This window comes from Mesorhizobium sp. P3_A2 (genome assembly GCF_056403115.1).
On the sequence record NZ_JBFUGC010000013.1, the window covers coordinates 112,937 to 169,629 of the forward strand.

Here is a 56,693-nt window from a genome sequence, read left to right on the forward strand (position 1 = left end):
CAGCCGCGAAGCAAAGCTGGAGCGAATGATGACGCGTTCGCGATTGGCCTGCGGCTGCATCATCGCCACCGTCTCACCCAGCGTATCGTTGAGCGACACCGCCTCGTAATCCATCTCCTGCTGGCCGGCCTCGATCTTCGAGATGTCCAAGAGATCGTTGACGAGGTCGAGCACGTGGTTGCCCGAGCGGTTGATGTCTCTGAGATAGTCGCGGTAACGGTCATTGGCCACCGGACCGAATTTCTCATCCACCATCAGCTCGGAGAAGCCGATAATGGCGTTGAGCGGCGTGCGGATCTCGTGGCTGATGCGCGCGAGAAAATCGGTCTTCTGCGAGGAGGCGCGCTCGGCCACCGCGCGCGCCTGGGTCAGGTCCTCTTCGGCTCGCTTCCACTGCGTGATGTCGCGCACCACGGCGCAGAAGCCGCTGTCGTTGGGCAGCCTGCCTATGGTCATGAACAACGGAATGAAGCGCCCTTGCGCCTCCCGCCCGATCACCTCGCGGCCATCATTCATGACGCTCGCCACGCCGGGCTCGGACAGGCCGTTGAGATAGTCGCGCGCCGCGCGCTGGCTTTCAATGGCAAACAGCGAAGCGAACGGCTTGCCGGTCACCTCGTCGCTGTCGAAGCCGAACAGCGCCTCGGCCGGCCGGCTGATCGAGCGGATATCGCCGTCACGGCCGATCAACACGACGCCATCGGTCGCGGTGTCGATGATGGTGCGCATTTCGGCAATGCGCGATTTGAGCTCGGAAACGTCGGGCTGCGTCTGTTCTTCAGCTGCGACATGCGCAGCCACCGGCGCCTCATCGTCGCCGGTGCGCCGCACCACCAGCATCAGCGCCTTGCCGCCGCGCCACGGCACCGAACGCAGGATGGCTTCAATCGGAAATTCCTGCCCCTCGCGTGTCTTCAGCCGAAGCGCGTGGTCGCTTTCATCTGCCGCTTCAGAATAGGGATCGGCAAATAGCGCGTCGAGGCCGCCAGCATCGCTCAAATCCTCGAGCGTGTCATAGCCGGTGAGGCCGAGGAATTCCTCATTGGCGTAGTGAAGCTCGTCACCGGAATGGATCAGCAGCGGCACCGGCAATCTGCCGAGCAACGAGGTGTCCGGCGCCTTGTGTTCATCTCCGGCCGAAAATGCCGAGGGCACGAACCCTTCAAGCTTGAGCGGCGGCACTTTTAGGCGCGGCGGTGCTGCCGGCGCCGTGTCCGCAGCGCCGGCCTTATCACCGTCTTGCACGGCCGAACCGGTCGCCTCGCCAGCCGGCGCCCAATCCTCGTTGTCCTCGGCATCGCGGAAATCGGCGGCAGTCATGCTGTCGTCTTCGCCGGCATCGGCCGGCGCCTCGGCGACAGCCGGCTGTGGCTCCACGGCCTCGACGATTTCCTGAGCTTTCGTCTCAGCCGGTTCTGAAGCCGGCGTCGGTTCGCTGTTGGAAGACGTCGCTTCGTCGGCTTCGCCGGTGACGGATCCTGGTTCGGAATCGGCATAGTCGAGCAGCGAGCGCGAGACTATCGGCGCCTTCGCCACGCCCGCATCCTTGACCACAGCACCTTCGTCCGGCTCGGCGCCATCGAGTCGCGCCAGATCCTTTTCGTCCTCTACGTCGCTTTCCGGCGGTTCGGCCTCAGCCGTCTCGCTTTCGGGTGCGGCTGCCGAGGGCTCAACTGTGGCAGCCGGGACGGTCTCGTCCGGGCTCAAGGCCTCCGGTTGCTGGGCTGGCGCGGCCGTTTCAGCCTGGTCCACCTCGACATGATCCGGCTTGGGCTGATCTGCCTTGGCGTGGTCCGGCCCGGCCTGGTCCGGCGCCACCTGAACTGGCTTGACAGGTTCGGCCGGCTTGCTGGTCTCCGGCTGCTCCGGCGGAGGATTGTCCTTCTTCAGCCGCTCCCCGATCTCTCGGAAAGCGCTGCGTTCCAGCGTCGACAGGCCCTTATCATTGGCGGGCTGCCGATGCTCGGCCAGCCGAATGACCTTGTCGGCGAAACGCCGTTCCTGCTTCGGCACGATGGTCAGTGCAGGCACTTCGCCCTCGAACGGATCGGCCGCCTTGGGAGCTTCCGCCACAGTCTCTTCCGGCGCTGGCTCAACTGCTGCCGGTGGTACGCCATTGGGAACCAGCGCCATGCCGATCGCTTCCGGATCGACCACCGCGTCGCTGGCGCGGGCGACGCCGAACCCACGGAACCCTTCGAAGGCGCGGCTGCGGCCATAGACGGGCAGTGCCGCCAGATCGACAGGAATCTTCAGGTCCGTGCCGGCCACCGGCCACAGCACCGAGCGGCCCGACCAGGTGTCGCGCCGTTCGAGCAGGCCGGCGATCTCGCCAGAGGCATCGAGGCCGAATGTTGTCGCGACATCCTTGAAGCGGCGGCCGATCACATCGGCGGCGGGCTTGCCGACGATGTCGGTGAATTCCGGCGACAGCGCGCTGAATTTGCCCTCGGCGTCGGTGCGCCAGACGAAGCGCAGCGGCGGCGCCGTGCGGTCGATCGCGCGGGCGGGCGCACCCGGTCGGGTTACGTCAGAGGGCAGGGTGGGCGAGGTGGCAACAGTGGTGTCCGGCAGCGCATTCTCGGCCGAGACAACCGATTCCGGCTCGGCTTGTGCCGGGCTGTCCGGCTCGCTCGCCTGCGGCTCTTCGCCGGCATGGAAGTACCAATGATCATGTTGCACAGGCGCACTGTCGTTGGCTGCCTGCTCGCGGCCGGTCGGCTGCTGGCGATCATCTGCCTTTGGATCGGTTAACGCCGAAGCATCATGCTCAGTCGCTGTCGGAGCGGCCTCGGCGACGTCTGGCACGACCGCGGGCGGTGCGCCCTGATTCCCGCTTGCTGCGGGTTGGTCGGCTACTGCATCCGCCGTTACTGCGTCGTCTGGGGCGGCTTGCATCGGGCCCGCGTCCTGCCGCGCTGCAGCAGGTTCGGCATCCAGCTCACCGACGGGATTTTCCTCCCCGAGCTGATCCTCGTCGATGACCACCAGCAGATGCCTGGACTCGGTCAGACGGGCAAAGCCCGCCGGATAGGACGAGGTACCGCCCGGGACCAGCCGCTTGACGATGCGGTCGTCCTGGCTCGCAACATCGGCGACAAGCGCCGCCAGCGTCTCAGGCCGGATGGCGAGCGCGGCAAAACCATCCGAAGCCGCCTCGACGGTGCCTGCGGCGTCGACAAACGCGATGAAATGGCCGTCTTCGTTAAAGCCGCTGATGGCGCGGGCCGCAACGTCGGCAGCACTGCGCGAGCCGGACTGCGCTGCCGGCAGCGCCAGCATGATGGCGCTTTCCCCGTCCGGCATGGTCACCGCACTGGCCAGGAAGCCGACAGCACGGCTGGTCATGCCGGTCGCCAGTCGCACCGTGATGGCGCGATCGCTGCCGATCTTCGGGAAGCCGGCGGTCGCCATGATCTGCCGCCTGGCGATCAGCGGCAGCTGTGCCGAGGCGCCGATGATGGCTTCGATATCGGGATAGCCGAACACCGCCGCGCCCGGCCCGTTGGCCCAGATCACCTGTTCGAGGTCAGCCGACAGAATCGCGATCGCGTCGCCGGCGGCGAAGCGCTGGCGGACCGCGTCGAGCACGGCGACATCGAGGAAAGAGTAGTTCTCGGACGGCATGCGCTTGGCGGACCCTTTCGGTGAAACCTCTTGGCGAACCTACAAGGCGGGCAATTTGCAGTTAACGCTTTGTTAATAAAAGCCCGCGCGGCGAAGGTCCACAAGCCGTGGCGGAAAGCAGACGGAATCTCTGGCCTCTTGGTTAACGGCCCTTGGGTAGCCCGGTAACGTTGCGGAAGAAATTTATGGTGCACTGCAACAAAGATATTGCATCGCACAAAAAAACCGCTATATTGCCATCATACATGAACGAGACGGCTTTCTGTCAAAGCCGCTACCCTCGAAAGGATGGAAAATGACCAAGGCCAAGACCGCTGAGACCATCGAAAACGTTGAATTCCCGAGCTTCGACGCCTCCAAGGCGACCGACCAGATCCGCGCTTTCGCCGAAAAGGGCGTTGAGCAGTCGAAGGAAGCCTATTCCAAGCTGAAGACCGGCGCCGAAGAGACCCAGAAAGTTCTGGAATCGACCTTCGAGACCGCCAAGACCGTTTCCAGCGACCTGTCGCTCAAGACCATCGCCGCTCTGCGCGCCAATGCCGAAGCCGGCTTCTCGCATCTTGAAGCCCTGATCGGCGCCAAGTCGTTGTCGGAAGTCGTCGAGTTGCAGACTGCCTTCCTGCGCAAGCGCGTCGAGTCGACCGTCGAGCAGGCCAAGGAATTCCAGGCCGTTGCCTCGAAGGCTGCCGAAGACGTCTCCAAGCCGGTCAAGACCGCTTTCGAGAAGGCCCTGAAGGACATCAAGGCCGCCTAATAATTGCGCACAACTCTACGATGCATCAAAACGTCGCATTTCGTCAGACAAATAGATGTGCGATAGAGTTGTCCAGTGAATACCCGGCGAGTGGAACCTCCTCCCTCTGCTCCCCGGGGTGACCAGCCAGCACCTCCTCCCGCTGGCTCGTAACAGGAAAAGGCCGGCACCTCCTCCCGCCGGCCTTTTCTTTTGCCTGCTGAAAAGCGGTGCCCGCTCGAGGAACCGGGCTTTGCCTTATCAAAGGCCTTGAATTAGACTCTGATAGACCGTATTGGACGCATCGCCGAACGACAGAGCGGATCTCGGAGAATGAATTTTTCACCACGATCTGGCTCAGGCGAACGTGCCGTTGTAGCTCAGATGGTTAGAGCGCCGGATTGTGGATCCGGAGGTCGCTGGTTCGATCCCAGCCAACGGTACCACTCCATCAAACAATCAGAACGTGCTCCTTGAACCCTTCCCTTCATTCGGCTTTGTGGACCTCGGGCAAGATCGGCTTGCCGGGCGAAGCCGACTCGGTTCGAATGCGAGCATGCATCCTTTATCAGGTGCGGACGTTTACGATTACCAACCGGCATAGCCGCCAGGGAAAAGCAGTATGAGTGAACATGCGATCGAGTTTTTGCGCGGGTGGATTGGTGAAAAGGTCCATTGCCAGCACTCGCCGGTAAAGATCGAGAAGCAGGCCGAGACCCTGGCCAAGGAATGCGCCGCCAAGGCGGCCGAGGTCGGCATCCCGCTGGAGGATATCCAGGAAGAAGTCGGCGACATCCAGGAGTTGATCGCCTCGCGGCTCGAAGAGGCGGCCGAGGCCGACCAGAGCAACACGAATCCGGGCAAGCCTGCCGAATAAATGTCAGGCCCGGCCGCCAGAGCCGGGCGCTCCCATCTACCCAAATCGATCTTTCAGCCAGGCCTTCGGCAGCGCCGGCACGAAATTGCCGTCGCGCCCGCTCATATCCTCATTGGCGACCATCGCATTGAGGATCGCCTCTTCCACACCCTGCACCACCGCATCGAAGAACGGGTCGATATCGACGTCCGGAATGTAAGCGGCGCTGGCCGTCTGTCCTGACGGCGCAAGGGCTGCTTGCGGATTGGCCGTCGTGAAGGCCAGGAAGATGTCGCCCGAACTGTGGTAGCCGAAGCCGCCGGTCATGGCGATGCCGAGCGGCACACGCCGCGCCAGCCGCTTCATCTGATGCGGCAGGAACGGCGCGTCGGTGGCGACGATGGCGATGATCGAACCCTTCTCGGCGCGCGGCGTGCCTTCGCGCATCGCCGGTTCCATCAGATCAGGTCCGACGCGCGCGCCGCGCAGCGTGAAATTGTGCCGCTTGCCGAAATTCGCCTGCACGAACACGCCGACCGTATGCCTGATGCCCTGCCATTCGACGATGCGCGACGCCGTGCCCGAGCCTGCCTTGAAGCCGAAGGCGATCATGCCGGTGCCGCCGCCGACGCTGCCTTCCTCGATGGCTCCGCCGGTGGCACCGTCGAGCGCGGCTTCGACATGTTCGAAGCCGACATGATGGCCGTTGATGTCGTTGAGGAAGCCGTCATAGGTTTCCGCCGCCACCGGCAGCCCCCAACCACTGTCGAGTGCAGCCGGCAGCACGCGTTGCATCCAGCGCAGCGTGCCGTCGCGGGTGACGCCGCAGGAATGCGTGTTGGTGATGGTGACCGGCAGGTTGAAGGCGCCGACCTCCTCTATGATATGCGAGCCCGTCAGCTCGCCATTGCCGTTCTGGCTGAACACGCCGGCAAACACCGGCGTGGCGAGCTCCGCCAACGGTCGCGGCAGGATGGCGGTGACGCCGCTGCGCACCGGTCCCGTGCCGACCTTGAGCGGACCATCGCCTGAGATCAGCGTCGCATAGCCGACGCTCACGCCGGGCACGTCGGTGATGGCATTGAAGCGACCTGGCGTGCCGTCAAAGGCAATGCCGAACGCACGGGCGCGCGGCTTGCCGGCCGGCGTTTGAAGATGCGGGTCGTGTCCGGCCATGCCGTCCTCTAGAAAAGCGAGCCCTGATTGCCCGGTTCTTTTGGTTTGCTGGGGGCAGCCTTGGTGACCGCGGGCTTGCTGGCAGGCGGCGTAGCCGGTTTGGCAACTGCCTTCGGCTGCCCCGTGCCGCCGGTCGCAACCGCATTCGTGGTGCCGTCGGCGAACTCGATTTGCAGCGACGCGCCCGGCGCGACATCCGCCGCCAGCTTGATCACTGCGCCTTCAGCGTCCTTGACCAGCGCGAAGCCGCGCGCCAGCACCGCCTTGTGCGACAGCGTCGCCAGCAGCCGGTCAGCCTGGGTCAATTGTCCGCGCAGCCGGTCGAGCCGTCGCGAAACGGCATGATCCTGCCGGCGCGTCAGTGCGGCCAGCGCGTCCGCCTGCAATTTCTGCCGCCTGGCGATCGGCGCCGGCGACAGCCGCTTTGCGGTGCGCGAAAACCGGGTGCGCCGTTCGCGCACGATGCCGAAAAATGCCGCTTGCGCCCGCGCCAGGTCGCGTCCGGTCAGCGTGCGTGCCTCGTTGATGCGTCGCGACAGAGTGGCCGGCGTCAGCCGCTGTCCCTGAAGCTTGGTCCGCTTGCGCTCGATGCTGACCGACAGCGCTCGGCCGAGCCGGCTGGTTGCCTCGTCCAGGCGCCGGCGCGGCAGCGCCAGCAACTGGTCGGGCGAGGGGAGCGCGCGGGCGGCCGCACGCGAGGCTTGCCGTTTGCGTTCGAAATTGCGCAAGACCGCCGCCTTGAGCCGCGCGCCAAGACTGGCAAGCGTTGCTTCGAGGTCCGCTTTCACCGGCACCGCGATCTCCGCAGCGCCTGTTGGCGTCGGCGCCCGCATGTCGGCGACAAGGTCGATCAGCGTCCAGTCGGTCTCATGGCCGACGGCCGAAATCACCGGGATGCGCGAGGCGGCGACGGCACGCGCCAGACCTTCATCGTTGAACCCCCAGAGGTCTTCCAGGCTGCCGCCGCCGCGCGCCACAATCAGAAGGTCGGGCTGGGCAATGGCGCCATCCCAGGCCAGCGCGTTGAAGCCGTTGACGGCGGCCGTCACTTCCGCGCCTGCCGTCTCGCCTTGGACTCGCACCGGCCAGACCAGCACATGAAGTGGAAAGCGGTCCTTGATGCGGTGAATGATGTCGCGGATCACCGATCCGGTAGGGGAGGTGACGACACCGATGGTGCGTGGCATGAACGGCAGCCGCCGTTTGCGGCCGGCGTCGAACAGCCCCTCGGCCTGCAACCGCCGCTTGCGCTCTTCCAAAAGCGCCATCAGCGCGCCGGCGCCGGCCGGCTCGAGATTATCGATGACGATCTGGTAGTTGGATTTGCCGGGATAGGTGGTGAGCTTGCCGGTGGCGATCACCTCCATCCCCTCTTCGGGGCGGAATTTCAGCCGGCTCATCGTGCCTTTCCAGACCACCGCATCGAGCCGCGCGCGGTCGTCCTTGAGCGTGAAATAGGCATGGCCGGAAGAGTGCGGGCCGCGATAGCCGGAGATTTCGCCGCGCACCCGCACATGGCCGAAGACATCCTCGACCGTGCGCTTCAGCGCGCCGGAAATCTCGCTCACCGTGTATTCGGTGGCGTTTGTGCGTGATTCGGATGCTGCGTCGCTCATCGGCCGATTGGGGGACGGTTGTGCGCCCGCGTCAAGGCTGCTGCAGCCCATGACCGATTTCATAACGTGATCTTAAGCCCGACTTGATTGGCTCTACGGCAAAGGGAGCCAGCCAAAGACGCATGAACGCACGCGCAAATCGCAGTCCATTGACGCATCAAGTCACATTGACGGTGCTGGCGCTCGGCGTTTTCGCGCTGGCGATGGTGCTTGGTTTTGGCTTCTACGCCACCATGCAGGCCGACCATATCTCGCTAGAACGGCAAAAGATCTTTTTCGCCAATGGCCTTCAGGATCAAATCGCCGCAGTGGAGCGCGAGCAGGAAAGTATAGCCGTCTGGGACGATGCCGTCGTCAACGCCAAAGCCGGCAACCAGGACTGGATGATCGAGAATCTCAGCGTCTGGATGTATTCCTACTATGGCCACAACCGCGTCTACGTGCTGGATGACGCCAACCGGCCAATTCACGCGATGCGGGAAGGCAAGGTCATGGCGCCGAGCGCCTATGCCGAGGATGAATCCGTTCTGCTGCCCACTATTGAAAGGCTGCGCGCGCTGATCGCTAGGCCGCCAAACGACAATCAGACCGGCGGCGGCCCGGTCAAATTGGTCGCCGAAGATCTGGTGTCGCTTGGCGGGGAGCCTGCCATCCTCAGTGTCATGCCGCTGGTGCCGAGTACCGACCGCGTCACCCAGGCGCCGGGCAGCGAGTACCTCCATATCTCGGTGGAGTTCATCAATGATGTGGTTATCGGCAAGATCGCCGAAAAATATCTGCTGGCCGGCGCGCGCCTGCTGCCTTTTTCGCAGCCCGTAGGGTCGGCCGCCATTCCGCTGGTCGATTCGCGCGGCATCATCCTGGGCTATATCGGCTGGGACCAGGAGCGTCCCGGACTGACCCTGGTACGCAAGGCCGGCCCGTCTCTGATCGGCGCGATGCTGCTCGCCGCGAGTGTTCTGACATTCCTGTTACGACGCCTGCGCCGCGCGTCATCCGCGCTGCAGACCAGCCAGGACCAGGCACAATATCTCGCTTTCCACGACACGCTGACGGGTCTTCCCAACCGGGCCCTGTTCGAGGACCGGCTGCGGCGCGCCTTGTTGACGGCCAGTCACGACACGGCCAAGGTGGCCTTGCTTTACCTCGATATCGATCGCTTCAAGCACGTCAACGATACGCTAGGCCATCCGGCCGGTGATCAACTCGTGCGCCAGACCGCTGCCCGGCTGGCGCAGACGATCCGCCAAGTCGACACCGTGGCCCGCCTCGGCGGCGATGAGTTCGCCCTGATCCTGATCGACGTCCGCGATATCAGAACCGCTGAAGATATTTCTGAAGGGCTGCTGCAAAAGCTGCGGGAGCCCTTCAAGCTGCTCGACGATCAGGTCTTTATCAGCGCCAGCATTGGCATCGCCTTGTCGACGGGTCCCGACGCCGATGCCGACGATCTGCTGCGCAAGGCCGACATCGCGCTCTACGAAGCCAAGAAGAACGGCCGCGGCCGCTATCAGGTCTTCGCCGGCGACATGGACGACCTCCTACTGCGCAAGCGCAAGGTCGAGAGCGAGTTGCGCAATGCCTTGAATGGTGGAACCGGTATCAAACTCGCCTATCAGCCAATATTTGCGGCCGACGGCAAGACGATCCTCGGAGCCGAAGCGCTGATCCGCTGGGCGCACGAGGTCCATGGCGCATTGCCGCCGGCGCAATTCATCGCCATCGCGGAAGAACGTGGCTTGATCGGCCAGCTCGGCGGGTGGGTGCTGCGCGAAGCTTGCCGCTTTGCCGTCAGCACCGGATTGCCATGGCTGGCCGTCAACGTCTCGCCGCTGCAATTGCGCGACGCGGGTTTCGCCGATCAGGTTGAGTCGATCCTTGCCGAGACCGGGCTGGCGCCGGGCCGGCTGCAGCTCGAGATTACCGAAAACGTGCTTTTGGAAAACAGCGATGCGACCAGAATGGCGCTCGCCAACCTGCGCCGGTGGGGCGTCGGCATCGTGCTCGATGATTTCGGCACCGGCTATTCGTCGCTGAGCTATCTGCGCCGCCATGCCATCGACAAACTCAAGATCGACCGCTCCTTCGTGCGGCTTCTCGACGGCGACGGCAATTCGGGCGCTATTGTCAAGGCACTGATCGATCTCGCCGGCGCCCTCAACGTCGAGGTTATCGCCGAAGGTGTCGAGACCGAAGCGCAAAAGGCGCTGCTGGTCGCCATGGGCTGCCAGCAGCTGCAGGGTTATCTTCTGTCGCCGCCGCTGGAGTCGGGGCAATTGCTGGCGCTGCCCGGCCTCTCGTCGGCCAACGCAACGGCGCCGGCGGTCGCATCGGCCTGATCCGCCCTACCAGCCCGGCAGGATCTGGTTCGGCTTGCTCCGCTTCATCTTGGCGAAGGCAAGTGCTGCAAAATCGAAGCTTCCCGTCTCTTCGCCGAGCGGCACGGAAATGTTGTCGAGGCTTTCCGAGATGTGCCGTGCCAGCGCGTCGACAATCTCCGGCCGCGAGGTCTGGCCGCGCATGATGCCTATGCGGCAGTCGGGCAGGACACCGAAACCGTCGGCTTCGCCCAGTACCCGCATGCCGGGCCGCAGCGCGCATTCCGGCAGCACCGAGATCGCCAGCCCCGACAGCACCGCGGCGGTGATGACGGTCGCCGAGAAGCTGGTGAACAGGATGCGATAGTCGCGGTTCTGCCGGTCGAGCACATCGACGGCGGCGCGCCGCCAGATGCAGTTCGGCCGGCCGAAGGCCATTGGCAGCACTTCCTGTTCATGCGTGGCATGGTTGGCCGATGTTACCCACAAAAGCGGTTCGCGCCGCACTACTTCCGACTGGCCGCGCGTATCGTTGTGCGTCACCAGCGCCAAATCGAGATTGCCGCGCTTGATATGCTCGACCAGCCCCGGCGTCGGCTCGCAGATGACGGTCAGCTCGACGCGCGGATTGGAGCGCGTGAAGCGCGCCATGATCTCGGGCAGGAAGCGGTCGGCATAGTCGTCAGGCGTGCCGATGCGGATGGTGCCTTCGAGCCGCCGGTCGTCGAAGGCGGCCAGCGTCTCGCGGTTGAGATAGAGCAGGCGCCGTGCATAGGAGAGCAGCTTGTCGCCTTCCTCGGTCAGCCTGTTGGTGCGGCCGTCCTTTTCGAACAGCGGCTTGCCGATCCGCTCTTCCAGCCGGCGCATCTGCATCGACACCGCCGACTGGGTGCGAAGCACTTCCTCGGCGGCGCGGGTGAAGCTGCCGGTGTCGGCGATTGAGATGAAGGTCTGCAGCTGGTCGAGATCGAGTGGCGCTTTCATCGGTCCAATCCATCACTAGCGTTGATGCTAAAGATTAGAAACATTCGTTGGATTAATCAATCGCGTCGTGGCAAATTCCTGACATCCACATGAAGGCATGTGAATCGAGACCGGAACGGCGCTTCTCCCAGCACTGTTTGCCCGGCTTCGTCCGCTCGACTCCGAAGGAGACTGACATGACCACGATCGATTTCGCCACCGAGACCTCGCGCATCACCTCGCGTCCGGCCGTTGCGACGCGCGTGGCCAATGCTTTTCTCAACGCCTTCCAGGCCTGGAAAAATCGCCGCGCCTTCTATCGCCTTGGCGAGATGTCCGACGCCGAACTCGCCGATATCGGCCTGACGCGTGCCGACCTCCATGTCGCCATCGATGTGCCTTTCGGCGCCGATCCGACCGTAAAGCTGCGTACGATCGCCAGGCATCGCGCCGATACGATCGAGGATCTTGCCCGCAAGGTAGCCTGATCGGCAGCACTTTGTTTCGGTCGCCGTGAACCTTTCTGCGGCTCGCGGCGACCAAGAAGTATCGCAGGCGTCCCCACTCCCTGCCGGATCCCCGCCGGCCAGCCTGCACATTGGCCCGGTCCTCCTCCAGGACCGGGCTTTTCTTTTAGCTCAACGTCGAAGCCGCGCAGGCCGTTGTTGGACTACCGCCGGTCCATATCCCGCTTGAACTGGTCGAAGATCGTTTCCACGCCCTTCTGATACTCGTCGCGCTGCTGGGCACCGGTCTCGAACATTTTGCCGAAAATATCGTCGAACGGATTTCGCGGCCTGCCGCTGGGATTGGCCTGCGGTTGCGGCGCCTGGCGCTGCTTCGCCTGGGGCTGCTGCGGCGTTGGCTGCCCGCTTGGTTGCCCACCGGGCAGACCGAAGCCGCCGCCACCACCTTGCCGCAACATCTCTTCAAAAATCTTGCCCAGCGGATTGTCGCCGTAAGGGCTCTGAGTCTGTTGCGGCTGCGTTGGCTGCGCCCGGCCCTGCGGCTGTTGCGCTGCGCCGCCGCCGAACATGTCCTGCAGCACCTTGCCGAGTGGATTGTCGCCATAGGGGTTGGGCGCTTGTTGCGGCTGACTTTGCGGCTGTTGCGCGCCGCCGCCGAACATGTCCTGCAGTACTTTGCCCAATGGGTTTTCGCCGTAAGGATTGGGTGCCGGCTGCGGCGCAGGCTGTGCGCCGCCGCCGGCCTGCCGCATCATCTCTCCGATGATGTCGCCGAGCGGATTGTTGCTGCCGCCGAAGCCGCCGGCGGCCTGCATCTGGCCCCCCATCAACTGGTCTGTCGTCTGCTTGAACAGTCCGCCCATCACCATCGAGGCGATGGCCGGCAGCATCTGCTGCAGGATCTGCTGGCTGACGCCGGTCGCCTGTGCGGCCTGGCTGGCCACGGCGCGCGACAGCTCTTTGGAGCCGAACAGATGACCCAGAATGCCGTTGCCTTCATTGACGCCTTGCGGCGAGAAGGCTCTGGTTGCGTCCTCGAAATATTTGGCGTGCTGGCCGCTTGCCATCGCCGTCATGAAGGCGCCGAGCCCGTAGGGGTCGGCAGTGTTGCGCTGCAGCCCTTGCGAGAAAGCAGGCAGCAGTGCGGCGACCGCGGCCTGTGTCTGCTGCATCGAGAGCCCGTACTGCTGGGCAAGCGCCTGCATGCCGTTGCCGTTCTGGGCCTGCGCCAATATGTCGAACAAGGTGGGCATAGGGTTCTCCTCCGGGAAATCCTCGAGGGAGAGCCTAGTTGGTTTCGATGTTCGATTGAAGCGGCATTTGCCGCGGCTCAACGCGTGGAGTTAATACGCATATTCCATGAACACCGGCTCGATCGAACCGCCCCAGCGCGTGTGGTAGGCCGAGAGCATTTCCTCGGCGCTGGTGGTGCCGCGCGCCACAACTTCGTCGAGCGTGTTGAGGAACGAGGTCTCGTCATAGCCGTCGCGGTTTTTCTTGCCGCGGTTCTTCAGGCCCATGCGCGAAATGACCAGTACGTCGCGGGCGATGTCGCGCAGCGTCGTGTTGCGGAACGGCGCGGAAATGCCTTGTTCCGGCACCGCATTGCGCATCGCCAGCGTTTCTTCATAGGTCCAGCTCGAGGTCAACGCCTCGGCGGCGTCAAGCGCTGCCTCGTCATAGAGGAGGCCGACCCAGAAGGCCGGCAGCGCGCAGATGCGCCGCCACGGCCCGCCATCGGCGCCGCGCATTTCAAGGAAGCGCTTCAGCCGCACATCGGGAAACAAGGTCGACAGATGGTTCGCCCAGTCGCCCATCGTCGGCAGCCCGTCGGGCACTTCATTGCGCGCAGCACCCGCCATGAACTGGCGGAAGGTGACGTGCGTCATGTCGTGATAGTGGCCGTCGCGAATGACGAAATACATCGGCACGTCGAGCGCCCATTCGACATAGTCGGCGAAGCCGAACTCGGGCGAGAAGCAGAATTCGAGCAGGCCCGAACGCTGGTTGTCGGTGTCGCGCCAGATATCGCCGCGCCAGCTCTGCAGCCCGTTCGGCCGGCTGTCGGTGAAGGGCGAATTGGCAAACAGCGCCGTCGACAGAGGCTGCAGCTTCAGCGACACCTGCATCTTGCGGCGCATGTCGGCTTCGCTCTCGAAGTCGAGGTTCACCTGGATGGTGCAGGTGCGGTACATCATGTCGAGACCCTTGCTGCCGACTTTGGGCATGTAGCGGGTCATGATCTCGTAGCGTGATTTCGGCATTTTCGGCGTCTCGGCCAGCGACCATTTCGGGCTGCCGCCGAGGCCGAGGAAACGGATGCCCATCGGCTCGGCGATCTCGCGCACCTGCGCCAGATGCGCATTGCCCTCGCGGCAGGTCTGGTGGATCGTCTCCAGCGGTGCGCCGGACAGCTCGAACTGGCCGCCCGGCTCCAGCGAGATCGCGCCCTGGCCGGTCGGCTCGACCAGACCGATGATGCGGCCATCATCGATGATCGGATCCCAGCCGAGCTTGTGCTGCATGCCTTCGAGGATGGCGCGGATGCCGCACTCGCCGCCATAGGGCACCGGCGCGTTGCCGTCGACATAGAACGGGAACTTCTCGTGCTCCGTGCCGATCCGCCACTTGTCGCGCGGCTTGTTGCCTTCGGCCAGATGCTCGACGAGTTCGTCGAAGTCTTCGATCGGCCGGAAATCGGTTGTGTCGCGCGCCATGGGGCCCCCTCTGCGGCTCTCGGAGCCCGCCGGCGCTAGATGGACGAAATGTCAGCAGCCGATCAAGCAAAAAATCCTGAGCCACAGGTCAACAGGAATTGAATGTGACTGCCTCGCCCGTCCCTTGCAATAGGCGAAGTCTCACCAGTCTCCGAGCGTTGCTTGCATCACGGCAAGCGCCGCAACCGCCGCCGTGTCGGCCCGCAGGATGCGTGGGCCGAGCGGGATGGCGGTGACGAAGGGGAGCGCCCGCAGCATCTTGCGCTCGTCATCGGAAAAGCCGCCTTCCGGCCCGACCAGCAGCGCCAGCTTCTTCTCTTTGATCGCCTGCAAGGCCGACAGCGGATTGTTGGTCGAGGCGTCCTCGTCGCAGAAGATCAGCCGTCGTTCCTTGTCCCAGCCGGAGAGCAGGCGCTCGAACTTTTCGGCCTCGCGCACCTCAGGCACTGCCAGTATGCCGCATTGCTCGGCGGCCTCGACGACATTGGCGCGCAGCCGGTCGATGGAGGGTTTTGCCACTTGCGTGTGCTGGGTGATCACCGGTTGCAGGATGCCGGCGCCCATCTCCACCGCCTTCTGCACGAGATAGTCGAGCCGGCCCTGTTTCAGCGGCGCGAAGCAATAGATCAGATCGGGCAGCGGCGGTTGTGGCCGCTGCTGGCGGAGCACTTTCAGCCGCACCGCCTTCTTCGACTTGGCGGCGATCGCCGCCGACCATTCGCCATCGCGGCCGTTGAAGACAAGGATTTCGGCGCCTTCGCCAAGTCGCAGCACATGCATGAGATAATGGCTCTGCTGCTGGCCGGCATCGAATTCGATACCTGCCGCGAGATCGTCCGGCACGAACAGCCGCTGCATTTTGTAGTTGGCGCGCATCGCCGAGGAATGGGCGAGGCTGTCCCCTGCGTCAAGCCTCGGCGGATGGATGCCACACCGGAAGGTAGCCTTGTTGCAGCACCGAAAGGGAGGTCGCCGGCGTCAGCAGGCGAAGCTGCGGGTCGGCAAAGCCTGCTAACCCCGTCGGATCGCCATAACCCGCGAACGACCAGGGCAGCGCCTTGCCGCCGCGCAGCGCATAGGCGGTGCCTCCATCCGCGATCATTGCCCCGTTGGGCAACCCGGCAAGCTCCTCCACGGTGATATCAGGTGGCTTTCCACCAGACGCCAGCCGCTCCTTGTGCAACTTTTTGTCGACCATTGGCGCGCGCGGCTCGGTCACACCGAAAGCTTTGCCGAAACGGCCGACAAAATCCGTGGCCCGCTCACGCCGGCAGTAGAAACAAGGCCGGTGCCCGGCTGCCAGTGCCGTCACCTCGTCGAGGAAGAACAGCTCGGTCCAGCCGGCCTTGCCACCCGGCCGATTACGGCCCATCGGCTCGCGCCGCACATTGCGAAACTTGCAGACGCAGGTGATCCACGCCCGAAGCGCCCAGCGCTTTTTCAGCAGCGTCTTGGTCTGCGGGTCGTGGATGATGCCGCGATTGCCGGTGAACAGGCCGCGTTCCGGCACCGCATGGATGGCGCCGAACGGATCGACCCGGTTTTGCAGTGGCATAGCTCTCTCCCGAACGCGCATCTTGGCTGCAATGCTGGCGACATGATATCGCTCGTCGCGTCATTTCATGTCAGCAGGGTTTTGCGATGCGAGTGCTGGTGGTCCAGAACTACGACAACACCGGTCTCGGCCAGGTCGGCGCGGCCCTTGCCGAAGCGGGCGCCGATCTCGACCTGCGCCGGCCCTACAAGGGCGATCCGCTGCCTGACGACGCGACCGGGCACGATGCCATGGTGATGCTGGGCGGCGGTCAGAACGCGCTGGCCGACGACGACTACCCCTATTTCCCCGCACTGCTCGACCTGACCCGCGATTTCGCCGCCAAGGATCGCTCTGTGCTCGGTATCTGCCTGGGCAGCCAGCTGGTCGCCCGCACCTTCGGCGGCGAGAACCAGATCGGCGGCGCCTCGGAATTCGGCTGGCACAAGGTGTCGCTGACACCGGACGCCAGGACCGATCCGGTGCTTGGCGCACTGCCCCAGGATTTCCCCATCTTCGAATGGCACGACGACACCTTCGCATTGCCCGAAAATGCGGTGCGGCTAGCCGGCAGCGATATTGCCGCGAACCAGGCATTCCGCATCGGCCGCGCCGTCTACGGCTTCCAGTTCCATTTCGAAGCCGACCGGCCGATGGTGAAGGACTGGAGCACATCCTTCGCACCGCTCATCGCCGAGCGCCATCCCGACTGGCATGATCGGCTCGATGGCGAAATGGCCCGCAACGGCCCCGACGCCGACGCTGCCGGCCTCGCCATTGCCCGCGCCTGGGTGGCGACAATCTGAGCCCAGCGGGCGCGGCCGTTGCATAATTGGCACGCGGCGGGGAATCCGCCGGGGACAACCCCTTTCATCCTTGGTTTGTGGCCGAACGCTATCCTACAAGGCGCGCGCTCTGCATCGGCAATGCAACCGCGATGAACCTTCTGTGTGCTCCGCGCGACACACCGCCGATACAGAATCGACCTACAAGCGCGAAATCGTCGAAACTTTGAGACGAATTCTCCGTTTCAACGCATTGGTAACCGCCTCGTGCCCAGATGCAGGAAGCTCAACTAGAGATGACGTCCGTGAAAGCAGCGCTTCTGTCCTTTGTCATGCTGTCTGCCATCGTGCTGTGCGGTCTCGGCATATATTCCGCCGATGCAGCCAACAACCATCAAGCCGTCGACGGCTACGGCGTCACCGCCGCGCTCCGTTAAAACGCTTTTCCCTGCACAGTCAGGATACGCTTGTCAGCGCCGTCTACGGCGAGCGCGGTGAGCATGCCTGACTGCCAGGCGAGCGTGTCGACATTGACGCGGTTGGGCATCACCTCGGCCTCCGGCACCGGCGTGTGGCCGTGCACGACCACTTTCGGGTAAAGCCCTGGATGGTTGTGGAAGGCGTCGCGAATCCAGATGAGATCCTGCGGGTTCTGGCTCTCCAGTGGCACATCTGGCCTGATGCCGGCATGGCAGAAGAAGAAATCACCGATGCTTATTGAAAACGTCAGCGACCGCAGGAAGTCGACATGGGCATGCGGCACGGCCTTGACCAGTTCGGCGTGCCCCCGCTGCACCGCCTCTGCCTTGCCGAACCAGCGTGCGTGTCCAATCAGGTCAACGCCATAGGATTGTGCCGTCTGCACACCGCCATAGCGCATGAACAGCCCTTCCGGGTCGGGCACGTCGAGAAAATCGAGGAAGCCGATATCGTGGTTGCCGGCCAGCATCAGGTTGCGCGGATCGCGCTTTTGCGCCTCGATCAGGAAATCGATGACGCCCTTGGAGTCTGGCCCGCGGTCGACATAGTCGCCGAGGTGGATGATCCGCCAGTCGGCGGTCGGCTTGTATTCGAGCTCGCTCTCGATCCGGTGGTGCATGGCTTCGAGCAGGTCGAGCCGGCCATGCACGTCGCCGATCGCATAGAGGCGCATGCCGTCCGGCGCGCGCGCATCGAGGTAATGGATGCCGGTCTCGGACAAGGCTGGCGTCGTCTCCGTGGTCCCAGCGAAGCTAGGGCCAATCGGTGAACAAACTCTAGATCAGGATGACGTTTCGTTGAATCGTCATCCTGATCTAACTTTTTGTTGGAGCATGATCTTTTCCCGAAAACCGGTTCCCACTTTTCGGGATCGTGCTCTAGCGCCGCAGCTGGTCCTTGCCCATGTCGGTCACCAGGCGCTTGCCGCACAGCGCCAGCGTGATGTCCATCTCCTTGCGGATGATCTCCAGCGCCAGGGTCACCCCCTCCTTGCCCATGGCGCCGAGGCCGTACAGGAAAGGCCGGCCGATATAGGTGCCCTTGGCGCCGAGGCAGAGCGCCTTCAGCACATCCTGACCGGAACGGATGCCGCCATCCATATGGACTTCTATTTTGTCGCCGACCGCATCGGCGATTTCTTCCAGCGCCATGATCGATGATGAGGCGCCGTCGAGCTGGCGCCCGCCATGGTTGGAAACGACGATCGCGTCGGCGCCGGTCTTGACCGCCATCAGCGCATCCTCCTTGTCGAGAATGCCTTTCAGGATCAGCTTGCCGCCCCAGCGCTCCTTGATCCAGGCGACGTCCTTCCACGACAGCTGCGGGTCGAACTGCTCGTTTGTCCACGAGCCCAGCGAGGAGACGTCGCCGACGCCCTTGGCATGGCCGACAATGTTGCGGAAGGTGCGGCGCGGGGTAGCCGCAATGCCCATCAGCCAGCGCGGCCGCATGGCGATGTCTACAATGTTGGCCAGCGTCATTTTGGGCGGCGCCGACAGTCCGTTGCGGATATCCTTGTGGCGCTGCCCCAGGATCTGCAGGTCGAGCGTCAGCACCAGTGTGGAGCATTTCGCCGCCTTCGCCCGGTCGATCAAATTGAGCACGAAATCCTTGTCGCGCAGCACGTAGAGCTGGAACCAGAACGGCTTCTTCGTCACCGAGGCGACATCCTCGATCGAGCAGATGCTCATCGTTGACAGCGTGAACGGCACGCCAAATTCCTCCGCCGCCTGCGCCGCCAGCATCTCGCCATCGGCATGCTGCATGCCGGTCAGGCCGGTCGGGGCGAGTGCCACCGGCATTGCCACCTTCTCGCCGATCATGGTCGATTCCAGCGAGCGATTGCTCATGTCGACCAGCACGCGCTGGCGGAATTTTATCTTCTGAAAGTCTTCTTCATTGGCGCGGTAGGTGCTTTCCGTCCAGGCACCGGAATCGGCATAGTCGAAGAACATTTTCGGCACCCGCCGGCGCGCCAGATCCTTGAGGTCTGCAATGGTGAGGATGTCGCTCATGGTGGTCTCTCGCTAGCCTGTTGTTTTCGTTCCGTCGCCGGCGTCGGAGCGCTGTTTGAGCCTGAGTCGTGACACGCGCTGCCAGTCGCCGCTGCGCTCGGCCTCGAGCATCGAGCGCTCGACATAGGAAATGTGGTCCATCGCCGCCTGGCGGGCGGCAGCGGGATCGCCGGCCTTGATTGCCTTGTAGATCGCGCGGTGCTGGGCCAGCAGCGCCTCACGCGCGCCGGGCACGCTGAACACCAGCAGCCGGTTTTGGAACACGCCTTCCGACAACAGGCGGTAACAGGAGCGCAGCGTGTGCAACAGGATGATGTTGTGCGCGCACTCGCAGACCGCGTGATGGAACTCGACGTCGATCTCCGCCTCGTCGTCGAAATCGCCGGTGCGGTGCGCCTCGTCCATGCGCGCCATGATGCGGTCGAGCAACGCGATGTCGTCTGCTGTGGCACGCCGCGCCGCATATTCGGCGGCGACGCCTTCGATCTCGCGGCGATATTCCAGATAGTCCGTCACCGCCTTGCGGTGCATGGAGATCAGGTCGGTCACCGGCTTGGTGAACAACTGGCCGATGACATCGGCGACATGGGTGCCGCCGCCGGCCTTGGTCGTCAACAGTCCACGCCCCTCCAGCGCCTTCAGCGCGTCGCGCAGGATCGGCCGCGACACATCGAACTGGCGCGCCAGTTCGCGTTCGCCCGGCAGCCGGTCGCCGGTGCGCAGCACACCTTCCAGGATCAGGCTTTCGATCTGCTGCACCACCTCGTCGGCGGTGCGCGAATGCTCGATCCTGGAAAAAATATCGCTCAACGGGCGCCTGGGAAATCTTACCTGGAGCAGGATGCCGAAAAGTGTGAAGCGGTTTTCGGGACGACATCATGCTCTGCTTCTTGTCGTGCAGATTAAAGCCGGTGTCGCCAACTGGTCAAATTATTTATCCAATTTGCCCGACACAGTTGCTTTCCGTGCGGTGCCGGCGAAATCGCTTCGGCTAAACTTTGCTGTTTACGCGCCTCATCGATTGTCTCAAGAGGACGCGACAACACGAAGGGTCGAGAACAGGGGGACCAGCCGTGTCGGACGAGACGTCCAATCTCGAATTCCAGCCGCGCGCCCAGGGCAGCGTGATGGGCTTTCCCGCGCATGAGGGTCGCCCCGGCGCGCTTGGCGAGGTTCATGCCCGCCCGCATCCGCTGATCGACAAGCCGCGCGTGCTTGTCCAACTCGCCTTCATGACCGAAGGCGGCTCCGGCGTCGACATGGCCGTGCTCTCGGAACTGTCGCGGCGCCTCGGCATCGCCGCGCCCGACCGCCATGCCCGCCACCATGCCATGAAATGGGGCAAGGGCTCGCTGCGCTGGGAGCGGCATACCGAATTCTCCACCTATCTGTGGGAAGGGCCGCTTGCCGAAAACAGCAGGGCGCAGGAGGATTCTCCCTTCGGCAACGGGTTTTCACCGCCAGGCACGGTTATTTCCGGGATAAGGCTCGAAATCCGCAAATGGACGCAGGCGAGCGAGAAGCTGATCGCGGCCTTTGACCCGACGAGCCTCTGCTATTCGCTGGTCGAGCGCGGCAATGCGGCCATCATCACCGACTTCCGCCAGGATGGCGACGGTATGACCCGCATGCTGGTGCTCGACCGCGGCCTGACGCCGGCGCGCACCGGCGCGCTGTCGCAGCGGCTGATCGACATCGAGACCTATCGCACGCTTGCCATGCTCGGCTTGCCGCTGGCGCTGACGCTGTCCGGCCGCGCCCGCCGCATCGAGGACAGGCTGGCGCAGACCACGCTGGAGATGAAGGTCGCCGAGACGCGCGACAGCCAGACGCTGCTCGCCGATTTGACCGAGCTTGCCGCCGAACTGGAAGCCGATGCCGCCTCCAGCCTTTATCGCTTCGGCGCCAGCCGCGCCTATGACGGCATCGTTGTCGAGCGGCTGGAAGCGCTGGAGGAAGAGGCGGTGCCCGGCTACGACACATGGGGCGGCTTTCTGCAGCGCCGCGTGGCACCCGCCATGCGCACTTGCCGTTCGGTCGAGGAGCGCCAGGCCAATCTGTCGCGAAAACTCACCCGCGCCACGACGCTGCTGCGCACCTGGGTCGATGTCGAGGTCGAAAAGCAGAACCGCGACTTGCTGGCCTCGATGAACAACCGCGCCCGGCTGCAACTGCGCCTGCAGCAGACGGTGGAAGGTCTCTCGGTTGCCGCCGTCTCCTACTATGTCGTCGGCCTGATCTCCTATCTCGCCAAGGGCGCGTCGATCTTCGGCCATGCCTTTGCGCCGGAGTTGGTCACTGCCGCGTCGGTGCCGGTTGCCATCCTGCTGGTCTGGTGGGGTGTGCGCCGCGTGAGGCGCATGCATTCAGAGCCGGCGAAACATCCGGGGGAATAATCTCCCCCCTTGAGGGGGAGATGTCGCCGAAGGCGACGGAGGGGGTCGTCTCGCGTGAAGCGCTAGCCTCTTTTCGCGTCGGAAGACGATGTAGGCGCTTCATGCGCAAGGACCCCTCCGGCCGCTTCGCGGCCACCTCCCCCTCGAGGGACCCTCGAGGGGGGAGGGAGCGACAGCGGCAGATTGCCGCTGCGGAAGCTCGCCGCCATGCCCCGCCCGCGCGCTCGACCAAAGCAGGATTTGCAACAAGCGCCGACGGCTGGTAAAAGATTTTTACCAGTCACGCAGAGGACGCTGCCGATGTCCGGCCTTGCCATGCCCAAGCCAGACGACGCCACGATGCGCCGGCGCACAGAGATCGTTGCCGACATGCGCATCATCGTGCCGGGCGAGGGCGTCGTCGACGCCACCAACGAAATGCGCGCCTTCGAGAGCGACGGTCTCACCGCCTACCGGCAATTGCCGCTGGTCGTGGTGCTGCCGGAAACGGTGGCGCAGGTGTCGCGGGTGCTGAAATACTGCAACGACCGCAACATTCGCGTCGTGCCGCGCGGCTCTGGCACCTCGCTGTCCGGCGGCGCGCTGCCTCTCGAAGATGCGGTGCTGCTGGTCATGAGCCGTTTCAACCGCATCCTTGCCATCGACTATCCCGACCGCGTTGTCGTCGCTCAGCCCGGCGTCACCAATCTCGGCATCACCACCGCCGTCGAGCAGGAGGGGTTTTATTACGCGCCTGATCCATCCTCCCAGATCGCCTGCTCGATCGGCGGCAATGTTGCGGAGAATTCCGGCGGCGTGCACTGCCTGAAATACGGCCTCACCGCCAACAATGTGCTCGGCATCGAGATGGTGCTGATGAACGGCGAGGTGGTGCGCCTCGGCGGCAATCATCTGGACTCGGAAGGCTACGACCTGCTCGGCGTCATGACCGGCTCCGAAGGCTTGCTCGGCGTCGTCACCGAAGTCACCGTGCGCATCCTGAAAAAGCCGGAGACGGCACGCGCGCTGCTGATCGGCTTTCCGACCAGCGAGCAGGGCGGCCAATGCGTCGCCGACATCATCGGCGCCGGCATCATTCCCGGCGGCATGGAGATGATGGACCGCCCGGCAATCCATGCCGCGGAGGATTTCGTCCATGCCGGCTATCCCCTCGATGTCGAGGCGCTGCTCATCGTCGAACTCGACGGGCCGGGTGTCGAGGTCGACCATTTGATCGGCCTGGTCGAGGCGATCGCCTACAAGAACGGCTCCACCACCTGCCGCATCTCCCAATCCGAACAGGAACGGCTGAGCTTCTGGGCCGGCCGCAAGGCGGCTTTCCCTGCGGTCGGCCGCATCTCACCCGACTATTACTGCATGGATGGCACCATCCCGCGCAAGGAACTGCCGCGGGTGCTCGCCGGCATGCGCGAACTGTCGGAGAAATACGGGCTCGGCGTCGCCAACGTCTTCCACGCCGGCGACGGCAACCTGCACCCGCTGATCCTCTACGACGCCAACGTGCCGGGCGAACTCGACAGGGCGGAAAGCTTTGGCGCCGACATATTGCGGCTTTGCGTCAAGGTCGGCGGCGTCTTGACCGGCGAGCATGGCGTCGGCGTCGAGAAGCGCGACCTGATGCCGGAGATGTTCAACCAGATCGACCTCAACCAGCAAATGCGCGTCAAATGCGCCTTCGATCCCAATCATCTGCTCAACCCGGGAAAAGTGTTTCCACAACTGCGCAGATGCGCGGAATTAGGGCGCATGCATGTGCATCGCGGGCAGGTGGCATTTCCGGATATTCCGAGGTTTTGATGGGGTTTGAATTTCGCATGTCGGCGATCCTTCACGCCCCCCTCTGTCCTGCCGGACATCTCCCCCACAAGGGGGGAGATCAGCTGTCATCTCGGCCTTCGCAAATTTTCGACGCAAGAGAGGCGCGGTCGGAGAAGCTGCCAATCTCCCCCCAAGTGGGGGAGATGTCCGGCAGGACAGAGGGGGGTGCGAAGGAACGCGACGTCTCTGCACTCGCAAGTGGCGCGTCGCACCCATGACCACCTTCACCCCCACCACATCGGCCGAAGTTCTCTCCACCGTCCAATGGGCGGCGGCGGAGGAGTCGCCTTTGGAAACCATCGGCCACGGCTCCAAGCGCGGCATCGGCCGGCCGCAGCAGAGCGAGCATACGCTCGATTTGTCGAAGCTCACCGGCGTCACGCTGTATGAGCCGGCTGAGCTGGTGCTGTCGGCGAAAGCCGGCACGCCGCTCTCCGAGATCGAAAGCCTGCTTGCGCAAAACGGCCAGCAGCTTGCCTTCGAACCGATGGATTACGGCCCGCTGCTCGGCGGTATCAAGGGTAAAGGCACGATCGGCGGCGTGCTCGCGGCGAACCTGTCAGGCCCGCGCCGGCTGAAGGCGGGCGCCGCACGTGACCACATCCTAGGCATCAATGCCGTGGCCGGCCGTGGCGAGGCGTTCAAGTCCGGTGGCCGCGTCGTCAAGAACGTCACCGGCTACGATTTGTCGAAGCTGATGGCCAACAGCTGGGGCTCACTGGCCGTGCTCACCGATGTCACTTTCAAAGTGCTGCCAGCAGCCGAGACCGAAGTCACGCTTGCCGTCCGTGGCCTGCTCGACGATGCGGCGGCTGCCGCCATGGCGCTGGCGCTCGGTTCCAGCGCCGAAGTGTCGAGCGCTGCCCATCTGCCCGAACGCATCGCCGCGCGCGTTGCCGGCGGCAGTCTCGGCGCTGACGCCGCGACGCTGCTGCGCGTCGAAGGCTTTGGCCCTTCGGTCACCTATCGCATCGCGGCACTGAAGACCCTGCTGAGAAATGCCGGCCCGCTGCAGGAGATTGCGAGCGAAGCTTCGCATACCCTTTGGCGCGACGTCAGGGATTGCGCGCCCTTCGCCGACGGCAGCGAGAAGCCGGTATGGCGTGTCTCCATGGCACCGTCGCAGGCCCACCAGATGGTGCTGACGCTGCGCATGCAGATCGGCGTCAGCGCCTTCTACGACTGGCAGGGCGGACTGGTCTGGCTGCGCATGGAGGAGGGCGACCCCGAGGCCGGCCTGCTGCGCGGGCTGATCCGAAAACATGGCGGAGGCCACGCGACATTGGTGCGCGCCGCGCCTGCCCATCGCGCCGCCGTGCCGGTGTTCGAGCCGCAGGCGCCGCATCTGGCGGCGCTGTCGGCGCGGCTCAAGGCTGAGTTCGATCCCAAGGCCATCCTCAATCCCGGCCGCATGGCTTAGGACCAGAGAAGAGATGCAAACCAATTTCTCCCTTGCCCAGTTGGCTGATCCACATGTCGCGGAATCGGAAAAGATCCTGCGCAAATGCGTGCATTGCGGCTTCTGCACCGCGACCTGCCCGACCTATGTGACGCTTGGCAACGAGCTCGATTCGCCGCGCGGGCGGATTTACCTGATCAAGGACATGCTGGAGAACGGCCGTCCGGCCGACAAGGAGATCGTCACCCATATCGACCGCTGCCTGTCTTGCCTGGCCTGCATGACGACCTGCCCGTCGGGCGTGAATTACATGCATCTGGTCGACCACGCCCGCACCCATATCGAGGAGACCTACAGGCGGCCACTGCTCGACCGGCTGACCCGCGTCATGCTGGCCTTCGTGCTGCCCTATCCCAAGCGCTTTCGCGCCGCGCTGAAACTCGCGAGACTGGGCAAGCCGTTCATTGGCCTGTTCGAAAAGCTGCCAGCCCTGAAGCCGCTCGCTGCGATGCTGAAACTGGCGCCGGCCTCGATTCCCGCGGTCTCGCCGATGGCTTCTCCCGGCATCCATGCCGGCAAGGGGACGAAGAAAGGCCGCGTCGCCATCCTCACCGGCTGCGCCCAATCGGTGCTCGATCCCGCCATCAACGAGACGACGATTGCGCTGCTGACCAGGCTCGGCGTTGAAGTCGTGGTGCCGCAGGGCGAGGCCTGCTGCGGCGCGCTGGTGCATCATATGGGTCGCGAGGAAGCAGCCCTCGTCTCGGCGAAGCAGAATGTCGATGCCTGGACACGCGCCATCGACCAGGGCGGGCTCGACGCCATCGTCATCACCGCGTCGGGCTGCGGCACCACCATCAAGGATTACGGCTTCATGCTGCGCCTCGACCCGACCTATGCCGACAAGGCCGCACGCGTCTCAACACTGGCCAGGGACATCACCGAATACCTCTCAGGCCTCGACCTGCCGGAGCCGGTGCGCAAGCCGGGCACCGTCGTCGCCTATCACTCGGCCTGCTCGATGCAGCATGGCCAGAAAATCACCCGCCAGCCGAAGGAGCTGCTGGCCAAAGCCGGCTTCGTCGTGCGCGAGCCGCGCGAAGGCCATCTGTGCTGTGGCTCCGCCGGCACCTATAACATCCTGCAGCCGGAGATTTCCGCAAAACTGCGCGACCGCAAGGTGAAAAACATCGAGGCGACCGGCGCCGAAATCGTCGCCACCGGCAACATAGGCTGCATCACCCAGATCGCCTCGGCCGCAAAACTGCCAGTGGTGCATACGATCAAGCTGCTGGACTGGGCCTATGGCGGCCCGAAGCCGGAAGGCGTGTCCGAGGGAAGACTGGTCGCAGCTGAGTAAGCGTCTACTCCGCCGCCAGCCTGTCCACCATTCCATAGGTCGCCTGGTAGCGCGCCCGCTGGCGGCTGAGCGCCACCATGGTGTTGCGCAGCAGGATCGCCACGGTGATCGGGCCGACGCCGCCCGGCACCGGTGTGATCCAGGACGCAACGTGCTTGACGCTCTCGGTGTCGACGTCGCCGACGATGCGGCTTTGCCCGTCCGGGCCGATCTCGGAATTGATGCCGATGTCGATGACGGCGGCACCGGGCTTGACCATATCGGCCTTGATCAGCCTGGGCTTGCCGACGGCGACGAAAAGCGCGTCGGCGCGGCGCGCATGTGCGGCCACCGAACGCGTCATGTGATGGCACACCGTCACCGTCGCGCCTTCGCTCATCAACAGGAAGGCGATCGGCTTGCCGACGATTTCGGAATGGCCGACGACGACCACTTCCAGCCCTTTGAGGTCGAGGCCGGTTTCCTTCAGCAGCTCGACAGAGGCCGCCGCCGTGCAGGGCGCGAGATCGAGTTGGTTGTAGACGATGTTGCCGATCGAGGCCGGGTGCATGCCTTCGACATCCTTCAGCGGATGCACCGCCGCCTGCAGCGTCTTGATCGGGATGTGTGCAGGCACCGGCCGCTGGATGATGATGCCGGTGACGCGCGGATCGGCGTTGAGGCCATGGATTGCCGCTTCGAGTTCGCCGGCGCTGATATCGGCGGGGAACCGCCGCTCCTCGAAGCCGATGCCGGCAAGCGCGGCCTTGGCGCGCTGGTTGCGCACATAGACATCGACCGCATCGGTATCGCCGACGGTGATCGACACCAGCTTGGGTGGAAAACCCTCGGCGGTAGCAATGGCAGCATCCTCGCGCACGGCGGCGATGATGCGCTGGGCGACCGGGCCGCCCCGGAGATAGCGGCTGTCGTCTGGCTGAGACATGGCAGGACTTTCGTAGCGAATTTGGCCGCCCCTATAGCAGGGGAAATGTGGCAAGGGCAGCGTGAAAGCGAACCGTCATCCCCCTGCCGCGACGTTCTGGCGCAGCTTGGCTCCGGCGCGGTCGACAGCGCCACAAAGAGAAAGGGCAGCGCGGTTCCCCGTGCTGCCCTTTCCTGACTGGCCGCATCCCCACACGGCCCGTCCCCCGTAAACCCTTGCCGATTCCTGAAGGTCCAGCCTTCCGGACCAGCTGATTCGCTGACCGACTATATCACGACAACAGTCGTTCCAACATTGACCCTCTCGTAAAGGTCAACCACGTCCTCGTTGCGCATGCGGATGCAGCCGGACGACACGGCGCCGCCGATCGTCCACGGCTGGTTGGTGCCGTGAATGCGGTATTCCGTCGTGCCGAGATAGAGCGCGCGGGCGCCGAGCGGGTTCTCTTCGCCGCCGGCCAGATAAGTCGGCAGATAACGGCCCTTGGCGGCCTCGCGCTTGATCATCTGCGCCGGCGGGCGCCAGTCCGGCCAGACGCGCTTGTTGGTGATCTTGTGCGTGCCCGACCATTCGAAGCCCGGCTTGCCGGTGCCCACGCCATAGCGCCGCGCCTTGCCGTTCTTCTCGACCAGGAACAGGAAATTCTGCGTCGTATCGATGACGATGGTGCCCGGCTTCTGCGGGCCGTCATAGGCGACTTCCTGCGGCAGATAGAGCGGGTTGATCTGCGGCCGCATCACCACGCGCTTGGCCGGAGCCTGCACCGAAGCGGTACGCACCCGGTCGGGCTGCGCCGGCTGTGCATAGCGAACGCGCGGCTGCTGGATCACCTGGCGGCTCTGCCGCACGATGCCGGGCGCCCGGCCAAGCTGCAGCACCCAGGGTGCCGAAAGGTCGGGGCTCACCATCACCGGCGGCCTGTCGGCATAGCGGTCGTTGGCGGCAGACGAGGTGACGCCGGCGGCCAGAATGGCCACGGCGCCGAGCACGGAACGCAAAAAGATCTTCATCGGAACGCACCTTGATCGTCGAACGGACGGAGGCGGAACTTGCCTCCGGTTGCGCGATCCTTGGCGCGAAGCCGCAACCGAAACATGAATCGGAATGCGTAAAATGCGGAACTGTCAGTAAACCTTTTGGTGTGGTTACCGCCGCGTTCAGGAATCTGGTAAAGCCGCGGTAAATGCAGCGCTGAGCCGCATTAACGAATGGGTTTTACCATGGACAATGGAAATACTGGACTGCTGACCGGCGCCGATGGGATCACGCGCTGCTTCTGGCACGGCAATCTGCCGGACTATCTGCACTATCACGACCATGAATGGGGTAGGCCGGTCGCCGACGACCGCAGGCTGTTCGAAAAGATCTGCCTCGAAGGCTTTCAGTCCGGCCTGTCCTGGCTGACCATTTTGCGCAAGCGCGAGAACTTTCGCGAGGCCTTCGCCGGTTTCGACTTCGACAAGGTCGCCGCCTTCACCGACGAGGATGTCGAGCGCCTGCTCGGCAATGCCGGCATCATCCGCCACCGCGGCAAGATCGTTTCGACCATCAACAATGCCAAACGCGCGCGCGAAATGGTCGATGAGTTCGGCTCGCTGGCCGCATGGTTCTGGAAGTTCGAGCCGAGCAGGGATGAGCGGCCAGAGATCGTCGACCTGGCGCATCTGCGCGCCAACCCGACGACGGCGGTCTCGGTCAGGATTTCGAAGGAACTGAAGAAGCGCGGCTGGAGTTTTGTCGGGCCGACGACGGTCTACGCCTTCATGCAGGCAATGGGCCTGGTCAACGACCACCTCGAAGGGTGTGTTTGCCGCAAGGAGGTCGAGAAGGACAGGAAGGCATTCAAGCGGCCGAAGTAGCGCCTCTTTTTCTCTTCTCCCCCTTCACGGGGAGGTGAGGAGTGGTCCGCGTAGCGGGCGGAAAGCCAATTGCTTGGCTTTTCGAACGACGAACGCCCGAAGGGCGGATGAAGGGCGGCGCGAACCTTCGAAAGCTGACGCTAAACTCCGCTAGCGCCCGTCAAAAACAACCCCGCGACAATCGCCGCCAGCGCCGCAAAGGCCGGATAGATCACCAGCAGCCCAGTCATCAGCGCCTCGCGCATCGTCGAGCCCTTGCGCTCGTCGGCAGTGACCTCAAACGGACCGAGGCTCGCCGTCACCGGCGCACGGCTCTCGGCCGGCCGCAGCCGGACTTCATGCAAGCCGTCGTCTCTGATGTCGAATTTCTGTGCCGCAGTCATGGCCCCAACCCCTTGTTTCGGCGCGCTTATCGGCTCCGATTGTGTCGGCACGATGCCGCACCGATGGCGGAATTGTTTCCTTTTGGTGCGTTTTGTTTCGAGAGCTAGCGCCTCTCCCTTGTGGGAGAAGGTGGCCGAGCGAAGCTCGGTCGGATGAGGGGTGTTCCAGCTTGGCCAGGACGGCGATCCTTCGCGCACCCCTCATCCGTCTCGACGCTGCGCGCCGATCCACCTTCTCCCACAGGGGAGAAGGCAAGGGGCGCTAACCCTTGCCGCACAAAGCCGCTTCGGTTAGGACACGCCCACTCCAAACAAGTCATCGACTACTTAGCGAAAAGACCCATCCCATGGCCGACAAATCGGAAAAGACGAAAGCGCGGCTGCCGCGCGGCTTTGCCGACCGCAGCGCCGACGATATCCGTGCCGTCGAGAAGATGATGGCGACGATCCGCTCGGTCTATGAACTCTACGGTTTCGAACCGGCCGACCAGCCGCTGATCGAATACACCGATGCGCTCGGCAAATTCCTGCCTGACCAGGACCGGCCGAACGAAGGCGTGTTCTCCTTCCAGGACGATGACGAGCAGTGGCTGTCGCTACGCTACGATTTGACCGCGCCGACGGCGCGTTTTGTCGCCGAGAACTTTGAGCGACTGCCAAAACCCTATCGCAGCTACCGCTCCGGCTGGGTGTTCCGCAACGAAAAGCCCGGCCCCGGCCGCTTCCGCCAGTTCATGCAGTTCGACGCCGACACTATCGGCACGCCGGGCGTCGCCGCCGACGCCGAGATGGCAATGATGATGGCCGACGTCATGGAGGCGCTCGGCATCAAGCGCGGCGACTACGTCATTCGCGTCAACAACCGCAAGGTGCTCGATGGCGTGCTGGAAGCGATCGGCCTTGGCGGTGACGAGACTGCAGGGCGCCGCCTGACCGTGCTGCGGGCTATCGACAAGCTGGACAAGCTCGGGCCGGAAGGCGTGAAGCTTCTGCTTGGTCCGGGTCGCTGGGATGGTGGCAAGGAAGGCGAGGGTGACTTTGCCAAGGGCGCTGGACTGAATGAGGTGCAAGCCGGGGCCGTCCTTCTCGCGACAGCGAGGGAACAGGCGCGCCAGGATTCTAATGTGGGTGCGAACGCGATCTATCAGGAAGGCGTTGGCGAGCTCTCGACCATTGAAGCCTTGGTCAGGGCGGCCGGATACGGCGAAGATCGTATCGCCATGGACCGCTCCGTCGTTCGTGGCCTCGAATACTACACTGGCCCCGTCTTCGAGGCCGAGCTTCTGGCCGAGATCCCCAATGAGGACGGCCAGATCGTGCGCTTCGGCTCGGTCGGCGGCGGTGGGCGCTACGATGGCCTGGTCTCGCGCTTCCGTGGCGAGCCGGTGCCGGCGACGGGCTTTTCCATCGGCGTCTCCCGCCTGATGACGGCGCTGAAGAACCTCGGCAAGCTGGACACCACCGATGTCATCGCGCCGGTCGTCGTGCTGGTGATGGACAAGGATACCGAAAGCCTCGGCCGCTACCAGAAGATGGTTGCACAACTGCGCGCTGCCGGCATCCGCTCCGAAATGTATCTCGGCGGCGCCGGCATGAAGGCGCAGCTGAAATACGCCGACCGCCGTGGCAGCCCGGTCGCCATCATCCAGGGCGGCGACGAGCGCGCCAAAGGCGAGCTGCAGATCAAGGACCTGATCGAAGGTGCCCGCATGTCGGCTGAGATTACCGACAACGCCGAATGGCGGGCAGCAAGGCCTGCACAGGTGACGGTGGCGGAAGGCGAGCTGGTCGCCGAGGTGAAGAAGATCTTGGCGGCGCAGGCCGAGGAACGAGCGAAATGATGAGCGCTGCGCTGTTCTTCCCTTCTCCCCTTGTGGGAGAAGGTGGATCGGCGCGGAGCGCCGAGACGGATGAGGGGTGTTCCAGAGAACGCCAACGCCTCGTTCCGTCACGCACCCCTCATCCGACCGAGCTTCGCTCGGCCACCTTCTCCCACAAGGGGAGAAGGGAAGGGCACGTTTCATGACCTCCCGCCCCGCCATCTCAACCGAAATCACCAACCTCTTCGCCACCCGCAACACCCATGCGGTGGAAGTGGCCGTGCTGCAGCCGGCCGATCCGTTCCTCGACATGGCCGGCGAGGATCTGCGCCGCCGCATTTTTCTTACCGAAAGCGAGATCGGCAAGACGCTGTGCCTGCGGCCTGAATTCACCATTCCCGTCTGCCTCGACCATATCGCCTCCCAGGCCGGCACGCCGCGCCGCTATTCCTACCTCGGCGAAGTGTTTCGCCAGCGCCGCGAGGGCGGCAACGAGTTTTTCCAGGCCGGCATCGAGGATCTCGGCGACCGCGATACGGCTGAGGCCGACGCCCGTTCGCTGGCCGATGCGCATGCTCTGCTGCAGCTGGTGCTGCCGGGCCAACCCCTGGCGATCATGCTCGGCGACCAGACCATCTTCGAGGCGGTGCTGGCGGCGCTCGGCCTGCCGCGTGGCTGGCGCATGCGGTTGGCGCGCGCCTTCGGCTCCGCGCCGATGCTGCAGGCGGCGCTCGCCGATCTCGCCAACCCGCCACGCAACGGCCAGCTTGACGGCGATGTCGCCGCGCTTGTCCTCGACGGTGATCTCGAAGCGCTGTCCGCCCACATTGCTGGTGGCATGGAAGAAGCCGGCCTGCTGGTATCCGGCGGACGCACGCCAGCCGACATTGCCCGGCGATTGATCGAAAAGGCCGAACTGCGCAGCGTGCGACTGTCGAACGAAGCCTTCGCGGCGCTGAAGACTTTTCTCGCCATCGACGTGCCGCTGGACGGGGCGAGTGCTGCGCTCGAAAGCTTCGCCGCCTCTGCCGGGCTTTCGCTCGGCGCGGCGCTCGAAAAATTCGCCGCCCGCGCCAAGGCGATCGAGGCGCATGGCCTGCCGGCAAAGACAATTCGCTACGACGCCGCCTTTGGCCGTCCGCTGGATTATTATACCGGCATCGTCTTCGAGATCGCGGCTGAAGGTGGTGAGCGGCCGCTGGCTGGCGGCGGTCGTTACGACCGGCTGCTGACACTGCTTGGCGCGAAAACGCCGATCCCCGGCGTCGGCTTCTCCGTCTGGCTCGATCGCATCGAAGCGCTGCGGGGAGAGCCGCAATGATCACGCTGGCAATCCCGTCGAAAGGCCGGCTCAAGGAGCAGGCGCTGGAGGTGCTGGCCAAGGCCGGGCTTGCCGTCAGCCTGCCCGGCGACGAGCGCCAGTACCGCGCCCGCATCGACGGAGCCGAAGGCATCGAGGTGGCGTTCCTGTCGGCATCGGAAATTGCCGGCGAGATCGGGCAGGGTTCGGTCGACCTCGGCATCACCGGCGAAGATCTGCTGCGCGAAAACCTGGCAGATTGGGAAGCGCGCACCGAGATCGTCGCCCGTCTCGGCTTCGGCCACGCCGATGTCGTCGTGGCCGTGCCCGGCATTTGGCTCGACGTCGATACCATGGCCGACCTCGACGATGTCGCCGCCGATTTCCGCCAGCGCCATGGCCGGCGGCTGCGCATCGCCACCAAATACTGGCGGCTGACGCAACAATTCTTCTCGCAAAAGCACGGCATCCAGGTCTACCGCATCGTCGAAAGCCTCGGCGCCACCGAAGGCGCACCGGCGGCAGGCCTGGCCGACGTCATCGTCGACATCACCACCACCGGCTCGACCTTGCGCGCCAACCATCTCAAGGTGCTGGCCGACGGCGTTGTGCTCAAGTCGCAGGCTTGTCTGGTGGCTTCGAAGAAGGAACGCGATGCGGCGGACGAGACGCTGTTGCGCGATATTGCTGCCAAGATGAGCGCCCTCCTCCCTCCTCCTTGAGGGGAGGGTGGACAGCCGCCAAAGGCGGCTGGACGGGTGGGGTCGCTGCGGCAGTGCTCGACGCGGGACGACCCACCCGCCTCGACCGTGACCAATAGATTCGGGCACTTCGCCGCGGACCCCTCCCGGCCCTGCGGGCCACCCTGCCCTCGAGGGGGAGGGGGACCACCTCTACTTTCCACCGCCCCATCAGGCTGATAGGTTCGGCCTATCCCGGGAGGAGACGGCGATGGCGATCAATCTCGACGAACTCAACAACGCCACCAATCTGCGCGAGCGCGGCAGGGCTTTCATCGCTCCGCTCGATGGCCGGGCGCATGTTTCGGGCGATCGTTCGGTGCCGCTGCTCGACAAGACCATCCCCGAACTGTTTTCCGACACGGTCAGCAAATACGCCACGCAGGATGCTGCCGTCTTCGTCGGCCAGGACAAGCGCTTCACCTGGAGCGAACTGTCGGACACCGTCGATACGCTCGCCGCCGGCTTCTTGGCGCTTGGCCTGGAAAAGGGCGACCGCGTCGGCATCTGGTCGCCCAACCGCTGGGAATGGCTGGTGACGCAGTTCGCCACCGCCCGCATCGGCCTGATCCTGGTCAACATCAACCCGGCCTACCGGCTGACCGAGCTCGAATATGCCCTCAACAAGGTTGGCTGCAAGGCGCTGGTGACGGCGGCCAATTTCAAGACCTCCGACTATCTCGGCATGATCGAGACGCTGGCGCCGGAGCTCGCCAAGGCCACCCCCGGCAAGCTCAAGGCGCAGAAACTGCCGACGCTGAAGATCGTCATCCGCATGGGCGACGACAATTCGCCCGGCATGTTCAATTTCGCCGATGTGCTATCGATGGCCGGGCGCGACGAGCATGACAGCCTCGACCGCATCTCCGAGGGGCTGAAGCCCGGCGAGGCCATCAACATCCAGTTCACCTCAGGCACGACTGGCGCGCCCAAGGGCGCCACGCTGACCCACACCAACATCGTCAACAACGGCAATTTCGTCACCGCGGCCATCAAGCTCACTGTCGACGACCGGCTCTGCATTCCGGTTCCACTCTACCACTGCTTCGGCATGTCGATGGGCACGATGGGCTGTGTCACCAAGGGCGCGACCATGGTCTTCCCGGGCGAGGGCTTTGACGCCGGCGCAACGCTGAAGGCGGTGGCGCAGGAACGCTGCACCGGCCTCTACGGCGTACCGACCATGTTCGTCGCCGTGCTCGACCACGCCGACTTCGCGAGCTTCGACCTCTCCAGCCTGCGCACCGGCATCATGGCGGGATCGCCATGCCCGATCGAGGTGATGAAGAAAGTGGTCTCGCTGATGCACATGGAAGAAGTGACAATCGCCTACGGCATGACCGAGACCAGCCCGGTGTCGTTCCAGAGCAGCGTCGATGACCCGCTGGAGAAACGCGTCTCCACCGTCGGCCGCATCCATCCGCATGTCGAGGTCAAGGCCATCGACGCCGAGGGCGCCACCGTCGCCGTCGGCGCGCCCGGCGAGCTGTGCACCCGCGGCTATTCCGTGATGAAGGGCTATTGGGACGACGCGGAAAAAACCAGCGAGGCGATCGACAACGATGGCTGGATGCACACCGGCGATCTCGCCACCATCGACGCAGAGGGCTATTGCAACATCGTCGGCCGGGTCAAGGACATGGTCATCCGCGGCGGCGAGAACGTCTACCCGCGCGAGGTCGAGGAATTCCTCTACCGCCATCCCAAGGTCAAGGAAGTGCAGGTGTTCGGCATTCCCGACACCAAATATGGCGAGGAGCTGTGCGCCTGGATCGTGCTGAAACCCAACCAGATCGCCACCGAGCAGGAGATCAGGAACTTCTGCACCGGCCAGATCGCCCACTACAAAATCCCCCGCTACATCCGCTTCCGCACCGAATTGCCGATGACGGTGACCGGCAAGCCGCAGAAGTTCCTGATGCGCGAGGCGATGGTGGAGGAACTGGGGCTGGTGGTGCAAAAGACGGCGTAAAGCGGTTACTTAGCCGCAGTTCGCGCCGGTAGGCATCTTGCCTTACCGTACAGGCTTGGCAGGATAGTCCCGTGTGGACGCGGCCACTAGTTTGCGGCAGTGAGTTCGATCTGCTCGACCCCCGCCGCGATATTGATGCCAGTTTCGCCCTCGACTGCGAGCGGTTGAAGTGCAAAGGCTTTCTCAGTTCCACCAAGCAGGACATCGGCGCCAAGTCCAAGGCCCGCGGCCGCTTCTGCATCGACGCCATCATATTTTCCGGTTAGTAGGCCATTGTCCTTCGCAGCCGAACCGCTCACGACGGCCCATATGAGATGGCCCTCCTTCACGTCGCCAAGTTCAATGCCGAATTCGTTGATGGAGCCGGTGTAATTTTCCTTCGTGCCGTCATTCTTGGTGAATACGCAAGTCATTGTCTGTTTGCGCGTAATGATTTCGCCGATGCCAGTCGAGGTGTCGCATTTCAGGATACCGACCTGAGCGTTCACCGCCCAGGCTGGCGCCGTCGGGACAAGCAGAAATGAAGCGCCCGCAAGAGCGAAGAGGCGGATGAGGGAGTGGACAAGCATGTCAGATTTTCCTTGGCTAAGTTGCGATGCGGCCGATAGCAGGCAAATCTCCTTGGTAGTCGTTGGACGCGGCTCTCTTGCCGTGCCTAGCCGGGAAGCGTGGACGTGACCTCCCGCTTCCCTTTGCGCTCGGCGCGCCATTCCTCAAACCGCTGCAAGATCACGAAGAAGGCAGGCACGAAGAGAACAGCAAGGCAGGTGGAGGCGATCATGCCGGAGAAGACCGTGATGCCGATCGATTTGCGCGCACTGGCTCCGGCACCCGTCGCCAGCACCAGTGGCGCGACGCCGAGGATAAAGGCGAAGGACGTCATCAAGATGGGGCGGAAGCGGGCGCGCGCGGCCTCGATCGCCGACTCGACGATCGGTTTGCCGGCGGCGCGCAATTCGCGCGCGACCTCGACGATCAGAATGGCGTTCTTGGCCGACAGCGCAATCAGCAGGATCAGGCCGATCTGGACATAGAGGTTGTTATCGATACCGAGCCCGGTGAGGACCAGCACCGGGCCGACCAGCGAAAGCGGCGCGGCGAGCAATATCGAGATCGGCGCCAGCCAGCTCTCATACTGGCCCGCCAGCACCAGATAGACCAACAGGAGTGCCATGCCGAACACCAGGTATATCTGGCTGCCGACGAGCTTTTCCTGGAAGGAGAGCGCAGTCCACTCGTAGCCGGTCCCGCGCGGCAGCGTGTCGGCCGCGGCCGCTTCCATCAGCTTGATCGCATCACCTGATGAGAAACCCTGCGCCTGCACGCCAAGGACCGACGCGGAGGGATAGAGGTTATAGAGGCTGATCAGCGAGGGGCCGACGCTTGGCGTGACCGTCAGCACCGTGCCAAGCGGGATCATATCGCCGTTCTGGTTGCGCACCGTCAGGCGGCCGATGTCCTCGGGCGACAGGCGGAACTGAGAATCGCCCTGCACATAGATCTGGAAGACCCGCCCGAACTTGTTGAATTGGCTGACATAGGTGGAGCCTAGATAGCCGGCGAGCGTCTGAAACACCTGGTCGGTGGTCAGCCCGAGCATCTGTACCTTTTCGCGGTCGAACTCGACCTGGTATTGCGGGACGTTGGATCGGAACGTTGCCGATACGCGCTGGATGCCGGACTGCGTCGCTACTGCCCTGGTCAGCGCGCTGGTCGCGCCCTGCAACTTCGCAAGGTCGAAACTGCCGTCACGCAACTCGACCTGCATGGTGAAGCCGGCGGCGTTGCCGATGCCCTGGATCGGCGGCGGTGGCAGCACCAGGACATTGCCGTCCGCCATGTCTGACAGGTTCTTGTTCAGCGTCGCATAAAGCGAGGCGAGATCCTCACCCTTGCCCCGCACGCTCCAGTCCTTGAGGATGATGTAGGCAACGCCGGCATTTGCTAAAGTCGAGTTGTTGTCGAGGGCCGATAAGCCGGCGATCGTCACCACCTGGTCTACGCCCGGCGTTGCCTTCGCGATCTTCGAAATCTGCTGTAGCGTCTCCTGCGTACGGCCGAGGGACGCGCCGTCAGGCAGTTGCACCGAAGCGAGCAGATAGCCTTGGTCCTCGATCGGAATGAAACCGGTGGCCACGCGCGACATGCCGTAGCCCGCCGCGCCAATGATGAGCAACGCGATTATGCCCATCACCGTGCTGTGGCGCACTATGGATCCGATTAGGCGGGCGTAGCCGTTTTCCGCCCGCTGATAGACGGCATTGAAGCCGCGGAAGAAGGCGTTTCGCTTGTCCAGCGGCACCGGCTGCCTCAGCCAGGTCGCGCACTGCGTGGGCTTCAGCGTTGCCGCGTTGACGGCGCTGATCAAGGCAGTTGCCGCGATCACCAATGCGAATTGCGCATACATCTGCCCTGTCAGGCCGGGCAGGAAGGCGGCAGGCAGGAACACCGCCATCAACACAAGCGTGATGCCGATGATCGGCCCGAACAGCGCATTCATAGCCGCGACCGCCGCATCGTGGCCGGACATGCCGCGCTCCATGTTGTGCGCGGCCCCCTCGACCACAACGATGGCGTCGTCGACGACGATACCGATGGCAAGCACGATGGCGAACAGGGTCGACAGGTTGACGGTAAAGCCAAGCGCGAGCATCGCCGCGAAGGCCCCGATGATGGTCACCGGCACGGTCGTTGCCGGCACCAGCATCGCCCGCCAGTCCTGCAGGAAAAGCAAGATGACGATCAGCACCAGCACCGCGGCCTCAAGCAGCGTCTTGTAGACTTCGTCGATCGCTTGGCTGACGAAGATCGTGGTGTTGAACGGGATCGAGTAAGCAAGGCCTTGCGGGAACTCGCCAGACAGTTCCTTCATCCTGGCCTCGACTTTGCCGGCCACGTCGAGTGCGTTGGCGCCGGGCGACAGGAAGATGGCCAGGCCAGCCGCCTGCTGGCCGTCGAGATTGAAGAATTGCCCATAGGTCTGGGCACCGAGCTCGACCCGGCCGACGTCGCGCACGCGGGTCAGGTCACCGTTGGCGCCGGTCTTGACGATCACCGCGCCGAACTGATCGGGGTCGTCAAGGCGGCTGGACACTTCGATCGTATATTGGAAGGACTGTCCGTCGGGCGCCGGCGGCGCGCCAACCTGGCCCGCGGTGACCTGCTCGCTTTGCTGCTGCAGCGCCTGGACGACGTCCTGGGTGGTAAGGCCGCGCACCTGCATCTTCTGCGGGTCGAGCCAGACCCGCATCGAATACTGCCCGGCGCCGAACACGTTCACGTTGCCGACACCTGGTATCCGGGAGAGCTCGTCCTTCAGCCGGATGGTTGCGTAGTTGGCGAGATAAAGGCTGTCGTATTGTTTGTCCGGCGACGTCAGCGTGACGATCTCGAGGATGGAGGTCGATTTCTTCTGGACGTTGATGCCCTGCACCTGCACTGCCTGCGGCAGCGACGCGAGCGCAGTGGACACCCGGTTCTGGACACGCACCTGCGCCTGGTCGAGGTCCGTGCCGATCTGGAAAGTGACGGTCAGATTGTAGCTGCCATCCGACGCGGAGAAGGACTGCATGTAGAGCATGCCCTCGACGCCGTTGACCTGCTGCTCGATCGGCAGCGCCACCGTGTCGATAACCGAGCGCGCGCTGGCGCCAGGATAGCGGGTGGTCACCGAAACGGTCGGCGGCACCACGTCGGGATATTGCGCCACCGGCAGGCCGAAGAGCGAGACCAGGCCGATGACGACCATGAGCACGGCGATTGCATTGGCCAGGACCGGCCGCTCGATGAAGAATTTGGAGATCATTGGGCAGCGCCGTCGGCCGCAGCCGCTTCCAGCGTTTTCACCTGCGGCTCGATCTTCTGGCCGGGCACGGCGGTCAGCAAGCCGGAGATCAGGACGCGGTCTTCCGCGGTGATCCCCTTGCTGATCACGCGCAAGGCACCGACAAGCTGGCCGATCTCGACCGGACGTTCCTCGACGACGTCGTCCTTGCCTGCAACGAGCAGGTAGCGACCCCTCTGGTCGCTTCCGATCGCCCGGTCGGGAACCAGCAGCACGTCCGGTTCTTCTCCCAGCGGCACGCGCACGCGCACGAAGTAACCCGGAAGCAATGCCCGATCGTCGTTGGGCAGCACGGCGCGCACCGCGAGCGTGCCGGTAGTGGCCGTAACCTCAGGGGAGGCGTAGTCCAGCATTCCCTTGTGCGGATAGCCTGTCTCGTTCTGCAGGCCGACTTCGGCCGGTATCTTCTTGAGGTCCTGGCCGGTCAGGTCCCGTTTGGCCATGGCGGCGCGAATGCGCAGCACGTCCTGCTCCGAGATGTTGAAGTTGACATAAATGGGAGCGAGCTGAACGATGGTCGCCAGCGTAGTCGCGCTGCCGGCGCCAACCAGTTGCCCGATCGACACCTGGCGGGCGCCGACGATGCCCGCAAACGGCGCCTTGACCTCGGTGTAGCTCAAATTGAGCTGGGCCTGCTCGACGTCGACGGCGCTCTGCTTCTGCTTGGCGGCGTCGACATCCGCCGCGGCGGCAGACTGATCGAGGGTCGATTGCGAAATGATCTTCTGTGATAGCAGTTCCTGCTGCCGCTTGAGGTCGGCTCCGGACTGCTTGGCGGAGGCGTCGGCCGAACCCTGCCCGGCCTGGGCCTGTTCGAGTGCCAATTGGTAGGTATCCTGTTCGATCAGGAACAGCCGGGTACCAGCCTTGACCTCATCTCCGTCCTTATAGTCGATTTCCTGGATGAAGCCGGAGACACGCGCAACCAGCGGCGTCGTGTTCACCGCCGCGGCGCTGCCTGTGGCCTCGAGATAGGGGGTTACAGTCTGCTTGACCGGAAGTGCTACATCTATCTTGGGTGGCGGGGGCGGCACGTAACTGTTTTCATTGCTGCAGGCGCACAATAAAATTGCTGCAAGCGCGAATGAACCAGCCGTCGGCGCGGCTCTCCTCCATGAGAAAACCATTTTGCCCCTCTGAATACTTCGCTATATATATCGTATTGCTGTGAAATTGCGTGAACCTAGCTTTTTTTGGGGAGTTTGTCATGCGGATTGCGTTAACCGTGCTTTTTCTGGCAACTCAAGTGACGGTCAATGTCGCATTTGCGCAGACTGCGGCCGAGCGCGAAGCCTGCCAGTCTGACTACGAGAAATTCTGCAAGGGGGTGGAGCAGGGCGGAGGCCGCATCATCAAGTGCCTGAACGATCATCTGGGTGACCTGACGCCGCAATGCCAGAAGGTCGTCAAGGAGAATACGCCCCAATAGGGCCACCGCAATTCCAGCAAAAGTGCGCGGTGATTTTGCCTCAGGAATTGGGATAGGGTGCTCTAGGGCTCGGCCTATCCGACGACTGAGCGGGATCAGCGAACGCTGGCCGGCAAGGCCCGCTGATCTCGTGGAATGTTGGCTGGATGCTTGAAGACAGGCCTACGCAAACGCCCAAGGTTGCAACATCCAAGGCCGCATCGGGCGGTTTCGGGCGATCGGTGGTGTCTTGGGTGATGCCTTTGGGTGCCTTGGCCATGGCTCTCGCGGTGAGGGCCAGCGGCCTTTCGGTCGACCAAGGATCGCTGAACCTCAGGATCCTCGTTGGCGCGCTGTCGAGCGCGATCATGTTCACCACCATTTTCGTGGTGCTCGAGCATGCCGAGGCAGTCGCCCGGCGCGTGGGGGAGCCGTTTGGAACCTTGGTGCTGACTTTTGCGGTGACGGCGATCGAAGTGTCGATCATCGTTTCCATGATGTTGCACGGAGAAAACAATCCGACGCTGGCTCGCGAGTCCGTTTTCTCGACGGTGATGATCACCTCCACCGGCGTCGTCGGCATATGCCTCACGCTTGGCGGCTGGCTTCATCGCAAGCAGGCTATCGTCCGGCAAGGGACCAGCGCCTACCTGTCGGTGCTGACCGCGCTGACCGTGATGACGCTTATTCTTCCGACCTACACCCAGGCCACGGGTCCAGGCACGTTTTCGGCGGCTCAGCTTGGTTTTGTAAGCGTCCTTTCGGTGCTGCTCTACGCGGGCTTCGTGTTTGCCCAGACTGTCCGGCACCGGGAGGACTTCGTCCAGGGACAGGCACACGACGCGCCGGTGCGAACGGCCTCCGCCGACGGCATTTTTGTCAGCGCCCTGTTGCTGTTGTGCGGGCTCATCGGAATAGTCATGCTCGCCGAGCAGGTCGCCGCAGGCGTGGAGGATGCGCTGGCCGCTTACGAGATAAAGCAGGCTGACAGCATTGTGGGCGCGTTGATAGCGGCACTGGTTTTGATGCCGGAGGCCATCTCGGCAATCCGCGCCTCCTTCAGGAATGAGCTGCAGCGAAGCCTGAACGTCGCGATGGGCTCGGCCTGCGCCACCATCGGTTTGACGATACCGGGGGTCGCGGCCGCCAGCCTGCTGACGGGGAGGGGATTGACCCTGGGACTTTCGGCCTCCGATGCCGTGCTTCTGGTTCTGGCGCTTTTCATATGCAGCGTGAGTTTCGGCACCGAAAGAACGACCTTCCTGACCGGCATGGTCCATGTCGTGGTGTTTCTTACGTATGTGTTTCTGATCTTTGTGCCGTGAAATTGTTGCCGGCCACTGATGCAGGGTCCGGCTATACCGGGGCTGCATCGACGATCTGGCCGCGCCTCAATGTAACGGAATCAATCGATCTGTTGAGGCATTCGCTCGCTGATGCTATATTAGAGAGGCTGCAGGTTAAGGAGAGGGGAAACCTATGGTCAGACGCGGTTTGTTTGCGCGCACATTTGCCATTGGAGCTTTGCTCGCGATTTCGTCGATGGCAGGCACCTCTGGATTCGGTTTCATCGCATCAGCGGAAGCAAAGACGGTCGTCATCCAGAAGACCACCATCTACATTACAACACTTCCAACGGGCTGCGTGAAGACCACCTATAGTGGTGGGATCGTGATCTGGAAGTGCGGCACGAAATACTACCAGCCCTACAAAAACAGGTACGTGCTCATCTACATCAAATAGTGGGGACAGTATGGTGTGAGGCATAGGGCCCATTACGGCCCTGCGAGGCCTGCCAGGTAGACTACGAAGTACTTTTGATTTGGCGCTTTTTATATGCGTGGTAAGCTTTAGTAACGAAAGGACGACGTTCCTGACCGGAATGGTCCATGCTGTTGTATTTTTTACTTATGTATTTCTGATGTTTATACCTTGAGGCTTTGGTGCGATCTGGCGATCAGATGCAGGGATGAGGCGGCTGCCGGCTGACAAACCGCTACAGCTAGCTGAGAAGAGAACGCTTCCGCGAAGTAGGGATGGCTTCCATCCCTGGGGCTGTCGGAAACAGGCTCCTTGCGGTACATTGTCCTGGTTCAAGGGCGGCACGAAATGCCTCGCCGCATTGCGAGCGTGAGCGCCCTCGCCTCCGCCCTCGCACAATATTATTTTCGAAGTGGATCTTTGTTGGGGAACACGGTGGGGGGAATACTTGATGCCGTTGTCATAGGCGCCGGTTCGGCCGGGCTCGGCGCGAGCTATTTTCTGAAACAACAGGGGCTCAAGCATTGCGTGCTTGAACGAAGCCGCGTCGGCGAGACATGGCGAACACAGCGATGGGATTCCTTCCTGCTAAATTCGCCTAACATACGCTCGATCCTGCCCGGCGATGCCTACGACGGGCCGGATCCTTGGGGTGCAATCACACACCACGAATTCGTCGCCTATCTGGAGAGCTACATAGAGCGGCACCGATTGCCGGTGAGAACCGGGAGTCCGGTGCAGAAGCTGACAGGAGACAATGGTCATTATCGGATGACGACGCCGGATGGCCCGGTTCGGGCGCGCAACGTGGTGATCGCGGCTGGCAATCTGAATTGTCCGGTCCGCCCGCCCTGGTCCGCCGACCTGCCGCCGACGCTTCGCCAGATCGATTCCTCCGCATATCGCAGTGCGGCCGCACTTGACGACGGTGCGGTGCTGGTGGTCGGCAGCGGCCAATCGGGCGGCCAGATTGCCGAAGACCTAGTTCTGGCTGGGCGCTCCGTCTTTCTGGCGACATGCCGCAATGGCCGCTGGGTGCGACACTATCGCGGCGGCAGCATGCTCAACTGGCTGACCTTGAGTGGTCATCTCGATCTCCCGCGCCGGGAACTAATCCTGCCATCCGGCAAATTGCCACCGCGCCCGCTACTCGGCGCGACCCACACCATCAGCCTGCAGTCGCTCAGCGCGCAGGGCGTCGTTCTGCTTGGTCGATTCTTAGGGATGGACAACGAGAGTTTCGTCTTCGGCGATGAGCTTGACGACCATATTCGCTTTGCCGACGAGCTCTCCGCACATGCGAAGCGCCTGGTCGACCAGTATATCGAGCGCACGGGCCTTCACGCGCCGCCAGCCGAGGATGACCCGGCCGAAACGGTTGAGCCGCGACTGCCGAGCCCACCCATACGCTCGATCGACCTGGCGGCCAGCAGGATCTCTTCGGTAATCTGGTCTACCGGCTTTACTGGCGATTTCGGATGGATTGGGCTGCCCGGCGCGCTCGATGCAGTTGGTCAGCCCTTGCACGAGGATGGCATCGGCGTCGATCCCGGCATCTATTTCACCGGCCTCGATTTCGCATCAACGCGGAAGTCGGGCACGGTACCCGGCGTTGCCGAGGAGGCAGCCCGTCTGGTTGACCATCTCGCAAAGAGATGAGCCGATCTCGGATTGGATATTGAAGAAGACGAGGCGCCGCCAGGCACATCAACCATGAGCGCGCCACCTGACAGGGTGATCAATAGTTTGGCTATCACGCCGCCAGCACCGCTCCATCCGACCCACGAATGATCTTCGCCAGTTCCACGCAATCGTCATGCCGCACCTTGTTGCGGCGCCACGCCAGGCAGATCGTGCATTGCGGCATTGGCTCCTGGAACGGCACGATCTTGAGAGGAGGGAAGCGCCAAGGTTTCCGCCATCATTCTTTATTTCAGACCGCGGATTTGAGGTGGTCGATGAAGGCGCGCAGCTTAGGGAGGATCTGGCGCTTGCCGGGATGATAGAGGAAGACGCCCGGCGTCGTCGCCGCGATGTCGTCCAGCACGGACTCAAGTTTTCCCTGGGCAATCGGACCTTCGACGACGGGTTGAGGGATCTGCGCCAGCCCAATCCCACGCATCGCGGCTCCGAGCAATGTCGGGTAGTCGTGGGCGATCAGCGGGCCGGAGACCATGGCCTCGATCGCCTCGTTGCCGTCGACGAATGTCCAGGGTGCGATGGCGCCGTTCGAGCGGCGCAAGCGCAGGCAGGCGTGGTGGCGCAAGTCGTCGATACGCTCGGGGCGGCCGTGGCGCGCGATATAGTCAGGGCTGCCGACGACGACGAACGAGAAGGAAGGGGTCAGCCGCACCGCCACCATGTCGGTGGCAATGAACTGGCCGAGGCGAATGCCGGCATCGAACCCGCCGGTCGCCAGATCGACCATCTCGTCGCTCGCGGCGATCTCCAGTTCGATCTCGGGATAAGCCTGGCAGAATGACGCGATCACCGGCTCCAGGATCAACGGCACGACGGCGCGCGGCACTGACAGGCGCAGCAGGCCGGTCGGCCGCTGGCCGACATCACGCGCGGCCTCGCCGGCGGCGACGATCTCCTCGAAGGCAGGGCCGGCACGGTCGAGGAAGCGCTGACCGGCCTCGGTCAGACCGACGCTGCGTGTCGTGCGAACAAACAGCGCCGCGCCCATGCGCGCCTCTAGTGAGCGCACCGCCTGGCTCACGGCGGACGGCGTCACGCCGAGATCGGCGGCGGCGCGACGGAAGTTGCTGTGCCTGGCGACAGCCAGGAACACCTCGACGCCCTCCAGCGCACCGTGCCGGATTGTGTAGTTCTGCTTCATGGGTTGTTGTGATTACAGCGGCTAGTCGAACTATGGAAGCGGATTTAAGTAAGAGCTGAACCTCGGAGACATTTTGCCATGACCGATGAACTTGATGGGGTGCGCGACCACTATCGCGCGACCGGCCTGACTGAGCGGCTGAAGACGGTACGGCTCGGCATCCTGACCGCGGTGTTCGAGGCCGTGTCGATCAACAGCTGACAGGAGATCAGAATGTCGACGGAGATCGTCTTTCAGACCCATCTCGTTCTCGGCTATGTCGCGTGGCTACTGTGTTTTGGTGCGTACATCTGGCCTTGGCTCGGATCTATGGACCGGATCGCGGCGCAACGTGCTATCGCCACGCTGCACAGCTTCCGCTTCTTCGGCCTCGTCTTCATCCTTCCAGGCGTCGTCAGCCCCGATCTGCCCGCCAGCTTCGCCATCTTTGCCGCCTATGGCGACTTCGCAACCGGGCTGCTGGCCATGCTAGCGCTGCTCACCGTGAGGATACGCCGGCTCTTCTGGCTATTCGTCGTCGCCTTCAATGTCGTCGGAACGGTCGACCTCGTCGTCGACTATTACCAAGCTATCCAGGTCGACCTGCCTGCCCATGCGGGCCTGTTGGGGGCCACCTATGCGGTCCCGATCCTCTACGTGCCGCTGCTGATGATCACGCACATCGTCGCTTTCTATTTTCTATTCCGTCCGCACCAGAACGCGACGCACGCCATCGCAGACGATGATGCGGCTTCCTAGGTCATCATCTGGGAGCATGCGATGATCGCCAACCTGAAATCGCCGCGGACCTGTCTGTCCCGGGTTCTGTGACGCTTGGCTGGCCTTTTACGCCGCCAGCACCGCCTGATCCAGCCCACGAATGATCTTCGCCAGTTCCACGCATTCGTCGTGGCGCACCTTGTTGCGGCGCCACGCCAGGCAGATCGTGCGTTGCGGCATCGGCTCCTGGAATGGCACGATCTTGAGATCGGGCATGGCGCTGGCCGGTCTTGCCGCCATTTCCGGAATGAGCGTGACGCCGAGCCCATGCGCCACCATTTGCAGAAGTGTCGTCAGGCTGGTGGCTCCGTAGCTTGCCATCGCCACCGGGCGCACGCTGCCGCACAGCGCCAGCGCCTGTTCGCGCAGGCAGTGGCCTTCCTCCAGAAGCATCAGCCGCTCCAGCGCCGGGCTTTCCGGCGGCACCGGCGGCGAGGCAAAGGCCGGGTCGCCTGACGGCACGGCGAGGAAGAACCGGTCGGCGAACAGCGCCTCGGTAACCAGGCCGGGCTGGTCGAGTGGCAGCGCGGCGATGAAGGCGTCGAGCCGTCCCGTCGCCGTGTCCTCGACCAGCGATGCGGTCACCGCTTCGCGCAGTTCGAGCTGCAAAGCGGGAAAATGCCGCTTTAGCTCCGGCAGAACATGCGGCAGCAGATAGGGCGCCACGGTCGGGATGATGCCCAGCCGGAAGCGTCCTTCCATCGCCGGGCGGCCGCGCCGCGCCGTCGTCTCGACCTCGCTGATATCGCGCAGGATGCGCTCGATGCGCGGCAGCAGAGCCTGCGCCTCCTCGGTCATCCGCACCGTCTTTCCGCCGCGTTCGAACAGCCGGCAGTTCAGCCTTTGCTCCATCTCGGCGATTTGTGCGGACAGCGCCGGCTGGCTGACGCCGGCGAGCTTTGCGGCGCGGCCGAAATGCAGCGTTTGCGCCAAAGCCTCGAAATATTGCATCTGTCGGACGGTAAGACCAATCATAAGGAAAACCTATCGCAACAAACAGGAAAGGCAATTTGTTTTTATCGTGGAGACGGCCTAGTCTGGAACCGTTCCAGAGTGGCGCGGCTCCCGGCCGGCCCGGAAAACCAACACAGAAAATCAGCAATTCGGAGGCTAAGATGGACGCGAACACCGACGACAACAGCGCCGGCAAATGCCCGGTCGCGCATGGAACCTCCGCCAGGACCAACCGTGATTGGTGGCCGAACCAGCTCGACATCAGCGTTCTCCACCAGCAGTCGAGCCTTTCCGATCCGATGGGCGAGGCGTTCGATTACGCCGAGGAATTTAGGAGTCTCGACCTCGATGCGGTGATCAAGGACCTGCACAAGGTGATGACGGATTCGCAGGATTGGTGGCCGGCCGACTTCGGCCATTACGGGCCGCTGTTCATTCGCATGGCCTGGCACAGCGCCGGCACCTATCGTATCGGCGACGGCCGCGGTGGCGCCGGCGCCGGCCAGCAGCGTTTCGCGCCGCTGAACAGCTGGCCGGACAACGCCAATCTCGACAAGGCGCGCCGGCTGCTGTGGCCGATCAAGCAGAAATACGGCCGCAAGATTTCCTGGGCCGATCTGTTGATCCTCACCGGCAATGTCGCGCTGGAATCGATGGGCTTCAAGACCTTCGGCTTCGCCGGTGGCCGCGCCGACGTCTGGGAGCCCGAACAGGACGTCAACTGGGGTTCGGAAACCAAATGGCTCGACGACAAGCGCTATTCCGGTGACCGTGAACTGCAAGGCCATCTTGGCGCCGTGCAGATGGGGCTGATCTACGTCAATCCGGAAGGGCCGAACGGCAAGCCCGATCCGCTGGCCTCGGCGCGCGATATCCGCGAGACCTTCGGGCGCATGGCGATGAACGACGAAGAGACGGTGGCACTGATCGCCGGCGGCCACACCTTCGGCAAGACCCATGGCGCCGGTGATGCAGCGCTTGTTGGCGCCGAGCCGGAAGGCGCCGGCATCGAGGCGCAAGGCCTCGGCTGGTCGAGCAAGTATGCGTCAGGCATTGCCGGCGATGCGATCACGTCGGGCCTCGAAGTCACCTGGACGACGACGCCGACCAAGTGGAGCAACAACTTCTTCGACAATCTGTTCAACTTCGAATGGGAGCTGACCAAGAGCCCCGCCGGCGCTCATCAGTGGACGCCGAAAGGCGGTTCCGGCGCCGTTACGGTGCCGGACGCCCACAACCCGGGCAAGCGCCATGCACCGGCCATGCTCACCACCGACCTCGCGCTGCGTGCCGACCCGGCCTATGAGAAGATCTCGCGGCGTTTCCATGAGCACCCCGAGCAGTTCGCCGACGCCTTCGCCCGCGCCTGGTTCAAGCTGACCCATCGCGACATGGGTCCGATCGTGCGCTATCTCGGCCCGCTGGTGCCGAAGGAAGAGCTGATCTGGCAGGATCCGGTGCCGGCAATCGACCATGAACTGGTCAGCGACCAGGATATCGCTTCCCTGAAGGCCAAGATCCTGGCTTCGGGCCTCACCGTTTCGCAGTTGGTTTCGACCGCCTGGGCCTCGGCCTCGACCTTCCGCAACTCCGACAAGCGCGGCGGCGCCAATGGCGCACGCATTCGTTTGGCACCGCAGAAGGACTGGGAGGTCAACCAGCCAGCCGAACTGGCCAAGGTGCTGGCAAAGCTCGAGGCCATCCAGAAGGAGTTCAGCGTTGGCGGCAAGAAGGTGTCGCTGGCCGACCTCATCGTGCTTGGCGGTGTCGCCGCGGTCGAAAAGGCCGCGACGGATGGCGGCAACGCGGTGAAGGTGCCGTTCACGCCGGGCCGCACCGACGCCTCGCAAGCGCAGACCGACGTTCATTCCTTCGCCGCGCTCGAGCCGAAAGTCGATGGCTTCCGCAATTATGTCGGCGGTAAGTTGCCGATGTCGGTCGAAGCGTTGCTGGTCGACCGCGCGCAATTGCTCAACCTGACGGCGCCGGAAATGACGGTGCTGGTCGCCGGCCTGCGCGTACTCGGTGCCAACGCCGGCGGCTCGAAGCATGGTGTGCTCACCGACAGGCTGGGCGCGCTGACGAACGACTTCTTCGTCAACCTGCTGTCAATGAGCACCGTCTGGGATCCAGCCTCCGAACCGGGCTCGCACGAGGTCTACGAAGCGCGCGATCGCAAGACCAAGGCGGTCAAATGGACCGCTACCCGCGCCGACCTGATCTTCGGCTCGCATGCGCAGTTGCGCGCGCTGGCCGAGGTCTACGGGTCGGCGGACGCCGGGCCGAAATTCGTTGGCGATTTCGTCAAGGCTTGGACCAAGGTAATGAACGCCGACCGCTTCGACATCGTCGGCTGATCGCAGCCCTCCCGACAAAAAGGCGCGGGCCGAGGCCCGCGCCTTTTTGTTTATGCCTTCGAAATCAGTCCTTTTCGAAGATGCGCGCCTTGGCGACGACGCCGGCAATGGCGCCACCGATCAGCGGCGCAACGATGAACAGCCAGAGCTGGCTGAGCGCGGCGCCACCGGTAAACAGCGCCGGGCCGATCGAACGTGCCGGATTGACCGAGGTGCCGGTCACCGGGATCATGGCGAAGTGCAACCCTGCCAGGGTCAGGCCGATGACCAGTCCGGCGAACGCAGTCGAGTGCTTTTCCGCGGTGACGCCGAGGATGACGATGACGAAGGTGAAGGTGCCGATCAGCTCCCACAGGAAGGCCGAGCTCATCCCCCATTTCGCCACGTCCCAGCCATTGGCGCCGAAGCCGGTGGTGTGTCCGCCGGTCTGGCCGGAAACGATGATCCACAGCGCCAGCGAGGCCAGGATGGCGCCGATGACCTGCGCGATCCAATAGGGGATCACATCCTTGGCCGGCAGCCGGCCGGCAAGGAAGACACCGAGTGTGACGGCTGGATTGAGATGCGCGCCGGAAATCGGCCCGACCGCATAGGCAGCCGCAATCAAGCCGATGCCGAACGCCAGGCCGATGGCTTCCTGGCCGAGCGGCAGGTCGGCCAGAAAGCCGCCCGTCGCCACCGACGCCGTGCCGATGAACACCAACAGAAATGTCCCTAGAACTTCCGCAAGATACGTTTTCATTGCCCTCTCCTCGTATCGATCCGCGGGTCCGCGTTTTCTGCGCTGCGAATCATGGCGCAAAGAGTATTCCCAACGCAAAAGCTTGGAAAGCAGAGCAGTTGCTTCACAGGTCATGCTTGCGGCGGCCAGTTACCAACATTAGAGGCTCCGCATATATTGGAGATTTGCTTTCGCTGGCGGGCGGACATTTGCCGGCCGGGGAAATTCGCCGACCCTGATCGCAATGGCCTTGTCGCCGCCAAACGCAAGCGGGGTTCAATCTCGACGTGAAAGGCTCTAAGAGCAGGCCGGGAAAGCTCGATTGAATGGAATGACGAATGCGACTGGGCGGACGGCTGGCGGCAGCCATCGAAGTGCTGGAAGACATTGGCCGGCGCCATCGGCCGGTAGCCGATGCGCTGAAGGATTGGGGCCTGTCGCATCGCTTCGCCGGCGGTGGTGACCGCGCGGCGATCGGCAACATTGTCTACGATGCGCTGCGCCACAAGCGTTCCGCCGGCTGGCTGCTGGGTGAAGACACGCCACGTGCCATCGGCTTCGGTGCGCTGCTCATCGAATGGGGCCAGACGGCGCAATCGCTCAACGATGCGCTCGACGGCGACAAGTTCGCGCCGCCGCTGCTCAGTGCCGGCGAGTTGCAGGCGCTGGCCGAACGCCGGCCTGAAGACGCGCCGGAGGCGGTGAGGGCAGACATTCCCGACTGGTGCGCGCCGCTGTTCGAGCGAGCCTTTGGCGCAGGCTGGGTCGAGGAGGGCGCAGCTCTGGCCACCCGCCCGCCGCTCGATATAAGGGTAAACACGCTGCAGGCCGACCGTGCCAAAGTGTTGGCAGAACTCGCCGACACCGGCGCCAAACCGGCCGCTATCGCGCTGCAAGGCATCCGCATTCCGCCCATCGACGGCGATGGCCGGCATCCGAATGTGCAGGCGGAGCCGGCCTTCCAGAAAGGCTGGTTCGAGGTCCAGGACGAGGGCTCGCAGATCGTTGCGGCGCTGGCCGGGGCGCAAGCCGGCATGCAGGTGCTCGACTTCTGCGCCGGCGCCGGCGGCAAGACGCTGGCCCTGTCGGCGGCGATGGCCAACAAAGGCCAGGTTTTCGCCCACGACGCCGAAAAGGCGCGGCTGGCGCCGATCTTCGACCGCGTCCGCCGTTCGGAAAACCGCAATGTGCAGGTGGTCACCAAGCCGGCCGAACTTAGCCCCCTCGCGGGCCATATGGACATCGTGCTCGTCGATGCGCCCTGCACCGGCAGCGGCACCTGGCGGCGCCGTCCCGATGCCAAATGGCGGCTGACACAGAGACAGCTCGATGCCCGCAAGAACGAACAGTCGGCGATCCTTGATGCCGCTAAAACCTATGTCAAACCTGGTGGCCTCCTGGTCTACATCACCTGTTCGGTGTTCGATGAGGAGAATGGCGAGCAGATCGCCGCCTTCCGCGAGCGCCACAAGGGCTTCGTCCCGGTCGATCATCGCGCACTCTGGGATATCAGCTTTCCCGGCCATGCAGCGGCCGCGCGGGTTGGCAAGGCCGGCGACATCTCGCTGTCGCCAGCGCTGAGCGGCACCGACGGGTTCTACTTCTGCGCGCTGCGCCGGGCGGCCTAAGCCTTGCCGCAAATCGGCTGACGCCAGCCGGCTTGCATTGCCTGGCGGCAGGGAAGCGCCGATTGCTGCAGTGCAGCAAAAGCATTTGCCTGCCGTTCCAGCCTCTGCGATAAGCTTCTGCAGATCAATCAGGGCGATAGCCATGACAGCAGCAAAGATCGTACCGGCTCCCGACTACGAGGATCGCGTCAGGGCGTCCTTCGCGCGCCAGCAGGCCATGGCGACGATCGGCGCCGAGCTGACGCTGGTAACGCCTGGCATCATCGAGATCGAGATGCCCTATTCGGCGGCACTCACCCAGCAGCATGGTTTCCTGCATGCCGGCGTGATTTCGACGGCGTTGGACTCGGCCTGCGGCTATGCCGCGTTTTCGCTGATGCCGGAAAATTCCGGTGTGTTGACCATCGAGTTCAAGGTCAACCTCCTGGCGCCGGGCCGGGGCGAGCGTTTCCTGTTTCGCGGCTCGGTAACCAAACCCGGCCGCACCATCATCGTCGCAGACGGCCAGGCCTATGCCTTTGCCGTCGACGGCGAGGCCAAGCTGATCGCCACCATGACCGGGACGATGATGACGGTGGTCGGGCGTGACGGGATTGCAGGCTGATGGCCAAAATTACGCGCATTGGCGGCAAAAATGTCCTCTTCGTCATGGCCGCGCAGGCCGAGTACGGTCCGCATCTGCAGAAACTGTTCATGCCGCTGATGACGGGCGTCGGCCCGGTCGAGGCAGGCGTGCGCCTCGGCGCCGAACTGTCCTGGCTGAAATCCGAGAAGACGCTGCCCGATCTCGTCGTCTCGCTCGGCTCCGCCGGCAGCCGCACGCTTGAGCAGACGGAAATCTACCAGGCCGTCTCGGTTAGCTATCGCGACATCGACGCCTCGCCCTTAGGGTTCGAGAAGGGCGCAACGCCGTTTCTCGATTTGCCGGCAACCGTGCCGCTGCCGTTTCGGATTCCCGACATCAAGGAGGCCAGCCTGTCGACCGGCGGCGCCATCATCACCGGCGGCGCCTATGACGCAATCGCCGCCGATATGGTCGACATGGAGACCTTCGCTTGCCTGCGCGCCTGCCAACTGTTCGATATCCCGCTGATCGGCCTGCGCGGCATTTCCGACGGCGCGGCTGACCTGCGGCATGTCGGTGGCTGGACTGAATATCTGCATGTCATCGACGAGAAGCTGGCGGATGCTGTCATGCGCCTCGAACAGGCCATCGGGTCCGGCCTGCTGCGCAAGGAACAGCCTGGGGACGAGCCGTCGCCGCTCTGAAAGTCGGGTTACACAACCCATTGCGCCGACTCGTTTCTTTCTCTAAAGGCTCGCCATGACGACAGCCAATCATCCCGATACAGTCCTGATTGTCGATTTCGGCAGCCAGTTTACGCAGCTCATCGCCCGCCGCATCCGCGAGGCTGGCGTGTTTTCCGAGATCGTGCCGTTCCAATCGGCCGAAGCTGCCTTCAAGCGCATAAATCCCAAAGCCGTGATCCTGTCTGGCGGTCCCGCCTCGACATCGGACATAGGCAGCCCGCGCGCGCCGCAGATCGTCTTCGATGCCGGCGTGCCGGTGCTCGGCATCTGTTACGGCCAGATGGCGCTGTGCGTGCAGATGGGCGGCGTTGCCGAAAGCTCAAACCATCGCGAATTCGGCCGCGCCTTCGTTGAGATCGAGAAGGACAGCCCGCTGTTTGAAGGCCTGTGGGCACCGGGCCAGCGCCACCAGGTATGGATGAGCCATGGCGACCGCGTCATCTCGCTGCCGAAGGGGTTCGAAGTCTTCGGCAAGTCGGAAGGCTCGCCCTTCGCCATCTTCGGCAATGTCGCGCGCAAGATGTACGGCATCATGTTCCACCCCGAAGTGGTGCATACGCCAGATGGCGCCAGGCTGCTCAGGAACTTCGTCCACAACATTGCCGGCATCGAAGGCGACTGGACCATGCGCGCCTATCGCGAGCATGCCGTCGAGACCATCCGCAAGCAGGTCGGCAAGGGCAAGGTGATCTGCGCGCTGTCGGGCGGTGTGGATTCTTCCGTCGCCGCGCTGTTGATCCATGAGGCGGTCGGCGACCAGCTCACCTGCATCCTCGTCGACCATGGCCTGATGCGCAAGGACGAGGCCGCGGGGGTGGTGGCGATGTTCCGCCAGCACTACAATTTGCCGCTCATTCTGGTCGACGCTTCGGAAAAATTCATCTCGGCGCTGGAAGGCGAGTCCGACCCTGAGAAAAAGCGCAAGACCATCGGCCGGCTCTTCATCGAAGTGTTCGAGGAAGAGGCCAAGAAATTAGGGGGTGCCGATTTCCTGGCGCAAGGCACACTCTATCCCGACGTTATCGAAAGCGTCTCCTTCACGGGTGGCCCGTCGGTGACCATCAAGTCGCACCACAATGTCGGCGGCCTGCCGGCGCGCATGAATATGCAGCTGGTCGAGCCGCTGCGCGAACTGTTCAAGGATGAGGTGAGGGCGCTGGGCAAAGAGCTCGGCCTGCCCGAAAGCTTTATCGGCCGCCATCCGTTCCCGGGGCCTGGCCTCGCCATCCGCTGCCCAGGCGGCATCACCCGCGAAAAGCTCGAAATCCTGCGCGAGGCCGACGCCATCTATCTCGACGAGATCCGCAAGGCCGGCCTCTACGACGCCATCTGGCAGGCTTTCGCCGTGCTTTTGCCGGTGCAGACCGTCGGCGTCATGGGCGACGGCCGCACCTACGAATTCGTCTGCGCGCTCCGCGCCGTCACCTCGGTCGACGGCATGACCGCCGACTTCTACCACTACGACATGGCCTTCCTGGGCGCCGCCGCCACCCGCATCATCAACGAGGTCAAGGGCATCAACCGTGTTGTTTACGACGTGACGTCGAAACCGCCAGGAACGATCGAGTGGGAGTGATTCAGACCCACTCAAACGCCGCCGGAAATACGCCAATGTGCGACGTAACATACTGAAAACAAAAATAAATCCTTCCAGGAACAATCAGCGACGATCGGTACGCAGAGATTGGCTTTGACGGACCGCTTGACGGACCTTCCGCATATTTGCCCACCCGAATTTTTCTAAGTACCGTCGGAGCGAATGAGGCTCGTGACGGTACTTTTTTGTACCTTAAGGCATTGAAGGAAAAAGGAAGTTCCTGCCGCGGAGCCTCGAAACCGTACTGACGGTACTTTTCAGGAGGCAATGGGTACTGACGGACGCCACCCTTAAGGCACTGAAACCAGGAGAGAAAATCTACAAGATTGCTGACCGTGACGGGATGTATGTCCGCGTCATGCCCAGTGGCGCGATCTCGTTTCGGTTGGACTATAGGCTGAATGGACGCCGCGAGACGGTCTATCTCGGCAGATATGGCAGAGACGGCATCTCGCTCGCGTTGGCCCGAGAGAAGTGTGCCTCGACGCGAAGCGCGCCATTGGCGAAGGGCGATCGCCGGCGATCGAGAAGCAGCGCGACAAGCGCCGCCTGAAAGAGGCAAAGAGTTTTGGCGAATTCGGCGAGAAATGGCTGAAAGCCGCGCCGATGGCATTGGATGGAAGGCTGACCCAAAAAGCGACGGCATCGACATTCAACCGGGGAGCACCAGTCGTTGCATTCACCCCTCAATCAAGGCGAGCAGGCCCTTCAGAATTTCGATTGGGGGCGGCGGGCAGCCTGGAATATGCAGATCGACAGGCAGCACCTCCGACACCCCGCCCACAACGGCATAGCTGCCGGCGAAACAGCCGCCGTTCCTGGCGCAGTCGCCGAGTGCGACTACCCATTTGGGGTTGGGTGTCGCATCCCAGGTACTCTTCAACGCCTCGCGCATGTTCTTTGTGACCGGCCCTGTGACAAGCAGCACATCGGCATGGCGCGGCGACGCGACGAAACGGAATCCAAAGCGCTCGATGTCGTAGAAAGCGTTGTTGAGCGCGTGCATTTCGAGTTCACAACCGTTGCAGGAACCGGCGTCGACTGCGCGGATCGACAGGCTACGTCCCAGCCGTTTGCGAGCGGCACCATCAAGGGCGTGGGCGAGCTCGTCGATCGCGGCTTCGCGTGCCAAGGGTGGGGGCTCGGTGAGCGGGGGTCGTATCAGGCTTTCGAAGAGGAGCTTGCGCATGATGGCGTGCCTTTAGAGATCATGGCCGGAATAGGAGCAGTTGAACGACTTGTTACAGAGCGGAAAGTCGGCAACGATGTTGCCTTCGATCGCTGCTTCAAGAAGCGGCCATTGAAACCATGACGGGTCACGCAAGTGGCAGCGCTCGACCAGGCCGCCTTCGCCGATGCGCAGCCAGGCCAGGATATCGCCGCGGAATCCTTCGACCAGCGCCATACCTTCACGCGGGCCGTTCGTAGGGGGGGCATTGGCGCGCGCCGCGTCGCCACCCGGCAGCCGTTGCAGGATCTGTTCGACCAGCGACAAGCTCTGCTCGACTTCGCGAATGCGGATCCAGACGCGGGCATTCACGTCGCCCTCCTCAAGGACAGGTACGTCGAAAGTGAGTTCGTCGTAAGGGGGGTAGCCCGGACTGCGCCGTGCATCGAAGTGACGGCCGGAGGCGCGGCCGACATAGCCGCCGGCTGCATATTGCCGGGCAAGCTCCACCTTGAGTCGGCCGGTTCCGACGGTGCGGTCCTGCAGCGAGGCGGTGTTGTCGTAGAGTTCAATCAGGCGAGGAAAGCGTTGCCTGATCTCCGCGATCACCGACCGAACCGCGCGCTCTCCCTCTTCGCGCAGGTTGCTTGCCACCCCTCCAGGCACGATGCAATCGCGCATCAAACGATGGCCGAAGGCGGCATCGCTGGCACGCAAAACGCGTTCGCGCAGCACGCCGCAATGGGCGTGCATGAGTGCGAAGGCCGCGTCGTTGCAGATGGCGCCGATATCGCCGAGATGGTTGGCAAGCCGCTCCAGCTCGGCCATCATTGCCCGCAGCCAGAGGGCACGCGGCGGGACCTCGACACCGAGCGCTGCTTCGACCGCGCGGGCAAAGGCAAGCGAATAGGCCACTGTGCTGTCGCCGGAGGTCCTGCCTGCCAGTCCGGCGGCGCGATCGATGGGCGAACCCGCCATTAAACCTTCTATGCCCTTGTGAACATAGCCGAGACGCTCTTCCAGCCGCACCACCGTTTCGCCGCTTGCGGTGAATCGGAAATGCCCAGGCTCGATGATGCCGGCA

General features: G+C 63.5%; 48 protein-coding genes, 1 tRNA gene and 2 pseudogenes (2 of these 51 running past the window's edge). 28 read left to right on the plus strand and 23 right to left on the minus strand.

Annotated features, from left to right (window positions below; genetic code table 11):
- A protein-coding gene (locus AC1DXM_RS26060; protein WP_477237552.1) for a PAS domain S-box protein crosses the window boundary here: on the minus strand, positions 1-3,627 show its 5' portion. The gene continues 369 nt to the left of window position 1, outside the view; 3,627 of the gene's 3,996 nt are visible here — the first part of the coding sequence; it begins with the start codon at positions 3,625-3,627; the stop codon falls past the left edge of the window.
- 295 nt (positions 3,628-3,922) lie between these two features.
- On the opposite strand from AC1DXM_RS26060, the gene AC1DXM_RS26065 reads away from it, so the two are divergent.
- The 3 genes from AC1DXM_RS26065 (at position 3,923) to AC1DXM_RS26075 (ending at position 5,237) form a co-directional block, all read left to right on the plus strand.
- Positions 3,923-4,381 (plus strand): phasin, encoded by a 459-nt coding sequence (locus AC1DXM_RS26065; protein ID WP_112561969.1) that lies wholly within the window; start codon positions 3,923-3,925, stop codon positions 4,379-4,381.
- A 348-nt stretch (positions 4,382-4,729) separates the two neighbouring features.
- Positions 4,730-4,806 (plus strand) — tRNA-His (locus AC1DXM_RS26070).
- Positions 4,807-4,982: 176 nt separating this feature from the next.
- Entirely contained in the window at positions 4,983-5,237 is a 255-nt protein-coding gene (locus AC1DXM_RS26075; RefSeq protein ID WP_477237554.1) for a hypothetical protein, read from the plus strand.
- 36 nt (positions 5,238-5,273) lie between these two features.
- Here AC1DXM_RS26075 and AC1DXM_RS26080 read toward each other — a convergent pair whose 3' ends face one another.
- Both AC1DXM_RS26080 and xseA read right to left on the minus strand, forming a co-directional pair.
- On the minus strand, positions 5,274-6,392 hold the full coding sequence (locus tag AC1DXM_RS26080) for a DmpA family aminopeptidase (protein ID WP_477237556.1): 1,119 nt from the start codon (positions 6,390-6,392) through the stop codon (positions 5,274-5,276).
- 8 nt (positions 6,393-6,400) lie between these two features.
- Positions 6,401-8,008: an exodeoxyribonuclease VII large subunit gene (gene xseA, locus AC1DXM_RS26085; RefSeq protein ID WP_477237559.1), complete on the minus strand. Its 1,608-nt coding sequence runs from the start codon at positions 8,006-8,008 to the stop codon at positions 6,401-6,403.
- Positions 8,009-8,130: 122 nt separating this feature from the next.
- Between xseA and AC1DXM_RS26090 the strand changes: the two genes are divergently transcribed.
- Entirely contained in the window at positions 8,131-10,347 is a 2,217-nt protein-coding gene (locus tag AC1DXM_RS26090) for a bifunctional diguanylate cyclase/phosphodiesterase (protein ID WP_477237561.1), read from the plus strand.
- 6 nt (positions 10,348-10,353) lie between these two features.
- Here the strand turns inward: AC1DXM_RS26090 and AC1DXM_RS26095 are convergent, their stop codons facing one another.
- Positions 10,354-11,310, minus strand: a complete 957-nt coding sequence (locus tag AC1DXM_RS26095; protein WP_192248162.1) for a LysR substrate-binding domain-containing protein — start codon at positions 11,308-11,310, stop codon at positions 10,354-10,356.
- 176 nt (positions 11,311-11,486) lie between these two features.
- Between AC1DXM_RS26095 and AC1DXM_RS26100 the strand changes: the two genes are divergently transcribed.
- Complete coding sequence (locus tag AC1DXM_RS26100) at positions 11,487-11,777, plus strand: DUF1127 domain-containing protein (RefSeq protein ID WP_477237563.1); 291 nt, start codon at positions 11,487-11,489, stop codon at positions 11,775-11,777.
- Between the two features lie 182 nt (positions 11,778-11,959).
- Here AC1DXM_RS26100 and AC1DXM_RS26105 read toward each other — a convergent pair whose 3' ends face one another.
- From AC1DXM_RS26105 to AC1DXM_RS26120, 4 genes are all read right to left on the minus strand, one after another.
- Positions 11,960-13,009: a DUF937 domain-containing protein gene (locus AC1DXM_RS26105; RefSeq protein ID WP_477237565.1), complete on the minus strand. Its 1,050-nt coding sequence runs from the start codon at positions 13,007-13,009 to the stop codon at positions 11,960-11,962.
- 90 nt (positions 13,010-13,099) lie between these two features.
- The gene (locus AC1DXM_RS26110) at positions 13,100-14,473 is read right to left on the minus strand and encodes a glutamate--cysteine ligase (protein WP_477237567.1); all 1,374 of its coding nucleotides are present in this window, start codon (positions 14,471-14,473) and stop codon (positions 13,100-13,102) included.
- Between the two features lie 141 nt (positions 14,474-14,614).
- A complete protein-coding gene (locus AC1DXM_RS26115) occupies positions 14,615-15,349 on the minus strand; it encodes a 16S rRNA (uracil(1498)-N(3))-methyltransferase (protein ID WP_477237569.1) in 735 nt (244 codons plus the stop codon).
- 31 nt (positions 15,350-15,380) lie between these two features.
- Entirely contained in the window at positions 15,381-16,028 is a 648-nt protein-coding gene (locus tag AC1DXM_RS26120; RefSeq protein ID WP_477237571.1) for a hypothetical protein, read from the minus strand.
- Between the two features lie 86 nt (positions 16,029-16,114).
- Here AC1DXM_RS26120 and AC1DXM_RS26125 point away from each other — a divergent pair, with 86 nt between their 5' ends.
- Positions 16,115-16,813, plus strand: coding sequence for a type 1 glutamine amidotransferase (locus tag AC1DXM_RS26125; protein ID WP_477237573.1), 699 nt, complete (start codon positions 16,115-16,117; stop codon positions 16,811-16,813).
- A 275-nt stretch (positions 16,814-17,088) separates the two neighbouring features.
- Positions 17,089-17,229 (plus strand): hypothetical protein, encoded by a 141-nt coding sequence (locus AC1DXM_RS26130; protein WP_006206855.1) that lies wholly within the window; start codon positions 17,089-17,091, stop codon positions 17,227-17,229.
- On the opposite strand, the gene AC1DXM_RS26135 is transcribed toward AC1DXM_RS26130, so the two are convergent.
- The 3 genes from AC1DXM_RS26135 to AC1DXM_RS26145 all read right to left on the minus strand — a co-directional run bounded on the left by AC1DXM_RS26135 (position 17,226) and on the right by AC1DXM_RS26145 (position 20,097).
- Positions 17,226-17,993 (minus strand): metallophosphoesterase family protein, encoded by a 768-nt coding sequence (locus AC1DXM_RS26135; protein WP_477237575.1) that lies wholly within the window; start codon positions 17,991-17,993, stop codon positions 17,226-17,228. The two genes, AC1DXM_RS26130 and AC1DXM_RS26135, sit on opposite strands and share 4 nt — an antisense overlap.
- A 157-nt stretch (positions 17,994-18,150) precedes the next feature.
- Entirely contained in the window at positions 18,151-19,287 is a 1,137-nt protein-coding gene (locus tag AC1DXM_RS26140) for an alpha-hydroxy acid oxidase (RefSeq protein ID WP_477237577.1), read from the minus strand.
- A gap of 12 nt (positions 19,288-19,299) precedes the next feature.
- The gene (locus tag AC1DXM_RS26145) at positions 19,300-20,097 is read right to left on the minus strand and encodes a FadR/GntR family transcriptional regulator (protein WP_112561983.1); all 798 of its coding nucleotides are present in this window, start codon (positions 20,095-20,097) and stop codon (positions 19,300-19,302) included.
- A gap of 263 nt (positions 20,098-20,360) precedes the next feature.
- On the opposite strand from AC1DXM_RS26145, the gene AC1DXM_RS26150 reads away from it, so the two are divergent.
- The 4 genes from AC1DXM_RS26150 (at position 20,361) to glcF (ending at position 26,260) form a co-directional block, all read left to right on the plus strand.
- Positions 20,361-21,683, plus strand: a complete 1,323-nt coding sequence (locus tag AC1DXM_RS26150) for a DUF3422 family protein (protein WP_477237579.1) — start codon at positions 20,361-20,363, stop codon at positions 21,681-21,683.
- A gap of 300 nt (positions 21,684-21,983) precedes the next feature.
- Positions 21,984-23,480, plus strand: coding sequence for an FAD-linked oxidase C-terminal domain-containing protein (locus AC1DXM_RS26155; protein ID WP_477237581.1), 1,497 nt, complete (start codon positions 21,984-21,986; stop codon positions 23,478-23,480).
- A gap of 235 nt (positions 23,481-23,715) precedes the next feature.
- A complete protein-coding gene (locus AC1DXM_RS26160) occupies positions 23,716-24,921 on the plus strand; it encodes an FAD-binding protein (protein WP_477237583.1) in 1,206 nt (401 codons plus the stop codon).
- A gap of 13 nt (positions 24,922-24,934) precedes the next feature.
- Positions 24,935-26,260, plus strand: a complete 1,326-nt coding sequence (gene glcF / locus AC1DXM_RS26165) for a glycolate oxidase subunit GlcF (protein WP_477237585.1) — start codon at positions 24,935-24,937, stop codon at positions 26,258-26,260.
- Positions 26,261-26,264: 4 nt separating this feature from the next.
- On the opposite strand, the gene AC1DXM_RS26170 is transcribed toward glcF, so the two are convergent.
- Together AC1DXM_RS26170 and AC1DXM_RS26175 are read right to left on the minus strand one after the other, a co-directional pair.
- On the minus strand, positions 26,265-27,185 hold the full coding sequence (locus AC1DXM_RS26170; protein WP_477237587.1) for a bifunctional 5,10-methylenetetrahydrofolate dehydrogenase/5,10-methenyltetrahydrofolate cyclohydrolase: 921 nt from the start codon (positions 27,183-27,185) through the stop codon (positions 26,265-26,267).
- Between the two features lie 266 nt (positions 27,186-27,451).
- A complete protein-coding gene (locus AC1DXM_RS26175) occupies positions 27,452-28,195 on the minus strand; it encodes a L,D-transpeptidase (RefSeq protein WP_477237589.1) in 744 nt (247 codons plus the stop codon).
- A 210-nt stretch (positions 28,196-28,405) separates the two neighbouring features.
- On the opposite strand from AC1DXM_RS26175, the gene AC1DXM_RS26180 reads away from it, so the two are divergent.
- A complete protein-coding gene (locus tag AC1DXM_RS26180) occupies positions 28,406-29,044 on the plus strand; it encodes a DNA-3-methyladenine glycosylase I (protein WP_477237591.1) in 639 nt (212 codons plus the stop codon).
- Positions 29,045-29,184: 140 nt separating this feature from the next.
- On the opposite strand, the gene AC1DXM_RS26185 is transcribed toward AC1DXM_RS26180, so the two are convergent.
- Positions 29,185-29,427 (minus strand): hypothetical protein, encoded by a 243-nt coding sequence (locus tag AC1DXM_RS26185; protein WP_192248110.1) that lies wholly within the window; start codon positions 29,425-29,427, stop codon positions 29,185-29,187.
- 347 nt (positions 29,428-29,774) lie between these two features.
- Here AC1DXM_RS26185 and hisS point away from each other — a divergent pair, with 347 nt between their 5' ends.
- The 4 genes from hisS (at position 29,775) to AC1DXM_RS26205 (ending at position 35,259) form a co-directional block, all read left to right on the plus strand.
- Positions 29,775-31,268, plus strand: a complete 1,494-nt coding sequence (gene hisS / locus AC1DXM_RS26190; protein WP_477237594.1) for a histidine--tRNA ligase — start codon at positions 29,775-29,777, stop codon at positions 31,266-31,268.
- Between the two features lie 181 nt (positions 31,269-31,449).
- The gene (locus AC1DXM_RS26195; RefSeq protein WP_477237595.1) at positions 31,450-32,568 is read left to right on the plus strand and encodes an ATP phosphoribosyltransferase regulatory subunit; all 1,119 of its coding nucleotides are present in this window, start codon (positions 31,450-31,452) and stop codon (positions 32,566-32,568) included.
- The gene (gene hisG / locus AC1DXM_RS26200) at positions 32,565-33,269 is read left to right on the plus strand and encodes an ATP phosphoribosyltransferase (protein ID WP_477237597.1); all 705 of its coding nucleotides are present in this window, start codon (positions 32,565-32,567) and stop codon (positions 33,267-33,269) included. Before AC1DXM_RS26195 ends, hisG begins: the two co-directional genes overlap by 4 nt.
- A 229-nt stretch (positions 33,270-33,498) precedes the next feature.
- Complete coding sequence (locus AC1DXM_RS26205) at positions 33,499-35,259, plus strand: AMP-binding protein (protein ID WP_477237599.1); 1,761 nt, start codon at positions 33,499-33,501, stop codon at positions 35,257-35,259.
- Between the two features lie 86 nt (positions 35,260-35,345).
- Here AC1DXM_RS26205 and AC1DXM_RS26210 read toward each other — a convergent pair whose 3' ends face one another.
- From AC1DXM_RS26210 to AC1DXM_RS26220, 3 genes are all read right to left on the minus strand, one after another.
- On the minus strand, positions 35,346-35,828 hold the full coding sequence (locus AC1DXM_RS26210; protein WP_477237601.1) for a DUF992 domain-containing protein: 483 nt from the start codon (positions 35,826-35,828) through the stop codon (positions 35,346-35,348).
- Between the two features lie 86 nt (positions 35,829-35,914).
- Positions 35,915-39,064, minus strand: a complete 3,150-nt coding sequence (locus AC1DXM_RS26215) for an efflux RND transporter permease subunit (RefSeq protein WP_477237603.1) — start codon at positions 39,062-39,064, stop codon at positions 35,915-35,917.
- Positions 39,061-40,230: an efflux RND transporter periplasmic adaptor subunit gene (locus AC1DXM_RS26220; RefSeq protein ID WP_477237605.1), complete on the minus strand. Its 1,170-nt coding sequence runs from the start codon at positions 40,228-40,230 to the stop codon at positions 39,061-39,063. Before AC1DXM_RS26220 ends, AC1DXM_RS26215 begins: the two co-directional genes overlap by 4 nt.
- A gap of 80 nt (positions 40,231-40,310) precedes the next feature.
- Between AC1DXM_RS26220 and AC1DXM_RS26225 the strand changes: the two genes are divergently transcribed.
- The 4 genes from AC1DXM_RS26225 (at position 40,311) to AC1DXM_RS26240 (ending at position 43,931) form a co-directional block, all read left to right on the plus strand.
- The gene (locus AC1DXM_RS26225; protein WP_477237607.1) at positions 40,311-40,532 is read left to right on the plus strand and encodes a cysteine rich repeat-containing protein; all 222 of its coding nucleotides are present in this window, start codon (positions 40,311-40,313) and stop codon (positions 40,530-40,532) included.
- A gap of 146 nt (positions 40,533-40,678) precedes the next feature.
- Positions 40,679-41,836: a calcium:cation antiporter gene (locus AC1DXM_RS26230; RefSeq protein ID WP_477237609.1), complete on the plus strand. Its 1,158-nt coding sequence runs from the start codon at positions 40,679-40,681 to the stop codon at positions 41,834-41,836.
- A gap of 154 nt (positions 41,837-41,990) precedes the next feature.
- Positions 41,991-42,254 carry a hypothetical protein gene (locus AC1DXM_RS26235; RefSeq protein WP_477237611.1) on the plus strand — a complete coding sequence of 88 codons (264 nt, stop codon included), beginning with the start codon at positions 41,991-41,993 and terminating at the stop codon, positions 42,252-42,254.
- A gap of 453 nt (positions 42,255-42,707) precedes the next feature.
- Positions 42,708-43,931, plus strand: a complete 1,224-nt coding sequence (locus AC1DXM_RS26240; RefSeq protein WP_477237685.1) for a flavin-containing monooxygenase — start codon at positions 42,708-42,710, stop codon at positions 43,929-43,931.
- Positions 43,932-44,025: 94 nt separating this feature from the next.
- Here the strand turns inward: AC1DXM_RS26240 and AC1DXM_RS26245 are convergent.
- Positions 44,026-44,172, minus strand: a pseudogene (locus AC1DXM_RS26245) (hydrogen peroxide-inducible genes activator); the annotation flags it as partial.
- A 33-nt stretch (positions 44,173-44,205) separates the two neighbouring features.
- Entirely contained in the window at positions 44,206-45,114 is a 909-nt protein-coding gene (locus tag AC1DXM_RS26250) for a LysR family transcriptional regulator (RefSeq protein ID WP_477237613.1), read from the minus strand.
- 78 nt (positions 45,115-45,192) lie between these two features.
- On the opposite strand from AC1DXM_RS26250, the gene AC1DXM_RS26255 reads away from it, so the two are divergent.
- Together AC1DXM_RS26255 and AC1DXM_RS26260 are read left to right on the plus strand one after the other, a co-directional pair.
- Complete coding sequence (locus tag AC1DXM_RS26255) at positions 45,193-45,315, plus strand: hypothetical protein (RefSeq protein WP_477237615.1); 123 nt, start codon at positions 45,193-45,195, stop codon at positions 45,313-45,315.
- A 12-nt stretch (positions 45,316-45,327) separates the two neighbouring features.
- On the plus strand, positions 45,328-45,852 hold the full coding sequence (locus tag AC1DXM_RS26260) for a hypothetical protein (RefSeq protein ID WP_477237617.1): 525 nt from the start codon (positions 45,328-45,330) through the stop codon (positions 45,850-45,852).
- Positions 45,853-45,939: 87 nt separating this feature from the next.
- Here the strand turns inward: AC1DXM_RS26260 and AC1DXM_RS26265 are convergent, their stop codons facing one another.
- Positions 45,940-46,848, minus strand: a complete 909-nt coding sequence (locus AC1DXM_RS26265) for a hydrogen peroxide-inducible genes activator (protein WP_477237619.1) — start codon at positions 46,846-46,848, stop codon at positions 45,940-45,942.
- Positions 46,849-46,988: 140 nt separating this feature from the next.
- Between AC1DXM_RS26265 and katG the strand changes: the two genes are divergently transcribed.
- Positions 46,989-49,184, plus strand: coding sequence for a catalase/peroxidase HPI (gene katG / locus AC1DXM_RS26270; RefSeq protein WP_477237621.1), 2,196 nt, complete (start codon positions 46,989-46,991; stop codon positions 49,182-49,184).
- A 64-nt stretch (positions 49,185-49,248) separates the two neighbouring features.
- Here the strand turns inward: katG and AC1DXM_RS26275 are convergent, their stop codons facing one another.
- Positions 49,249-49,926: an MIP family channel protein gene (locus AC1DXM_RS26275; RefSeq protein ID WP_477237623.1), complete on the minus strand. Its 678-nt coding sequence runs from the start codon at positions 49,924-49,926 to the stop codon at positions 49,249-49,251.
- A gap of 317 nt (positions 49,927-50,243) precedes the next feature.
- Here AC1DXM_RS26275 and AC1DXM_RS26280 point away from each other — a divergent pair, with 317 nt between their 5' ends.
- From AC1DXM_RS26280 to AC1DXM_RS26300, 5 genes and pseudogenes are all read left to right on the plus strand, one after another.
- Positions 50,244-51,533: an RsmB/NOP family class I SAM-dependent RNA methyltransferase gene (locus AC1DXM_RS26280; protein WP_477237625.1), complete on the plus strand. Its 1,290-nt coding sequence runs from the start codon at positions 50,244-50,246 to the stop codon at positions 51,531-51,533.
- 142 nt (positions 51,534-51,675) lie between these two features.
- On the plus strand, positions 51,676-52,137 hold the full coding sequence (locus tag AC1DXM_RS26285) for a PaaI family thioesterase (protein ID WP_477237627.1): 462 nt from the start codon (positions 51,676-51,678) through the stop codon (positions 52,135-52,137).
- Complete coding sequence (locus AC1DXM_RS26290) at positions 52,137-52,802, plus strand: 5'-methylthioadenosine/S-adenosylhomocysteine nucleosidase (protein WP_477237629.1); 666 nt, start codon at positions 52,137-52,139, stop codon at positions 52,800-52,802. Before AC1DXM_RS26285 ends, AC1DXM_RS26290 begins: the two co-directional genes overlap by 1 nt.
- A gap of 55 nt (positions 52,803-52,857) precedes the next feature.
- Entirely contained in the window at positions 52,858-54,420 is a 1,563-nt protein-coding gene (gene guaA, locus AC1DXM_RS26295) for a glutamine-hydrolyzing GMP synthase (protein WP_192250469.1), read from the plus strand.
- A gap of 265 nt (positions 54,421-54,685) precedes the next feature.
- A pseudogene (locus AC1DXM_RS26300) lies at positions 54,686-55,080 on the plus strand (Arm DNA-binding domain-containing protein); the annotation flags it as partial.
- Between the two features lie 40 nt (positions 55,081-55,120).
- Here the strand turns inward: AC1DXM_RS26300 and AC1DXM_RS26305 are convergent.
- Complete coding sequence (locus AC1DXM_RS26305; RefSeq protein WP_477237631.1) at positions 55,121-55,630, minus strand: NADH-quinone oxidoreductase subunit B family protein; 510 nt, start codon at positions 55,628-55,630, stop codon at positions 55,121-55,123.
- A 12-nt stretch (positions 55,631-55,642) separates the two neighbouring features.
- Positions 55,643-56,693, minus strand: the 3' portion of a protein-coding gene (locus AC1DXM_RS26310) for a hydrogenase large subunit (RefSeq protein ID WP_477237687.1). The gene runs 464 nt beyond the window's last position; only the last 1,051 of its 1,515 coding nucleotides appear in the window; the start codon falls outside the window, past its right edge; its stop codon occupies positions 55,643-55,645.

Excerpts from the sequence above, each read along its gene's own strand:
- AC1DXM_RS26210 (WP_477237601.1), bottom strand. The coding sequence starts at position 35,828 with ATGCTTGTCCACTCCCTCATCCGCCTCTTCGCTCTTGCGGGCGCTTCA.
- AC1DXM_RS26250 (WP_477237613.1), bottom strand. The coding sequence starts at position 45,114 with ATGAAGCAGAACTACACAATCCGGCACGGTGCGCTGGAGGGCGTCGAG.
- AC1DXM_RS26280 (WP_477237625.1), top strand. The coding sequence starts at position 50,244 with ATGCGACTGGGCGGACGGCTGGCGGCAGCCATCGAAGTGCTGGAAGAC.
- AC1DXM_RS26185 (WP_192248110.1), bottom strand. The coding sequence starts at position 29,427 with ATGACTGCGGCACAGAAATTCGACATCAGAGACGACGGCTTGCATGAA.
- AC1DXM_RS26130 (WP_006206855.1), top strand. The coding sequence starts at position 17,089 with ATGACGTCCGTGAAAGCAGCGCTTCTGTCCTTTGTCATGCTGTCTGCC.
- AC1DXM_RS26095 (WP_192248162.1), bottom strand. The coding sequence starts at position 11,310 with ATGAAAGCGCCACTCGATCTCGACCAGCTGCAGACCTTCATCTCAATC.
- AC1DXM_RS26230 (WP_477237609.1), top strand. The coding sequence starts at position 40,679 with ATGCTTGAAGACAGGCCTACGCAAACGCCCAAGGTTGCAACATCCAAG.
- AC1DXM_RS26305 (WP_477237631.1), bottom strand. The coding sequence starts at position 55,630 with ATGCGCAAGCTCCTCTTCGAAAGCCTGATACGACCCCCGCTCACCGAG.
- AC1DXM_RS26220 (WP_477237605.1), bottom strand. The coding sequence starts at position 40,230 with ATGGTTTTCTCATGGAGGAGAGCCGCGCCGACGGCTGGTTCATTCGCG.
- AC1DXM_RS26080 (WP_477237556.1), bottom strand. The coding sequence starts at position 6,392 with ATGGCCGGACACGACCCGCATCTTCAAACGCCGGCCGGCAAGCCGCGC.
- AC1DXM_RS26105 (WP_477237565.1), bottom strand. The coding sequence starts at position 13,009 with ATGCCCACCTTGTTCGACATATTGGCGCAGGCCCAGAACGGCAACGGC.
- AC1DXM_RS26235 (WP_477237611.1), top strand. The coding sequence starts at position 41,991 with ATGGTCAGACGCGGTTTGTTTGCGCGCACATTTGCCATTGGAGCTTTG.
- AC1DXM_RS26110 (WP_477237567.1), bottom strand. The coding sequence starts at position 14,473 with ATGGCGCGCGACACAACCGATTTCCGGCCGATCGAAGACTTCGACGAA.
- glcF (WP_477237585.1), top strand. The coding sequence starts at position 24,935 with ATGCAAACCAATTTCTCCCTTGCCCAGTTGGCTGATCCACATGTCGCG.
- AC1DXM_RS26175 (WP_477237589.1), bottom strand. The coding sequence starts at position 28,195 with ATGAAGATCTTTTTGCGTTCCGTGCTCGGCGCCGTGGCCATTCTGGCC.
- AC1DXM_RS26205 (WP_477237599.1), top strand. The coding sequence starts at position 33,499 with ATGGCGATCAATCTCGACGAACTCAACAACGCCACCAATCTGCGCGAG.
- AC1DXM_RS26285 (WP_477237627.1), top strand. The coding sequence starts at position 51,676 with ATGACAGCAGCAAAGATCGTACCGGCTCCCGACTACGAGGATCGCGTC.
- hisG (WP_477237597.1), top strand. The coding sequence starts at position 32,565 with ATGATCACGCTGGCAATCCCGTCGAAAGGCCGGCTCAAGGAGCAGGCG.
- AC1DXM_RS26155 (WP_477237581.1), top strand. The coding sequence starts at position 21,984 with ATGTCCGGCCTTGCCATGCCCAAGCCAGACGACGCCACGATGCGCCGG.
- AC1DXM_RS26115 (WP_477237569.1), bottom strand. The coding sequence starts at position 15,349 with ATGCGCGCCAACTACAAAATGCAGCGGCTGTTCGTGCCGGACGATCTC.
- AC1DXM_RS26275 (WP_477237623.1), bottom strand. The coding sequence starts at position 49,926 with ATGAAAACGTATCTTGCGGAAGTTCTAGGGACATTTCTGTTGGTGTTC.
- xseA (WP_477237559.1), bottom strand. The coding sequence starts at position 8,008 with ATGAGCGACGCAGCATCCGAATCACGCACAAACGCCACCGAATACACG.
- AC1DXM_RS26125 (WP_477237573.1), top strand. The coding sequence starts at position 16,115 with ATGCGAGTGCTGGTGGTCCAGAACTACGACAACACCGGTCTCGGCCAG.
- AC1DXM_RS26195 (WP_477237595.1), top strand. The coding sequence starts at position 31,450 with ATGACCTCCCGCCCCGCCATCTCAACCGAAATCACCAACCTCTTCGCC.
- AC1DXM_RS26290 (WP_477237629.1), top strand. The coding sequence starts at position 52,137 with ATGGCCAAAATTACGCGCATTGGCGGCAAAAATGTCCTCTTCGTCATG.
- katG (WP_477237621.1), top strand. The coding sequence starts at position 46,989 with ATGGACGCGAACACCGACGACAACAGCGCCGGCAAATGCCCGGTCGCG.
- AC1DXM_RS26090 (WP_477237561.1), top strand. The coding sequence starts at position 8,131 with ATGAACGCACGCGCAAATCGCAGTCCATTGACGCATCAAGTCACATTG.
- AC1DXM_RS26140 (WP_477237577.1), bottom strand. The coding sequence starts at position 19,287 with ATGAGCGACATCCTCACCATTGCAGACCTCAAGGATCTGGCGCGCCGG.
- AC1DXM_RS26100 (WP_477237563.1), top strand. The coding sequence starts at position 11,487 with ATGACCACGATCGATTTCGCCACCGAGACCTCGCGCATCACCTCGCGT.
- AC1DXM_RS26075 (WP_477237554.1), top strand. The coding sequence starts at position 4,983 with ATGAGTGAACATGCGATCGAGTTTTTGCGCGGGTGGATTGGTGAAAAG.
- guaA (WP_192250469.1), top strand. The coding sequence starts at position 52,858 with ATGACGACAGCCAATCATCCCGATACAGTCCTGATTGTCGATTTCGGC.
- AC1DXM_RS26225 (WP_477237607.1), top strand. The coding sequence starts at position 40,311 with ATGCGGATTGCGTTAACCGTGCTTTTTCTGGCAACTCAAGTGACGGTC.
- AC1DXM_RS26170 (WP_477237587.1), bottom strand. The coding sequence starts at position 27,185 with ATGTCTCAGCCAGACGACAGCCGCTATCTCCGGGGCGGCCCGGTCGCC.
- AC1DXM_RS26255 (WP_477237615.1), top strand. The coding sequence starts at position 45,193 with ATGACCGATGAACTTGATGGGGTGCGCGACCACTATCGCGCGACCGGC.
- AC1DXM_RS26120 (WP_477237571.1), bottom strand. The coding sequence starts at position 16,028 with ATGCCACTGCAAAACCGGGTCGATCCGTTCGGCGCCATCCATGCGGTG.
- AC1DXM_RS26160 (WP_477237583.1), top strand. The coding sequence starts at position 23,716 with ATGACCACCTTCACCCCCACCACATCGGCCGAAGTTCTCTCCACCGTC.
- AC1DXM_RS26260 (WP_477237617.1), top strand. The coding sequence starts at position 45,328 with ATGTCGACGGAGATCGTCTTTCAGACCCATCTCGTTCTCGGCTATGTC.
- AC1DXM_RS26265 (WP_477237619.1), bottom strand. The coding sequence starts at position 46,848 with ATGATTGGTCTTACCGTCCGACAGATGCAATATTTCGAGGCTTTGGCG.
- AC1DXM_RS26065 (WP_112561969.1), top strand. The coding sequence starts at position 3,923 with ATGACCAAGGCCAAGACCGCTGAGACCATCGAAAACGTTGAATTCCCG.
- hisS (WP_477237594.1), top strand. The coding sequence starts at position 29,775 with ATGGCCGACAAATCGGAAAAGACGAAAGCGCGGCTGCCGCGCGGCTTT.
- AC1DXM_RS26215 (WP_477237603.1), bottom strand. The coding sequence starts at position 39,064 with ATGATCTCCAAATTCTTCATCGAGCGGCCGGTCCTGGCCAATGCAATC.
- AC1DXM_RS26180 (WP_477237591.1), top strand. The coding sequence starts at position 28,406 with ATGGACAATGGAAATACTGGACTGCTGACCGGCGCCGATGGGATCACG.